47 protein-coding genes and 7 pseudogenes are annotated in these 56,348 nt (G+C 68.6%); 33 read left to right on the forward strand and 21 right to left on the reverse strand.

The window, feature by feature from the left end; all coding sequences use genetic code 11:
* Both ACFYP5_RS35845 and ACFYP5_RS35850 read left to right on the forward strand, forming a co-directional pair.
* Positions 1–291 (forward strand): annotated as a pseudogene (locus ACFYP5_RS35845) (ABC transporter); the annotation flags it as partial.
* Positions 288–1,079, forward strand: coding sequence for an ABC transporter permease (locus ACFYP5_RS35850; RefSeq protein ID WP_389043635.1), 792 nt, complete (start codon positions 288–290; stop codon positions 1,077–1,079). The pseudogene ACFYP5_RS35845 and the gene ACFYP5_RS35850, both read left to right, overlap by 4 nt.
* A 285-nt stretch (positions 1,080–1,364) precedes the next feature.
* Here ACFYP5_RS35850 and thpR read toward each other — a convergent pair whose 3' ends face one another.
* Entirely contained in the window at positions 1,365–1,940 is a 576-nt protein-coding gene (gene thpR / locus ACFYP5_RS35855; protein WP_389043638.1) for an RNA 2',3'-cyclic phosphodiesterase, read from the reverse strand.
* A gap of 374 nt (positions 1,941–2,314) precedes the next feature.
* On the opposite strand from thpR, the gene ACFYP5_RS35860 reads away from it, so the two are divergent.
* Entirely contained in the window at positions 2,315–3,547 is a 1,233-nt protein-coding gene (locus ACFYP5_RS35860) for an MFS transporter (protein WP_389043640.1), read from the forward strand.
* Positions 3,548–4,121: 574 nt separating this feature from the next.
* Here ACFYP5_RS35860 and ACFYP5_RS35865 read toward each other — a convergent pair.
* Positions 4,122–4,727 (reverse strand): CGNR zinc finger domain-containing protein, encoded by a 606-nt coding sequence (locus ACFYP5_RS35865; protein ID WP_389043642.1) that lies wholly within the window; start codon positions 4,725–4,727, stop codon positions 4,122–4,124.
* A gap of 1,072 nt (positions 4,728–5,799) precedes the next feature.
* On the opposite strand from ACFYP5_RS35865, the gene ACFYP5_RS35870 reads away from it, so the two are divergent.
* From ACFYP5_RS35870 to ACFYP5_RS35880, 3 genes are all read left to right on the forward strand, one after another.
* Positions 5,800–6,468, forward strand: coding sequence for an SDR family NAD(P)-dependent oxidoreductase (locus tag ACFYP5_RS35870; protein ID WP_389043645.1), 669 nt, complete (start codon positions 5,800–5,802; stop codon positions 6,466–6,468).
* Positions 6,469–7,028: 560 nt separating this feature from the next.
* Positions 7,029–7,508: a lamin tail domain-containing protein gene (locus ACFYP5_RS35875; RefSeq protein WP_389043647.1), complete on the forward strand. Its 480-nt coding sequence runs from the start codon at positions 7,029–7,031 to the stop codon at positions 7,506–7,508.
* A 99-nt stretch (positions 7,509–7,607) separates the two neighbouring features.
* A complete protein-coding gene (locus tag ACFYP5_RS35880) occupies positions 7,608–7,838 on the forward strand; it encodes a hypothetical protein (protein WP_389043648.1) in 231 nt (76 codons plus the stop codon).
* A gap of 129 nt (positions 7,839–7,967) precedes the next feature.
* Here ACFYP5_RS35880 and ACFYP5_RS35885 read toward each other — a convergent pair whose 3' ends face one another.
* Positions 7,968–8,165: a hypothetical protein gene (locus ACFYP5_RS35885; protein WP_389043816.1), complete on the reverse strand. Its 198-nt coding sequence runs from the start codon at positions 8,163–8,165 to the stop codon at positions 7,968–7,970.
* A gap of 621 nt (positions 8,166–8,786) precedes the next feature.
* Between ACFYP5_RS35885 and ACFYP5_RS35890 the strand changes: the two genes are divergently transcribed.
* The 3 genes and pseudogenes from ACFYP5_RS35890 to ACFYP5_RS35900 all read left to right on the forward strand — a co-directional run bounded on the left by ACFYP5_RS35890 (position 8,787) and on the right by ACFYP5_RS35900 (position 10,833).
* On the forward strand, positions 8,787–9,236 hold the full coding sequence (locus tag ACFYP5_RS35890) for a spore-associated protein (protein ID WP_389043651.1): 450 nt from the start codon (positions 8,787–8,789) through the stop codon (positions 9,234–9,236).
* 975 nt (positions 9,237–10,211) lie between these two features.
* Positions 10,212–10,415, forward strand: a pseudogene (locus ACFYP5_RS35895) (hypothetical protein); the annotation flags it as partial.
* A complete protein-coding gene (locus tag ACFYP5_RS35900; protein ID WP_389043818.1) occupies positions 10,390–10,833 on the forward strand; it encodes a PP2C family protein-serine/threonine phosphatase in 444 nt (147 codons plus the stop codon). The pseudogene ACFYP5_RS35895 and the gene ACFYP5_RS35900, both read left to right, overlap by 26 nt.
* A gap of 212 nt (positions 10,834–11,045) precedes the next feature.
* Here ACFYP5_RS35900 and ACFYP5_RS35905 read toward each other — a convergent pair.
* Positions 11,046–11,395 (reverse strand): annotated as a pseudogene (locus tag ACFYP5_RS35905) (VOC family protein); the annotation flags it as partial.
* A gap of 187 nt (positions 11,396–11,582) precedes the next feature.
* Positions 11,583–11,747, reverse strand: coding sequence for a hypothetical protein (locus tag ACFYP5_RS35910; RefSeq protein WP_389043654.1), 165 nt, complete (start codon positions 11,745–11,747; stop codon positions 11,583–11,585).
* A 54-nt stretch (positions 11,748–11,801) separates the two neighbouring features.
* Here ACFYP5_RS35910 and ACFYP5_RS35915 point away from each other — a divergent pair, with 54 nt between their 5' ends.
* The 6 genes from ACFYP5_RS35915 (at position 11,802) to ACFYP5_RS35940 (ending at position 16,871) form a co-directional block, all read left to right on the forward strand.
* Positions 11,802–12,476, forward strand: a complete 675-nt coding sequence (locus ACFYP5_RS35915; protein ID WP_389043656.1) for an ArsR/SmtB family transcription factor — start codon at positions 11,802–11,804, stop codon at positions 12,474–12,476.
* A complete protein-coding gene (locus ACFYP5_RS35920; RefSeq protein ID WP_389043658.1) occupies positions 12,473–13,210 on the forward strand; it encodes an SRPBCC domain-containing protein in 738 nt (245 codons plus the stop codon). The genes ACFYP5_RS35915 and ACFYP5_RS35920 overlap by 4 nt, the downstream gene beginning before the upstream one ends.
* A gap of 119 nt (positions 13,211–13,329) precedes the next feature.
* On the forward strand, positions 13,330–13,902 hold the full coding sequence (locus tag ACFYP5_RS35925; protein ID WP_389043660.1) for a dihydrofolate reductase family protein: 573 nt from the start codon (positions 13,330–13,332) through the stop codon (positions 13,900–13,902).
* A 193-nt stretch (positions 13,903–14,095) separates the two neighbouring features.
* Complete coding sequence (locus ACFYP5_RS35930; RefSeq protein WP_389043663.1) at positions 14,096–14,593, forward strand: hypothetical protein; 498 nt, start codon at positions 14,096–14,098, stop codon at positions 14,591–14,593.
* 479 nt (positions 14,594–15,072) lie between these two features.
* Positions 15,073–16,011: an Ig-like domain-containing protein gene (locus tag ACFYP5_RS35935; protein WP_389043821.1), complete on the forward strand. Its 939-nt coding sequence runs from the start codon at positions 15,073–15,075 to the stop codon at positions 16,009–16,011.
* A gap of 272 nt (positions 16,012–16,283) precedes the next feature.
* Positions 16,284–16,871 carry a hypothetical protein gene (locus ACFYP5_RS35940; RefSeq protein ID WP_389043665.1) on the forward strand — a complete coding sequence of 196 codons (588 nt, stop codon included), beginning with the start codon at positions 16,284–16,286 and terminating at the stop codon, positions 16,869–16,871.
* Positions 16,872–17,116: 245 nt separating this feature from the next.
* Here ACFYP5_RS35940 and ACFYP5_RS35945 read toward each other — a convergent pair whose 3' ends face one another.
* From ACFYP5_RS35945 to ACFYP5_RS35955, 3 genes are read right to left on the reverse strand one after another with little or no spacing between them, the layout of a single operon-like run.
* Positions 17,117–18,328, reverse strand: coding sequence for a cytochrome P450 (locus ACFYP5_RS35945; RefSeq protein ID WP_389043667.1), 1,212 nt, complete (start codon positions 18,326–18,328; stop codon positions 17,117–17,119).
* A gap of 39 nt (positions 18,329–18,367) precedes the next feature.
* The gene (locus tag ACFYP5_RS35950; RefSeq protein ID WP_389043669.1) at positions 18,368–19,762 is read right to left on the reverse strand and encodes an NAD(P)/FAD-dependent oxidoreductase; all 1,395 of its coding nucleotides are present in this window, start codon (positions 19,760–19,762) and stop codon (positions 18,368–18,370) included.
* On the reverse strand, positions 19,752–19,979 hold the full coding sequence (locus tag ACFYP5_RS35955; RefSeq protein ID WP_389043672.1) for a ferredoxin: 228 nt from the start codon (positions 19,977–19,979) through the stop codon (positions 19,752–19,754). The genes ACFYP5_RS35950 and ACFYP5_RS35955 overlap by 11 nt, the downstream gene beginning before the upstream one ends.
* A gap of 691 nt (positions 19,980–20,670) precedes the next feature.
* On the opposite strand from ACFYP5_RS35955, the gene ACFYP5_RS35960 reads away from it, so the two are divergent.
* Entirely contained in the window at positions 20,671–22,197 is a 1,527-nt protein-coding gene (locus ACFYP5_RS35960) for an MFS transporter (RefSeq protein ID WP_389043674.1), read from the forward strand.
* A 163-nt stretch (positions 22,198–22,360) separates the two neighbouring features.
* Here the strand turns inward: ACFYP5_RS35960 and ACFYP5_RS35965 are convergent, their stop codons facing one another.
* Positions 22,361–22,780 carry a CoA-binding protein gene (locus ACFYP5_RS35965; RefSeq protein WP_389043677.1) on the reverse strand — a complete coding sequence of 140 codons (420 nt, stop codon included), beginning with the start codon at positions 22,778–22,780 and terminating at the stop codon, positions 22,361–22,363.
* 638 nt (positions 22,781–23,418) lie between these two features.
* The gene (locus ACFYP5_RS35970) at positions 23,419–24,384 is read right to left on the reverse strand and encodes a hypothetical protein (protein WP_389043678.1); all 966 of its coding nucleotides are present in this window, start codon (positions 24,382–24,384) and stop codon (positions 23,419–23,421) included.
* A 143-nt stretch (positions 24,385–24,527) separates the two neighbouring features.
* Here ACFYP5_RS35970 and ACFYP5_RS35975 point away from each other — a divergent pair, with 143 nt between their 5' ends.
* The 3 genes from ACFYP5_RS35975 to ACFYP5_RS35985 all read left to right on the forward strand — a co-directional run bounded on the left by ACFYP5_RS35975 (position 24,528) and on the right by ACFYP5_RS35985 (position 27,003).
* Positions 24,528–25,583 (forward strand): ArsR/SmtB family transcription factor, encoded by a 1,056-nt coding sequence (locus ACFYP5_RS35975; protein WP_389043681.1) that lies wholly within the window; start codon positions 24,528–24,530, stop codon positions 25,581–25,583.
* 270 nt (positions 25,584–25,853) lie between these two features.
* A complete protein-coding gene (locus ACFYP5_RS35980; RefSeq protein ID WP_389043684.1) occupies positions 25,854–26,012 on the forward strand; it encodes a hypothetical protein in 159 nt (52 codons plus the stop codon).
* Between the two features lie 256 nt (positions 26,013–26,268).
* Entirely contained in the window at positions 26,269–27,003 is a 735-nt protein-coding gene (locus tag ACFYP5_RS35985; protein WP_389043686.1) for a PP2C family protein-serine/threonine phosphatase, read from the forward strand.
* A 235-nt stretch (positions 27,004–27,238) separates the two neighbouring features.
* Here the strand turns inward: ACFYP5_RS35985 and ACFYP5_RS35990 are convergent, their stop codons facing one another.
* From ACFYP5_RS35990 to ACFYP5_RS36000, 3 genes are all read right to left on the reverse strand, one after another.
* Positions 27,239–28,192: a 5'-nucleotidase gene (locus tag ACFYP5_RS35990; protein ID WP_389043689.1), complete on the reverse strand. Its 954-nt coding sequence runs from the start codon at positions 28,190–28,192 to the stop codon at positions 27,239–27,241.
* A gap of 557 nt (positions 28,193–28,749) precedes the next feature.
* The gene (locus tag ACFYP5_RS35995) at positions 28,750–30,066 is read right to left on the reverse strand and encodes a phosphatase PAP2 family protein (protein ID WP_389043691.1); all 1,317 of its coding nucleotides are present in this window, start codon (positions 30,064–30,066) and stop codon (positions 28,750–28,752) included.
* A 791-nt stretch (positions 30,067–30,857) separates the two neighbouring features.
* On the reverse strand, positions 30,858–31,778 hold the full coding sequence (locus ACFYP5_RS36000) for a helix-turn-helix domain-containing protein (RefSeq protein ID WP_389043694.1): 921 nt from the start codon (positions 31,776–31,778) through the stop codon (positions 30,858–30,860).
* Between the two features lie 171 nt (positions 31,779–31,949).
* On the opposite strand from ACFYP5_RS36000, the gene ACFYP5_RS36005 reads away from it, so the two are divergent.
* From ACFYP5_RS36005 to ACFYP5_RS36015, 3 genes and pseudogenes are all read left to right on the forward strand, one after another.
* On the forward strand, positions 31,950–32,987 hold the full coding sequence (locus ACFYP5_RS36005) for an NAD(P)-dependent alcohol dehydrogenase (protein WP_389043695.1): 1,038 nt from the start codon (positions 31,950–31,952) through the stop codon (positions 32,985–32,987).
* Positions 32,988–33,541: 554 nt separating this feature from the next.
* Positions 33,542–34,147 carry a hypothetical protein gene (locus ACFYP5_RS36010; RefSeq protein ID WP_389043698.1) on the forward strand — a complete coding sequence of 202 codons (606 nt, stop codon included), beginning with the start codon at positions 33,542–33,544 and terminating at the stop codon, positions 34,145–34,147.
* A 166-nt stretch (positions 34,148–34,313) separates the two neighbouring features.
* Positions 34,314–34,529, forward strand: a pseudogene (locus tag ACFYP5_RS36015) (IS256 family transposase); the annotation flags it as partial.
* Between the two features lie 94 nt (positions 34,530–34,623).
* Here ACFYP5_RS36015 and ACFYP5_RS36020 read toward each other — a convergent pair.
* Together ACFYP5_RS36020 and ACFYP5_RS36025 are read right to left on the reverse strand one after the other, a co-directional pair.
* Positions 34,624–36,180 (reverse strand): SpoIIE family protein phosphatase, encoded by a 1,557-nt coding sequence (locus tag ACFYP5_RS36020; RefSeq protein WP_389043701.1) that lies wholly within the window; start codon positions 36,178–36,180, stop codon positions 34,624–34,626.
* A gap of 105 nt (positions 36,181–36,285) precedes the next feature.
* Positions 36,286–37,536, reverse strand: coding sequence for a PP2C family protein-serine/threonine phosphatase (locus ACFYP5_RS36025; RefSeq protein WP_389043703.1), 1,251 nt, complete (start codon positions 37,534–37,536; stop codon positions 36,286–36,288).
* Between the two features lie 193 nt (positions 37,537–37,729).
* Between ACFYP5_RS36025 and ACFYP5_RS36030 the strand changes: the two genes are divergently transcribed.
* Positions 37,730–38,455, forward strand: a complete 726-nt coding sequence (locus tag ACFYP5_RS36030; protein WP_389043706.1) for a response regulator — start codon at positions 37,730–37,732, stop codon at positions 38,453–38,455.
* Positions 38,452–39,504 (forward strand): sensor histidine kinase, encoded by a 1,053-nt coding sequence (locus ACFYP5_RS36035; protein WP_389043709.1) that lies wholly within the window; start codon positions 38,452–38,454, stop codon positions 39,502–39,504. The genes ACFYP5_RS36030 and ACFYP5_RS36035 overlap by 4 nt, the downstream gene beginning before the upstream one ends.
* A gap of 186 nt (positions 39,505–39,690) precedes the next feature.
* On the opposite strand, the gene ACFYP5_RS36040 is transcribed toward ACFYP5_RS36035, so the two are convergent.
* On the reverse strand, positions 39,691–40,188 hold the full coding sequence (locus tag ACFYP5_RS36040) for a signal peptidase II (protein ID WP_389043824.1): 498 nt from the start codon (positions 40,186–40,188) through the stop codon (positions 39,691–39,693).
* Positions 40,189–40,293: 105 nt separating this feature from the next.
* Here ACFYP5_RS36040 and ACFYP5_RS36045 point away from each other — a divergent pair.
* Positions 40,294–40,846, forward strand: a pseudogene (locus ACFYP5_RS36045) (transposase); the annotation flags it as partial.
* 45 nt (positions 40,847–40,891) lie between these two features.
* Here ACFYP5_RS36045 and ACFYP5_RS36050 read toward each other — a convergent pair.
* The gene (locus tag ACFYP5_RS36050; protein WP_389043711.1) at positions 40,892–41,899 is read right to left on the reverse strand and encodes a WGR domain-containing protein; all 1,008 of its coding nucleotides are present in this window, start codon (positions 41,897–41,899) and stop codon (positions 40,892–40,894) included.
* Between the two features lie 562 nt (positions 41,900–42,461).
* On the opposite strand from ACFYP5_RS36050, the gene ACFYP5_RS36055 reads away from it, so the two are divergent.
* Complete coding sequence (locus ACFYP5_RS36055) at positions 42,462–42,929, forward strand: ubiquinol-cytochrome c reductase iron-sulfur subunit (protein WP_389043714.1); 468 nt, start codon at positions 42,462–42,464, stop codon at positions 42,927–42,929.
* A 250-nt stretch (positions 42,930–43,179) separates the two neighbouring features.
* On the opposite strand, the gene ACFYP5_RS36060 is transcribed toward ACFYP5_RS36055, so the two are convergent.
* Positions 43,180–43,557 carry a hypothetical protein gene (locus ACFYP5_RS36060; protein ID WP_389043716.1) on the reverse strand — a complete coding sequence of 126 codons (378 nt, stop codon included), beginning with the start codon at positions 43,555–43,557 and terminating at the stop codon, positions 43,180–43,182.
* Between the two features lie 143 nt (positions 43,558–43,700).
* On the opposite strand from ACFYP5_RS36060, the gene ACFYP5_RS36065 reads away from it, so the two are divergent.
* The 3 genes and pseudogenes from ACFYP5_RS36065 to ACFYP5_RS36075 form a co-directional block, all read left to right on the forward strand.
* Positions 43,701–45,140, forward strand: coding sequence for a cytochrome ubiquinol oxidase subunit I (locus tag ACFYP5_RS36065; RefSeq protein ID WP_389043718.1), 1,440 nt, complete (start codon positions 43,701–43,703; stop codon positions 45,138–45,140).
* Positions 45,137–46,138, forward strand: a complete 1,002-nt coding sequence (locus ACFYP5_RS36070) for a cytochrome d ubiquinol oxidase subunit II (protein ID WP_389043719.1) — start codon at positions 45,137–45,139, stop codon at positions 46,136–46,138. Before ACFYP5_RS36065 ends, ACFYP5_RS36070 begins: the two co-directional genes overlap by 4 nt.
* A pseudogene (locus ACFYP5_RS36075) lies at positions 46,126–46,429 on the forward strand (DNA helicase); the annotation flags it as partial. The gene ACFYP5_RS36070 and the pseudogene ACFYP5_RS36075, both read left to right, overlap by 13 nt.
* On the opposite strand, the gene ACFYP5_RS36080 reads toward ACFYP5_RS36075, so the two are convergent.
* Positions 46,421–47,188 (reverse strand): hypothetical protein, encoded by a 768-nt coding sequence (locus ACFYP5_RS36080; RefSeq protein ID WP_389043834.1) that lies wholly within the window; start codon positions 47,186–47,188, stop codon positions 46,421–46,423. The pseudogene ACFYP5_RS36075 and the gene ACFYP5_RS36080 sit on opposite strands and share 9 nt — an antisense overlap.
* Before the next feature lie 97 nt (positions 47,189–47,285).
* Here ACFYP5_RS36080 and ACFYP5_RS36085 point away from each other — a divergent pair, with 97 nt between their 5' ends.
* The gene (locus ACFYP5_RS36085; RefSeq protein ID WP_389043722.1) at positions 47,286–48,725 is read left to right on the forward strand and encodes a PLP-dependent aminotransferase family protein; all 1,440 of its coding nucleotides are present in this window, start codon (positions 47,286–47,288) and stop codon (positions 48,723–48,725) included.
* A 124-nt stretch (positions 48,726–48,849) separates the two neighbouring features.
* Here ACFYP5_RS36085 and ACFYP5_RS36090 read toward each other — a convergent pair.
* A pseudogene (locus ACFYP5_RS36090) lies at positions 48,850–49,377 on the reverse strand (TIGR00730 family Rossman fold protein).
* A 639-nt stretch (positions 49,378–50,016) separates the two neighbouring features.
* Between ACFYP5_RS36090 and ACFYP5_RS36095 the strand changes: the two are divergent.
* The 3 genes from ACFYP5_RS36095 (at position 50,017) to ACFYP5_RS36105 (ending at position 54,456) form a co-directional block, all read left to right on the forward strand.
* Complete coding sequence (locus tag ACFYP5_RS36095) at positions 50,017–52,605, forward strand: SpoIIE family protein phosphatase (RefSeq protein WP_389043723.1); 2,589 nt, start codon at positions 50,017–50,019, stop codon at positions 52,603–52,605.
* 495 nt (positions 52,606–53,100) lie between these two features.
* Positions 53,101–54,180, forward strand: a complete 1,080-nt coding sequence (locus tag ACFYP5_RS36100; RefSeq protein WP_389043724.1) for a PP2C family protein-serine/threonine phosphatase — start codon at positions 53,101–53,103, stop codon at positions 54,178–54,180.
* A gap of 114 nt (positions 54,181–54,294) precedes the next feature.
* Positions 54,295–54,456 carry a hypothetical protein gene (locus tag ACFYP5_RS36105; RefSeq protein ID WP_389043727.1) on the forward strand — a complete coding sequence of 54 codons (162 nt, stop codon included), beginning with the start codon at positions 54,295–54,297 and terminating at the stop codon, positions 54,454–54,456.
* A gap of 534 nt (positions 54,457–54,990) precedes the next feature.
* On the opposite strand, the gene ACFYP5_RS36110 is transcribed toward ACFYP5_RS36105, so the two are convergent.
* On the reverse strand, positions 54,991–56,334 hold the full coding sequence (locus ACFYP5_RS36110) for a PLP-dependent aminotransferase family protein (RefSeq protein WP_389043826.1): 1,344 nt from the start codon (positions 56,332–56,334) through the stop codon (positions 54,991–54,993).
* Positions 56,335–56,348: the final 14 nt, after the last annotated feature.

Raw genomic sequence — 56,348 nt, forward strand, 5'->3', positions numbered from 1 at the left:
GGCCACGTACGACTCCGCTTCACCGACCCGGCCGCCTACCGATCCGCCGCGGTCGCACTGCGCGAGGCCACCCGGGACGACGAGGCGCTGGCACTGCAGATCCCCAGCGGCGGCAGCCAGCGCGAACTGCGCTCCATCCTCGACTGGCTCGATTCGGCCGCCATCGAGGCCGACGAGCTGACCGTCCACACCCCCGACCTCGACGACGTGTTCTTCGCCCTGACCGGCGGCACCGGCCCGCAGCCCGGCCAGTCCAGCTTGCCCAGCCAGACCAAGGAGTCTGTCCGATGAGCTCCCTCTCCCTCGCCGTCCGCGACTCGTCCACGATGCTCCGGCGGAATCTGCTGCACGCGCGGCGCTATCCGTCGCTGACCCTGAACCTGCTGCTCACCCCGGTCATGCTGCTGCTGCTCTTCGTCTACATCTTCGGCGACGTGATGAGCGCCGGCATCGGGGACGGCGGGGCGGATCGGTCCGAGTACCTCGCCTACATCGTCCCGGGCATCCTGCTGCTGACCATCGGCGGCACCACGATCGGCAGCGCGGTGTCCGTCTCCAACGACATGACCGAGGGCATCATCGCCCGCTTCCGCATGTTGGCGATCCACCGGGGGGCGGTGCTGATCGGCCACGTCGTCGGCAGCGTGCTGCAGTGCATGATGAGCGTGGTCCTCGTCGGGGCCGTCGCGGTGGCCATCGGCTTCAGATCCACGGATGCCACCCCCCTGGAGTGGATCTTGGCGCTGGGGCTGTTGACGCTCGTCGCCCTGGCGCTCACCTGGATCGCGGTAGGGATGGGCCTGTCCAGCCCGAACGCCGAGGCCGCCAGCAACAACGCGTTGCCGCTGATGGTCCTGCCGCTCCTCTCCAGCGCCTTCGTCCCGGTCGACGCGATGCCCGGCTGGTTCCAGCCGATCGCCGAGTACCAGCCCTTCACCCCGGCCATCGAGACCCTGCGCGGCCTGCTGCTCGGCAGCGAGATCGGCCACAACGGGTGGCTGGCCGTCGTCTGGTGCCTGGGGCTGGCCGTGCTCGGCTACGTCTGGTCCAAGTCGCTGTACAACCGCGACCCGGAGTAGCGGGAAAAGGACCGGCCGGCAGTTTGCGGGCCCTGGCCCGCAGCCCGTCCCACTCCGAGGGCGACGTACTCCGACACCGCGTCGGCGTGCGCCGCCCCGTCCGCGTCATCGACCGCCTGCCGGCCCCGCGCCGCCACGGTGCTGTGAACGCCCAGCGTCTGGTGCGCGCGTCCCGATCGGAGCCCCGCGGTGATTCACGTTTCCCCAGGTCGCCGGCGGCTCGTTCAAGATCCGGTGGAGTTCTCGTTGCCCAACGAACCGTCGTTCGGACCCCAAGGTTAAAGATCAAGTTAGGGACCAAGCCTCGATGTCGCGGTAGTGGATCGGTCCGCGGCTCCGGCCGACGTTGCTGCCGACCAGGTGCAGACGTTCGGCGGGCCATCGGCGTCCGTTGAACCCGGCGAACCCTTCGGCGATTTCTCCTGCCGAGGACCGATCTCCCCGGCGGGCGCGGGCCAACGTCAGATGGGGGCGCAGGGGCCGATCCTCGAAGGAGACCCCGCAGTCCTTGACGGCGGTACGGACATCGGCGGCGAGCATGTGCAGCCCATCGAGGTCTCCGTCGATTCCGCTCCACAGCACCCGGTCGTCGAAGGTTCCACTGCCGCGTAGCGCCAGGCAAAGTGGTCCGCGGTCCGCTGCGAGGTCGGCGAGAGGCGGTCGCAGGAGCGGCACCGTCCCGGCCGGTAGCTCCCCGAGGAACGCCAGGGTGATGTGCCAGTCTTCAATACGGTTCCACCGCATGTGAGGGTGGGTGTCATAGGCGGGGCGCAGCTCCCGGGCTAGTTCTTCTTTCGCGTGGTCGGGCGGGGCGAGGGCGATGAACACGCGAACGGTCGCGGGCTGATTCTGATCGTTCACACCGGACTTAGTACCGCACCTGGGTAGTGGAATGCGACGTTGTCGAATCCGAGATGCCGATCGCCGTGCGGGTTGAACAGGCGGGTGGCGACGGGCAGATCGCTCGGGTCCGGCTGCCAAGGCTGTTCCGGCCGGACATACGCCGTCTCGTCTGGACGGGCCGGCTCGGGGCGCCTACAGTCACTCCATTCGATCGGCTGAGACCAGCCGAGACCATTGGTGAGACTTCTGCCCGGTGACGGAGTCGGCGTGGGGTGCGTGTCCCCGCTCCACGCCAGCACTGGACGGTTCCAGGCGACGACCACGGGTCGGTGAATTCCGGACACCGACGACCCCGTGTGGTCCGCCCCGCCGGGCAGCGAAAGGGACGCGCCGTGCCGTCGGCGACCTACCGCACCCTGCTGCGCACCCCCGGAGCCGCAGCCTTCTTTCTGACCGCCGCCGTCGGCCGCGTCGGCATCGCGATGACCAGCCTCGGCGTCGTCTGGCTGGTGCACGGACAGAACGATTCCTATGCCGACGCCGGCCTGGTGACCGGCGGCTTCGCCGTCGCCGAGGCCCTGGCGGGGCCGCAACTCGCCCGGCTGATCGATCGCTTCGGCCAGACCCGGGTGCTGCCACCCGCGTTGGTCGCCCACGCCGCGTCGGTAGCCACTCTGCTGACGCTGGTGGCCGGCGGCAGCCCGAGCTGGCTGATGACAGCAGGTGGGGTGCTGGTCGGCGCGACCATCCCACAGCTCGGTGCGCTGTCCGCGGCCCGCTGGTCGGCACTGCTGCGCGGCGACCGGACCGCGAGGCTTCCCACCGCGTTCGCGCTGGAGTCGCTCAGCAACGCGCTGGGTTACCTGGTCGGCCCAGCCCTGGTCAGCACTGTCGGAGCGGGCGGACATCCGGCACTGGGCACGATACTGGCCGCCGTGCTGGTAGTGGTCGGCGGACTGGCCTTTGCCGCGCAGCACCGCACCGCACCGCCGCCGGTGTCCTCCTTCGCCGAGCGCATTCGAGCGCGCGGCTCACTGCTGCGGCCCGGATTTGCGGCTTTGGTCGGCCATAACCTCGCTATCGGGGTGTATTTCGGCGCCATGCAGGTATCGGTGACAGCCTTCGCGGTGGAACACGGCACGCCCGACGCAGCCGCTCCGCTGTTCGCTGTGTCGAACTGCAGCGGCCTGCTGGCCGGCTGGCTGTACGGGCTGCGCCGGTGGCGCGCGGAGCCGCGAGTGCAACTGGCAGCGGCCGCGGCCGGGCTGGCTCTTGGCAGCCTGCTGCTGTTCGCGGCGGGCTCACCGCTCGGGCTCGGGTTCGTGATCGTGTTGACCGGGGCGGCAGTCCCGCCCATCTTGGTGCTCTTCTCGGTGCTGGCCGAATCTGCCGTCCACCGGGCCGTCCTGACCCAGGCGTTCACCTGGCTGAATTCCGCCAGTGCGGCGGGCGCGGCCGGTGCAGCGGCAATCTCCGGCTGGGCGGTTGACGCATCCGGTGCGCCCGGCGGCTTCGCTGCCGCCACAACGGCCACCGTCACGATGGCGGTACTTGCCGCGGCCGGCATCCGCGCTCGGCACAGGCCGAAGCAGCAACTCGCCCGCCAAGAGCCCACCAGACGGTAGGGGCGAGATGGTGTTGAGATCGCCACGTCCAGGACACGGCCGCCTACCTGACTGCCACGACGAAGAAGGCGACGGAGCGATGACCACCTGGGCCTCCGGCATCTCCTGGTCCGAGCGGTGGGTGGAAGACCATGCGGCACCCGCTCGGTGGGCCGGCGGTCATCTTGCGCGTGCGCGACAGATCATGCACGTTCGCGTCGGCCGGAAATCGATTGACCACCCTGCATGGTGTGCCTTTCCTACGGGAGACGCCCATTCCCGCATTGGAAGTGACCAGTCGACCGGACAGCCTGTCCACGCTTTGCATAACTTGCTTCACATGGAGCTGACGTGGCGAACTCCCACGGAACTGCGGGCCAAGTCCGGCTCCGCATCCGAGTCAACGGACAAGGAGCGTGCACCGGTCTCGCAACCGCATCGTTCGTCGCCTTCGCAGGCAACAACGCAACCCCGACCGTCACGTCCGACAGCCTGCTGAGCGTCACCGTTCCTGTCGCCACCAGCGGATCGGTCGGTGTCGCCTGCACGACGACGGCGTGCCACGCGCTCAGGGGCAGGAGGCGCACCCTACCCGTCAGGTCAGGTCCGCGTCGGCAGCCAGCTCCTTCTTCCGCTGCCGGTAGGCCCGCATGGACGCCTGGGAGCCGCACTTCGTGCCGCAGTAGGCGGCAGAGCTGTTCCGCGTCCGGTCGAAGAAGCAGAAGTGGCACGGCTGGTGGCGACATGCCCGCAGCCTGTTCCACACGCCCGCTTGAGCGAGCTCGGTGATGCCGGCCAGGACGGTGCCGAACAGCCCGGGAACGCCGGTCTGCGCGGTCGCCAAGGACGCCCCCGAGGCGGTGACGACCGTCACCAGCGGATACCGGGCGGCGATGCTGCGCAGGTACTCCTCGGTCTCGGCGAGGACCTCGGGCGTGATGTCCTTGTCGCCGGAATGAGCGAGCAGCACGGTGATCAAGGCGTCGCGCAACTCGCGTGCGCCGGCCGCGTCCGCCTCCGTGACGTGGGTGGCCGGCGTGCTCAGGCCGTTCTCCAGCAGCCATGCCTGCATGTTTTGGGCGTTGGAAAAGCGCTCCTGCAGCTGGCGGGGGCCCGAGGTGTGGGTGTTGACGAATTGCAGGATGACGTCCACCGCCGGCGGCTGGGCCAGCGGGCTGGCTTTGGTGGTGCGCGCGGGCATCGTGTAGGCCTCCTCCCTCGTAGGCAGGCTAAACCATTCATGGTTACCTTTGAAACCAATACGGTGGCAATTCTCTTCCCGTGAGGCGAGCCGTCCCTCCCCGGGTGCGGAGCGGAGCCCGCAGTGGCTGCGGCGAGGTCGGCGCCGCGGCGCTGCCGCTTGGGCGACGGTGGTGTTCCGCCCGGCCGGGGCACCGCTTCCACCGGTCGCCCCCGGCGTGCGCGGGGTCGAAGAAGTGGTGGAGACACCGGAGCTTCCCGCCCGTCGCGAGGATCGGACCGGCGCGACGTGCCCACATCGCCCGGTGGGGCGACAGTCTCGGTGCCGCCGTCCCGACATGTCGCGTCCCGTCACGTCCTGTCACGTCGCGTTCCGTCCCGTCGCCTCGCGGGCGGCGATGACCGGCGGCGGAGCGACGGGGGCGCCGAGCTGGCCGGCGGGGGTGAACACGGTGACCGCGGACTGGCAGGCAGTCCACTTGCCGAGTTGTGCTCGTCGCCGCGTGCGCGCGCTGCCGCCGTGGGCGCGGCGCCTCCGCTCGCCGGTGCGCTTCGGCCGGCCGTTCGCCCGGTGACCCGTGCCTCGATGCCGCGTCAGTGTCCGATGTTTCCCGGCGCGCGTGCGGCCGCGCCGGGGCGGTGTGCCGGCGCCGGGGCACGGGCGAGGAGCGGCGTCTCCCTTTGCCGTCCGGCCCGGTGACGATACCCGTTTCGGCGTCTTGGACAGGTTCGTCGTCGAACTGCTCGCTGCGACCCTCTTCGTAGAAGGTCGCTCGTTGTGAGCTAATGCCTTACGTCCCCAACTTCGACGATGGGCGAGTCGCTCGGGAAGCAACTGGGATTCGTCTGGATCTCGACAAGGCCGTCAGCGACGACTGGCGCGCGGTGCACTTCATGCCGCCCGGTCCCGAGAGCTCGATCATGGCCGGCCGGGGGCTGACCTCCGACGCGAAAGATCGCAAAGCCGTAGCTGTCGTCGCGCGGCCGCCTGGGACGCGGGACAGCTCTTGGGGTCCGGGGAGCCGTTGTCGTAGCGGGCGGTGGCGCGGGTCGCGACTCCGGGGATTCGGCTGGTGGGGGCGTCCGGCGCAAGTGCCCAAAGGGTCGCGGTCGGAGCTCGGCGGGCCGATCGGCTGAAGGCCGTCACGGAGGACGCCCCCGGCGAGATGCTCCTTCTCGAACTGGACGTCACCGACCGCCAGTCGGTGAATGACGCGGTCGAGGCAACCGTTGCGCACTTCGGAGCCCTCGACGTCCTCGTGAACAATGCGGGCGTCATGCTCAGCAGCCCGATCCTCGGCGCGGACACCACCGAGTGGACTCGTATGGTCGAGACCAACCTGCTCGGATCGATGTACATGGTCCACGCAGCTCTGCCCCACCTGCTTGAGAGCAAGGGCTCGGTGGTGCAGGTCTCCTCGACCTCGGGGCGGGCGGCATCGGCCACGAGCGGCGTGTACGCGGCCACGAAGTTCGGCATCAACGCCTTCTCCGAGGCGCTGCGGCAGGAGGTCACCGCTCAGGGTGTGCGCGTCGTCGTCATCGAGCCTGGATTCGTCGCGACCGAGCTCACCAGTCACATCACGGACCCGGCCATCCAGGCCGCGGCCAAGAGCATGGCCGAGTCGATGCGAACCCTCCAGCCGGAGGACATCGCTGCCGCAGTGGTCTATGCAGTCACCCAGCCCGAACGCGTCGCCGTCAACGAGATCCCGATCCGGCCGACTGACCAGACCCGATGAACCTGGGGCGATCCCGCAGCCGTACGGTGTCGCGGCAGGGCTGCGGGCCGCTTCGCCGCTGACCTCACATGCCCGCGTCTGCCTCGGAAGCCGCGCCGTTCCCGCTCGCGATTGCCGCACCCCCTGACCGCCCGTCGGCACGGCTGGTGGCGTGCCTGGCCGGGGCCTCTGCAACCCGGTCACGTCGATCGGGTGCTTGGGAATGAAATGTGTGTCTGAATCACGCAGGGTTGTGGCTGTTACCGAGAGGTGTGCTGCCGGATGGGTGGCTCATGGGGCGGTACGGCAAGGTGTGCGGGGGAGTTGGAAATGGCTTGCTCCCGGCTGCGGGGCGGTGCGTGCATCCGGCAGTCGGTGTCAGGAGCACGTCCGGGCGCGGTGTGTGATCCATGCATCCGCGCGTTACGGAAATGTCCGCATTAAGTAACACGAACCGGTGTCGCTCTCCACGGTGGGGGAGTTGCCGCAGGGTGTGGGTTCTCGGCCTGAGGGGCCGGGACCCGCACCGCGCAGCATGGCCCTTGACCGGGTCCTGGGCGCCTTCACTTGAGGGGACGTCAATGTCTGCTTTTCGTACCGTCCGCCGTATTGCCGCTACCGCTCTGGCTGCCGGTTCGGTCGTGGCCGTGGTGTCGGTGCCGGCTTCCGCCGACAGCCACCACGGCCGCGGGCACGGCCGCCACCAGTCGTACCCCGACGTTGTCCTCGGTGACATCCAGTACGACAGCCCCGGTCGCGACGACTGGTCGAACCGGTCCCTGAACAGGGAGTGGGTCGAGGTCACCAACACCGGCCGCCGCGCGGTCAACCTTCGCGGATGGACACTCTGGGACCGGGCGGGCAACCTGTACCGCTTCGACGACCTGCGCCTGGCGGGCCGTGCCACGGTCCGTGTCCACACCGGGCGCGGCAATGACACCCGCCGGGACGTCTACCAGGACAGCCGGGACTACATCTGGAGCAACTACGCCGACAGGGCCACCCTGCGCGACGACCACGGCCGCACCGTGGACACTCACTCCTGGGGCTACCGCCGCTGACCCGGCCCCGCCACTGATGCTTCTGATCCGGCGTGCCACCACTCACACAGGGCGGTGGCACGCTGTACGTCGGGGTGGCTTCGGCTGGGGTGGCATCGTGTGCCGACAAGGCATGTGCATGTGCTGCGGGTGCCGACACCTGCATCGGACACGGCTGCCCTCTTGTCCCCGGCGCTGTCGCCCTGGCCGGTGAACGAGGCTCCGCGCCGTCCGCGCGGGCTGCTGACCGACGGCCTGAACAACCCCCACCTCGACCTCTCCGACCGCGCCACCGCTCCGGCCCAGCACGGCGTCACCTCGACGAACATGCGCACGCGGCCATGCCGGTGAGGAACGCGATCGGCTCGCAGAGCGCGGCCGGGCTGCTGTTGAACCAACGGCCGCCCTGTGCGCCATCGCAGCCACCTGCGGCGGCAGGTGGTCGTCCAGGGCGCCGACGTCGCCGCTGCGCTCGGCCGGTCAGTCGGGCAGGGGTACACGGATGACTGGGTCGAAGGGGCGCTTGTTGAATCCGGAGCGCACATTCCGGCAGTTGGGCGCCTTGCACATGAAGAACCCTTCGACGTTCCTCCGGCTTGTGCGCTCCTTGAGCCAGGACTTCTCCAGGGCGGTGAGCAGGCGATGTGGTTCGTCGGAGTCGCAGGTGTAGCAAAACATCGTGCTGCGCGGCACGACACCTCCTAGGACGGACGAGCTGGCCAGTGAGGAGCATATGGAGACAAGTTGGTCGACGGACAGTGGGCGACCGGCCGACTCCGCCGAGCAGGGATCTGTTGGCCCGTCACACCGGAGTCGTTCCGCGCCGGTATGCGGGAGGGCGTGACCCGTTCGCCCCGGCTGCGACATGCACCTGCCCGGACTGCGACCGGCCGATCGCCCGATCATCATCGGCGCGTTGCCGGCCACCGCCGTGGCGGCTCGCCGCGTCACCCCAGTCCGCGTCCCGGATGTCATCCCAGAGGGCCCGCCGATCTGACGGGGCCTTGCTGATCACGCCCTCGCAGGAGAAACCGATCACCCCCAGTGTGAGTGACACCTTCCCCATGCCGTCTGTCAAGCCGCGAGAACGATGGGCGGCGGCGTGGGCTCGTAGCACCGTGCGCCGCGGAGGCGTCACTCGTCCGGATCGGATCGGTGCGTTTCTCGTCCACGCGTACCAAGGGCTGCGGGCCGCTGGGATCACCCGACATCTCTGTGGGCGACCGGCACAACCATCCTTGCCGCTCGGGAGTCACATCAAGTGGGAGTAAACCGCTCTCAGAGACACAAGGGGGAAATATGCGAAGCATGCGTAATGTCATGGCTGTCGGGGCGTTAACCACACTGGTGGTGGGTGCCACGGCCGTGGTCGGCACGACCGCCTCCGCCGCACCCAACGTCACACCGCAGGGCGTCTGCGGCGCTGCCTACAAGACCGTGAACTCGGTGCCGGTCGGCTCGCTGGGCACCGTCTATCTGACGTACAACTCCTCGAACGGCAAGAACTGCGTCGCGACCATCCGTGCCAACCCGGGCGCGGCCAAGGACATGTCCACGTACATCTACGTCCCCGACACCGACGCGTGGGCCGGGGACTCCGGGAAGTACACGTCGTACGCGGGGCCGGCCTACGTCTACGGCAAGGCCCACTGCGTGAGTTGGGGCGGCAACATCGCCAACGTGTACGTGTCGGTGGAAAACTCCAACTGTGCAGCGCTCAGGGAACAGCGGGTCACCGAAATCCGCTGATCCGGTTCCTCACCCGGCCGCAAGGTCCCGCGCCGCCGCTCCCCGGAACCCGACGGCCATGCCGCTGACGGTTGCCGGGAAGGTATCCATGAGCCGCAGGCGGGGCGGGATCTTGTAGTGGGCCGGCCTCGCCACGGCACAGGGGGCGATATCGGCCAGAGGAAGGGCCGCCGCACCCGGCCTTTGCCCGGCGCGGGCCGGAGTCGATGACCGAGCGGGACCGCTCAGGTCTGCCGGCCGCCGCAGAGGGGCCGCACACCTCGGCCCCTTCGACTTCACCCCGCACCACCTCCTGCTTTTCCTGCCATGCCCGCCGGCCCCGTCGACCATCACCGCCCGCGTGGAGGAGGCCGTCGGGCCGGGCGGGATGGAGCTGCTCCGGATGGTGATGCGTAAGGCGGCCCCACACCTCGGTCGGCAGGTCACCACGATCGGGATGGTCGGCACCCGGCACCGGACGATGGCAGTCGTCTCAGACACCAGCGAGGGCACAGTGCCGTCATCAACGACGCCATGAACGACCTGACGCGTGCCGTGCTGCACAGGAAGCTGTTTCCGAACCCGGAGCGTCGGGGGGCGGTGGCCGGCTCGGGGCGATAGACAGGAGGGATGACCGACAGTGAGCCGAATGTCGGCGGCCCGGGACGGCTCAGCCCGAGCGGTGTGACCTGTGTGGGGATCCCCATGCCGGTGGGTGAGCGCGAGTAGTGCACGCCCGCCAGGTAGGACGGCTTGTGCGGCGGCATCGGGAGAGCCCATGGAACGTGATCAACCGCAACCTTCGAACGTCGCTGACCTGCATGACTTCCTGGACCACCAACTCGACCAGATCTCAGCGCAGCTCCGGGGGCTGGCCCGGACCAAGGACCGGTTGCAGGCGCTGCTGGACGCGGTCATGGCAGTCAGTCGGGAGTTGGAGCTGCCAGTGGTGCTGGAGCGGATCGTCACGGCTGCCATGGACCTGGTCCAGGCCCGATACGGTGCGCTGGGTGTCCTCGACGAGCAGGGCACCGGCCTGGCGCACTTCATCCCCGTGGGGCTGAGCGAGCAGGAACTGGCGAACCTCGGCGGTGTCGAGCTTCCACGCGGTCGGGGTCTGCTCGGGACCCTGATCCGCCGTCCCGAACCGCTCCCAGCGCAGTCCTCACGCAGCTTGACCGCACTCTCCACGCCATCACCAACAACCCCTTCACCACCGCCTGCCTGGCCCGCATCGAACCCGAAGGCTCCGCCTGGACCCTGCGCTGGAGCACCGCAGGCCACAGGCCACCTCCCGCCCCTGCTCATCACCCCCGGTGGGCGGCCGAAGTACCTGTATGCCGATCCCGGGATCCCCCTCGGAGTGGACGCCGACCAACCCCGCGCTGACCACACCCACCCCCTCTCCGCCGGCTCCACCGTGGTCTTCTTCACCGACGGACTGATCGAGCACCCCCAGCACCCCATCGACACCAGCCTCGACGCCCTGGCCCGAACCGCGGCCACCCTTGGCGACCTGTCCCTGAACGAACTCTGCAAGGCCCTCGTCGACCACCACCCCAGCGACGGCCACGACGACATGGCCATCCTCGCCCTGCGCACACCCCTGGCGACGTAGCCCCTCCGGCGGATGCGATCGAACGCGACCTCACCGGCGACGACATCGATGCTCAGGAGTTCGTCGCCATCCTGAGAAGCTTGTGAACCTCGGGCCGGCCCGCCCCCGCCGTCCTCGGATCGTGGATGCTCCGACAGTTCTATCCCTCGACGGCGGCCCTGGGCCGAGGGCCTGTCGTCGGCATCGGTGCGGGCAGCCCCGTGGCGCCCGAACACCAGGCAGAATGGGTGACCCACCGGATCCGCGAAGACCCGGTAACGTCCTTCCCACTCGCCTGGGAGACGTCTGGCTCCGAGTGCCAGAACCGCGCGCTCCGCAGCGTCCGCATCGTCAACACGGATGTCCAGATGCATCTGTTGTGGGTGCTGCGGATCCGGCCAGGCCGGGGCGTCCAGTGTTCGCTGCGCTGGAACGCGAGTTGTCGCGAGCCGGGCGCGGCACCGATCACGACCCAGTTCTCCGAGTCCTCGTCGACCCGCATGCCCAGGAGGTCTGCGTAGAAGGCTGCGAGCGCACGCGGATCAGGGCAGTCGAGCACTGTCTTTTCCAGGCGGCCAATCATGCATCGACACTAGAGCTTGTGCCGTATCCGCGTGCGCGGGATCAGGCTTCGGTGCGGTTCAGTGAGACTGCGTACTCCAGCCACTTGGCCACCACGTCCTGGGACTCGTCCAAGGCCGGATCACGACTTCCACCAGGTACGTATGCCGGAGACCGGTCCGGGGTGGTCACAACGGCGAGGGGCCGGCTCAGCGCTGCACGACGGCCTGCGTGTCCTGGGCGAAGTGCATGACGATCGCCGTGTGGCCGGCGGCGACTTCGCCGATGAGGCCGGACGGGATCGGCCGGCTCGGCGATGCGATCCGGTCTCGGTAGGCAACGGGCGCCGGAAGGCCGTGCCCCTCCCACGACACACCGACAGCAAATTCTGTCTTGACAAAATTTTTTGTCGGTTGGATTCTGGAGTGGTGCTGGACGTCGCTGTGATCGAAGAACCTGCTGCGGCCGAGGCGTCCCTGGACCCGATACGGTCCCGGATCCTCGCCGCCCTGGCCGAGCCCGGCTCTGCCGCCATGCTGGCCGTCCGCCTGGGGCTGCCCCGGCAGAAGGTCAATTACCACCTGAAGGAGCTGGAGCGGCACGGGCTGGTCGAACTCGCCGAGGAACGCCGCAAGGGCAACGTCACCGAGCGGGTGTACCGCGCGACGGCCGCCTCCTACGTGATCTCACCCAGCGCTCTGGCCGCCGTCAGCCCGGACCCCTCACGATCTCCCGACCAGCTCTCCGCCCGCTGGCTGCTGGCGCTGGGGGCCCGGCTGGTGCAGGAGCTCGGGACGCTGCTGACCGGCGCCGCCCAGGCCAAGCGGAGGGTCGCGAGCTTCGGCATCGACGCCGAGGTGCGGTTCGCCTCCGCGGCCGACCGGATGGCCTTCGCCGACGAGTTGGCCCAGGTGGTGGGGGCCCTTGTCGGCCGCTACCACGACGAGTCCGCCCCGGGGGGCCGGACCCACCGCGTGATCGTCGCGCTCCACCAGACCCCCGCGCCGCAGCCCGGCGCGCCAGGGAGCACGGCCGGCCCGCGGCAGGAGGCCGGGGGAACGCACGAGACCGAATCCGAAGCAGGACAGGGAGACCGACGATGACGCACCCGTTCGAAATTGAGCTGGAGACCACCCTGCCGGCGAACCCGGAACAGGTCTGGGAGGCGATCGCCACCGGGCCGGGTATCGACTCCTGGTTCATGGGCCGCAACGAAGTGGAACCACGCGAGGGCGGCGTCGCCGCCATGGACACCGGGGGCCACCGGGAAGAGGCGCTGATCACCGCCTATGAGCCCGGCAAGCGTTTCGCGACCCGCACATCCACCGGCGAGGACGGCCGGTTCATGGCCTTCGAGTACCTGATCGAGGGACGGGACCGCGGCAGCACCGTGCTCCGCGTCGTCCACAGCGGCCTGCTCGGCGACGACTGGCAGGACGAGTACGACGCCCTCCGTCGCGGCTGGCCGTTCCACCTCCACACGCTCCGCGAGTACCTGGCGCACTTCCCGGGACGTGCCGGGGTCCCCGTCTTCGCCGTGGCACCCTCGGGCGGGAAGTCGACGCAGCAGGTTCAGGCGGCATTTGTCCGTGGGCTGTCACTGTCGGCCCCGGTCGCCGTGGGTGCGCGGGCGCACGCCGAGCCGGCCGGTCTGGCGCGGCTGGACGGCGAGGTGGTCTGGGCGGACGAGGAGCGCACCGAGGTCCGATCCGCCGACGGGATCTACACCTTCCACCATGGCTCCGGCGTGGCGCTGATGTTCCATCACCTGTTCGGAGCGGACACGGAGCGGGCCGAGGCCGCCTGGCAGCGGTGGCTGACCGGACTCCTCGCCTGACATCCGCACGCCCGGACCCGGCGACCGGGCTGCCTGTTCGGCGGGAGTGCAGGTCCCGACAGCGACGGAACAACCGCAAGCAATCGAAGATCGACAAAACGAGAAGGTAAGGAAGACTCATGCGTACCCTGATCAGCACCGCGTTCATCTCGCTCGACGGCGTCGTGGAGGCCCCGGGCGGTGAGCCCGGTTACCGCAACTCCGGATGGACCTTCAAGGACGTCGAGTTCGTCCCCGATGCATTCGAGATCAAGAGGCGGGAACAGAACGAGGCCACCGCGATCCTGATGGGCCGGATCAGCTATGAGGCGTTCAGCCCGGTGTGGCCGGAGATGGAGGAGTTCGCCGACTACAAGGCGATGCCGAAGTACGTCGTCTCCACCACCCTCACCGAAGACGACCTGGTCTCGAACTGGGGCGAGACCACGATCCTGCGCTCACTCGACGAGGTCGCCGCCCTGAAGGAGACCGAGGGCGGCCCGATCATCGTCCACGGCAGCGCCTCCCTGAACCACGGCCTCTCGGACGCAGGCCTGATCGACCGCTATCACCTGCTCGTCTATCCGCTGCTGCTCGGCGCGGGCAAGCGGTTGTTCAGCACCACGGACAAGGACACGCAGAAGTTGACGCTGGTCGAACACGAGGTCTACCCCAACGGCCTGCAGAAGAATGTTCTCGACGTCATCCGCTGACCAGACCCTGGCACCCCGGTCCCGCCACCTCCTCCTACTGGCCGCTCGGTCGCCCCGCCCCCAGGTAAGCACCGCCCAACGGCGCTCAGGCCGGGCCCGGTTGCCCTGGATGATCTATTCCAAGGGGTAGCGGCTCTGCGTGGACCGCTAGGATCCGGGCGTGGGGTACGGGGTCTGCGGGGGAGATCGGTCCATGGTCGGCTTGGCGGGTCCGGGACGTCGGGGCGCGCTCGCGCTGGGCTTGGCGACGGTACTCGTGGCGTGTACGTCGACTGCGAAAAGCGCAGACGGCAACGGAGTCCGTACGGACTCCGAACCGCTCGAACGTCGGTTCGTCGCGCTCGGCCCGCTCTCCGGCGCACATTGGCTTGGCGTCGTGCTGGGTACCCCCGATTCGAGGGTTCCCGGCCCCACTGATGTTCGTGTGGTGGGCTTCGCCCGGCTGCGAGCCGGTGCCGTCGCCTCCATCGTGGGGGCAACGCGGCGAGGCTTTCGGTCCGCGAAGCCTGACCAACTGCCGTCTACGCTCGTGCAGTTCATGCCCAAGAAGGCCAGGTGGGTCCGGAGCGAGTCGTTCGACCGTCAGGTGACGGGCGAGACGTATTCCGGGATGTTCTACTTCGACCCGGGCGCGGACTGGGTCTACTTCGACACGGTCAATCCGAGTGTCGCCTCCGGCGCCGGAACGTGATCGGGTTCCCCTGTTCGGCCACGCAGATGATACGAGGGCGTTCGAAGTGATCTCGTGATGAACGGCCTGGACACCCTCGCGACCGCTCTCCACGTGAAGACCGACGACGTGCTGAAGGACTCGCCGCAGTGCAGCCCGTGGTGGGCGAAAGTGGGCATATCGCCGCAGCTCGGCGATGCCGGACCGCCGGCCCTGGCGATGGTGCAGGCCATGCCGGGGTTCACCTCCGAAGCTCGGTGGCTGCGGCACGTCCGCTCCCGTCTGCGGCACCACAGCACGCCCGTTACCAAGACGGTGCCTCTCGTGGGGGCGGGGTGTGCAACGAGACTTGGGACAGGTTTTACGTCACGCACGCAACTGCGGCACACTCGTCGCTGTCTGACAGTGAGTCGGGCCCGTCAGGGCCGTGGAGCGAGAGAGCGGGGCAGGTCGTGGGACGGCGCAAGGGCGACATAGGGATCGCACTCGTCACGGGCGTGATGCTGGTGGGCGCGAGTGCCTGCGGCGGGGGCGGCAGTCACAAGGCGAGCAGGGACGACGCAAAGGCGTCGAGCAGGCCGAGCGCGAGTGTCTCGCCGTCACAGACGAAGCCCGCGGGTCCGCCGATGCTGCTGGAGACGATCACTCCACAGACGGGAACCACGGTCGGTGTGGTCATGCCGATCTCGGTGATCTTCACGAACCCGGTGGCGGCCAAGGCACGGGCCACGGTGGAGAAGCACATGAAGGTGAGCGCCTCGCAGCCGGTGTCCGGGGCCTGGCACTGGTTCGGCGACAGGCGCGCCGACTGGCGGCCGAAGACGTACTGGCCCTCCGGTACGACGGTGAAGATCGACGCCGACATGAAGGGCGTCAGCAACGGCAACGGACGCTACGGCGTGCACGGCTACACGCACACCTTCAAGATCGGTGACGACGTACGCGCGGATGTCTCGGTGACCGGCCACACCATGAAGGTGACGCGGAACGGCGAGGTCGTGCGCACCTTGTCGATCAATGCGGGCAGCGCCCAGTATCCGACGTGGAACGGCACGATGGCCGTCATCGACAAACAGGAGAAGGTCCACATGACCTCCTGCAGTGTCGGTATCAGCTGCGACAAGGGCAGCCCCAACTACTACGACCTGACGCTGCCCTGGGACGTCCACCTCACCCAGTCCGGCACATATGTGCACTACTCGACCGGCGACCCGAATCCGGGCAGCGGCAGTGCCCGCGGCTCGCACGGCTGCGTCCACCTGTCCCTCTCGGACGCCAAGTGGTTCTACGGCCAGGTGAAGCAGGGCGACCCCGTCACCATCACCGGTTCGCCGCGTGCCAAGGCGCCGGCCGACAACGGCTACGCCGCCTTCAACCTGGGATGGGACCAGTGGCTCGCGGGCAGCGCCTCGGGGGAGGAGACCACCGCGACGCTGTGACAGGCTGCGGTGGCGGCGCCGGTCCGCGGCGGGGCGGAGAGGTGCCCGGTGACTGGACGTTGTCGGACGCTCCGACAAGCAAGGCGCGGTGCCGGGCAGCGCGTGCCTGGCATGATCCGGAAGAGAAGGCCCCAGGCGCGCCCCTGGCCGGCGGTCGGCGCGGCCGACCAGGGGCGGGCCATCCGGGCGAGGCGCCGGGCCCGTACGGCATGGTGCCCAGGGCCGCGGCGCCTTGCGGCGGATGCTGATGCCTCCCCGTGCAGGAGAGGTCCGTGAGTGATCCCAGCCCCCGAGTGACCCCGAGGCGGGTATCGGTCGCAGCAGGCGATGACATTCCCGCTCCCGGGGTCGTCGGCATCGGACTTGCCGCGGTGCTGACGTTCGCGCTCGCCCAGGGCTCGTGGCAGTGGTTCGCCACGTTCATCGGGGTGACGCTCCTTGCCGTGATGCTCGCCTTCCAGCGACGGGCGGAGTGGACGCCGGACATCCGCTCGGCGTACATCCGCGGCCTGGTCGCGTATGCGTTGGTCGTCGGCTTGTGCGTGGCGATCGCACTCGCACCCCTGCTGCAGCGCCGGGCCTGGCTGTTCCCGATGCCGGGCACACGCAGCGAGTGCGGCCTGATGGGCAGGTACGAGGCCCTCCAGGTGAAGGCCGCTCTCGGGAACCTGGCCGGCAGTGACGGTGCCGCCCTGGCATTCGCGCAGGAGGCCCAGGCCCGCAATGCCGTTGCCGAGTGCCTGGCGGCCACGACGACTCTGTGGCTGCCCCTGTACGGGCTGGGGGCGGCGGTGCTGGTGGGGGCAGCTGCATGGTTCCGCGACCGGGCCCGGGCCCGGCGCGGTCCCGGCGGCTACTGAGGTCTGATACCCGGCTCGGTCTGGACGAGCACGGCGTGTGGTCGGGCACGGCGCAGGGTGTCCACGTCAGTGCGGATACGGGCGGCTGGACAAGCCGGTTCGCCTACCTGATTTCGATCCCGCGCGCGGCGAGTGATGCACGGCCACGTTCTGTGCCGACCTGGGCTTCCCGTGGCGTACCGCTACGCCGCCGGCGCGGTACGACTTCCCTGCCTGGTCAAGGCGGCTCGCGCCGCTCACCGCACTCAGGCTGTGAGGCCTTCGATCGCAACGGGAAGGTGGCGGGGGCCGCGCAGCACTGCGTTGGCACGGTACGGCGGCGGGTCCTCGATCAGCCGGGAGAACTTGACCCGGCGGAACAGTTCGGGCACAGCCACGTGTAGTTCTATGCGGGCGAGAGGGGCGCCGAAGCAGTAGTGGATGCCGGTGTAGAAACCCAGGTGCTCGTTGTCCTTGCGGTCGGGATCGAACCGGTCGGGGTCCTTGAAGCGTTTGGGGTCGCGGTTGGCCGCGGCCAGCATGAGCCAGACGGGCGAGCCCTTGGGGATCGTGGTGCCGGCGACGTCGATGTCGGCCAGGGCGGTGGTCCACGGGACGAACTGGACCGGTGGCTCGTACCGCAGCACTTCCTCGATGAGCGGGACGGCCAGGTCCGGATCCTTCTGGAACCGCTCAAGGATGTCGGGGTGGCGCAGCAGGGTGAGGGTCGTATTGGTGATCGCGTTGACGGTGGTCTCGTGACCGGCGACCAGGAGCAGTACCGCGGTGGCCTCCAGGTCTGCCGGTGTCATGTCGGGGGCGAGCGCGCTGAGCATCCCGGGTCCGGGGTGGCGGCGCTTGGTCTCGATCAGATCGGCCAGATAGGCGCCCATGTCCTGGCGCGCCTGCTGTGACTTCTGCTGGCCGTTGCCGTCGGCGGCGGCTTGGGGATCGAGTCCGGACGCCAGGGCGTCGGCCCAGCCGTGGAAGAGCGGTTCGTCCTCGCGCGGTACTCCCAGGACCTTGCAGATGGCGGTGACGGGAAGGGGGTAGGAGAAGTCCTCGACGATGTCGACCTGGTCCTTGCCTTCGAAGGCGTCGAGCAGCTCGCTGACGACCTGGGCCAGGTCTCCGCGCAGGCCGTCGAGGAATCTGGGGCTGTGCGGGGGACCGAACGGCCGGTTGATGGTGTCGCGCAGCCGGTCGTGCACGGGCGGGTCGGTGAATATGAAGCTGGGCGGCAGGCCGGTCTCCTCCGCCGGATGCCCGACGCGGGCGTAGCCGGGTGCACGGTTGCCCGTGTCGTTGCTCAGCCGGGGGTCGTTGGCCAGGCTCCGCACCTCGTAGTAGGTGCTGACCAGGTAGGTGCCGTCGTCCTCCCGCAGCACCGGTGTCTTGCGGAGCTCCGCGTAGAGCGGGTACGGATCGGCGCGATTGGCGTAGTCGGTGATCTGCGCGGAGATGGTGCCGGGCGTCATGGCGTCTCCTCGGGGCTGCGGGCGGCACAAGGCCGGTGATCAGGCATGCGACGGAACGAACTCGACTCGCCGCTCGCTCGGTGAGTGACCCGTCAGCGTGACGGTGGGCCCGTGGGTGGGCAGATGGGGGTCGGGGAAGCCCGGGTCGAGCGGCTGCAGCGTTTCGTTTCGGCGGTCGACCAGGCGGTACTCCGGCGGGAACGGCGCGCCGGCCGCGATCTGCTGCTCGTAGAACCCCAGCCACTTGGCTCCGTCGAAGGACACCGCGGCGATGACGCGGTCGTGGTACCCGTACACCGCGACGAACCGCTCCTCGGCGAGCGTCCCCTGGGCGACGACCAGCTGGTCGCCCAGCGAGGGAACACCCACCGACTTGATGTTGACACCGAACTGGGAGGACCAGAACATCGGCAACCACAGGTGAGGACGGCGCTCGGGACCTGCACAGACCATGTTGTGGGCGGCGATCTCGGCCTGTTCGACCGCGTTGCCCCAGTGCTCCAGCGCCAGGAACTGGTAATCGAACAGGGGGTGGGGGCTGCGTGCGACATCACCGGCGGCGTAGATGTCGTCGGTGACGATGCCGTTGACGTCGAACACCCGGCACCCGGCGTCGCACGCGATCCCGCGGGGGCCCGCGGCCACCCCCGATCCGACGAGCCATTCCGTGTTGCGGACGGCGCCGAGCGAGACCACCGCCACCTGCACGTCGATCGCTGAACCGTCGGACAGATGGGCGCGCCTGAGTCGCCCCACATCGTCGCCCTCGAGGGCGGTGACGCTGATCCCGCAGCGCAGGTCGACTCCGTGCTTGCGCTGCAGCCGGTCCGCGACCGCGCCGATCACCCCGCCGAGTGCGCCTACCAGCGGTGCCGGGCCGCGCTCGGCGACTGTGACCTCAAGGCCCAGCTCCCGGCAGGCCGACGCGACCTCGGAGCCCGTGAAACCGGCGCCGATCACCAGCACCCGGGACACGCCCCCGGCCAGCTTCCGCTGCAAGCGTGCGGAGTCGTCGCGGGTACGCAGCACGAAAACCCCGTCGAGCGCGGCCTCATCCGGATGGAACCAGGGCCGCGCTCTGGTGCCGGTGGTGATCAGCAGGCGGTCGTAGGGGACGGTGTCACCGTTCGCCAGGCGCACCAGCTTGGCGTCCCGGTCCAGGCCCTCGGCAGCGACGCCCAGCCGCCATTCGGCGTCGATGTCGCGCCGCCGCGGCAGCGCGGTGTCCTCGGGCCGCGCCCGCCCGAGCAGCGCCTGCTTGGACAGCGGTGGCCGGTCGTAGGGTTCGTACGGCTCTTCGCCGATCATGGTCAGCGATCCGGTGAACCCCTTGTCGCGCAAGGTCTCCGCGGCGCGCAGACCTGCCAGCGAGGCACCGACGACGACAATGCGGCCCTGGCGCCGCAAAACCTCGACGTCCGTGTCAGCCGACATGGGGACCCACCCGCTTCGTCGGCTCGTCGGAGTAGTCGACAAGGATGGCCTGGACCGGGCAGGCGGCAGCAGCCTTCTCCACCCGGTCACGTTGTGCCTCGTCGAAGCGAGGGGAGAACAGCAGCGCTTCGTCGCCGTGCAGAGCGAAGACGTCCGGGGCGAGGAAGACGCACTGCGCGAATCCTTGGCACCGGTTGAGATCGACGACAAGCCTCATTTGGAACACACCCGCTCCCTGCTCAGGCAGCCATCGCCGCAAGCTCTGCAGCCCTGCGCTCGGTCCACATGGTCGGCGGGCATGCCTCGCTTTCAGCATCGACCCGGTCGGAGCGGCTCGCAAACGCGGTGCGGGGCTTGGGAAACCGTCTCTCAATTGAATGGAAACGGTTGGTTTTTGCTGGTCAGGCATGGTTTCACTGAGGTGAGGGAGGGATGCGGCGACTTTGTGTCTGCTTCGGGGTCGAGGGGTGCGCGATGGCGTCGGTGCCGGGAACAGCGGAGGAGCTGGAGGCGGCTGACCGGATTCGTGTGGAGGGTCTGCGGGAAGAAGCCACGGAGTCGGCTGAGGTGCTGGAGGCAGCCGCGGAGATTGAGCTGGACCGACAGGTGATCGCGCGGGAGGAACTGGTCGAGGCCCTGGTGCGCAGGGAGGGCCACTCGGACCCGCTCGCCGCGCTCAGCACGCCGGCTGTCGTTCCTGTTCCTGAGCGCGGCTATGGCTGTGCGGCATGTGGCCTCCGGAGCCCTCTCCGGACAGGACCTGGCCGGGTGTACTCCTCTCCACGCTGACCGGCGCGCCTCCCCAGCAGGGCATCGCTTCATGGTGCTGTTTATCCGTTTGGACCCGGGGTACCCGGCCTCGGCGCCAAGGGCGGCGACGCAGGCCGCCCGACAGGAGGCAGAGTCCCATGAGCCGAGGCGGAGAAGCAGCCACCGGAACAGTCACGACAAAGGTCCCCGCGAGACTGGACCGCCTGCCGTGGTCGCGATGGCACTGGATGATCGTGATCGGCCTGGGAACTGTCTGGATCCTCGACGGCCTGGAAGTTACCGTCGTCGGGAACATCGCCGGCCGGCTCTCCGAAGCCGGCAGCGGCCTGCCGATCAGCAGCGCTCAGGTCACGGGCGTCGCGGCAGCGCTCTACGTGGCGGGCGCCTGCTCCGGCGCTCTCTTCTTCGGCTGGCTCACGGACCGTCACGGCCGTAAGAAGCTCTTCCTGATCACTCTCACCGTCTACCTCGCGGCGACCGCGCTCACCGCCATCTCCTTCTCTGTCTGGTGGTTCTTCCTCTTCCGGTTCCTGACCGGGTTCGGTATCGGCGGCGAGTACGCAGCCATCAACTCCGCTATCGACGAGCTGATCCCGAGCAGGTTCCGGGGCCGCGTCGACCTGATCATCAACGGCAGTTACTGGCTGGGTGCGATGGGTGGTGCTCTCCTGTCGGTCCTCGCACTCGATACCGACATCTTCCCCAAGGATGTCGGCTGGCGGCTGACGTTCGCCCTCGGCGTCGTTCTGGGACTGGTCATCCTTCTGGTACGCCGTCATGTGCCGGAAAGCCCGCGGTGGATGTTCATCCACGGTCAGTCCGAGGGTGCGGAGAAGCTCGTCGACGAGGTGGAAAGGGAGGTAGAGGAGGAGACCGGCCGCCCGCTCCCCGAGGCGGAGAGCGAGATCACTGTCGAACAGCGACGGAGCATCGGCTTCATCGAGATCGGGAAGACCGTCTTCCGCGACTATCCCAAGCGCGCGACGCTCGGCTTCGCGCTCTTCGTCGGACAGGCGTTCCTCTACAACGCGATCACCTTCGGCTTCGGCTCGATCCTGGTCACGTTCTTCGACGTCTCCACCGGAACGACCGGCTACTTCTTCGCCGCCATCGCGTTCTGCAACTTCCTGGGCCCCCTGTTCCTGGGCCATCTCTTCGACACCTGGGGCCGTCGGCCGATGATCGCGGGGACCTACATCCTCTCCGGAGTTCTGCTGTTCGTCACTGCCTGGCTGTTCGATGCCGGACGGCTCGACGCCGTCACGATGACGCTGTGCTGGTGCGTCGTCCTCTTCTTCGCGTCGGCGGGTGCGAGTTCGGCCTACCTCACGGTCAGTGAGATCTTCCCGATGGAGACACGAGCCATGGCGATCGCCTTCTTCTACGCGATCGGGACGGCGGCCGGCGGTATCTCCGGCCCCCTGCTCTTCGCGGGCCTGACGCAGAGCGGAGTAGTCAGGGACGCCGCTATCGCGTTCTGCGTGGGTGCGGCACTGATGGTGATCGCGGGCCTGGTGGCCGTCTTCTTCGCGGTGGCCGCAGAGCAGAAGTCGCTGGAACAGATCGCCGTGCCGCTTTCGGCGGTCACGTCACAGGACCGCGCGCTGCACCGCGGAGCCGATGAGAAGAAGCCGGGCTCCCCGCCGGGCGCACCGGCGAGGTGACGCCCTCTCACGCAGACGATCCAGTGACCCGCGCCCGCCCCTGGCTCCGTCCGCATAGCCCTGGGAACGGGCCGTCGCCGGATGTCGACGGCCAGGCAATTCCCCGGGTCCTGTTCGATGCCGGCCGCTGCGTGCAATGTGCGGACTCACACGATCGGGAGCGTCAGCCCAGCCCCAGTCGGGGTATCTCCCGACCGGGGGAGCGGTCCATCACCATCAGCAGGCCGGCCTCACGAGCCCTGTCGTAGGCGGTCTCGTCTATGACGCCCAGTTGGAACCAGATCGCCTTGGCGCCGATTGCCACTGCCTGGTCGGCGATGCCTCCGGCGAGGGCGGAGTTGACGAACACGTCCACCACATCCACCGGGAAAGGGATCTCCGCAAGGGAAGAGTAGCCCGGCTCACCGTGCACCGTCTCGGCCTTTGGGTGCACGGGCACCACCCTCTTGCCGATGCGCTGCAGCTTCTCGGCCACGCGGTAAGCGGCCCGTTCGGGGTTGTCGGACAGGCCCACCACGGCCCAGGTGTCTCCGGCAGCGGTGAGAATCTGCCTCATTGTCGCGTCATCGCCATAGAGCGTCATGCGCGGCACCGCCGTGCGGTGGTGAGTTCCGCACCAGTTGCCGCCAACCGCATGATCATCGGGAGGGCCAGGTCTGGGGACTTCGTCGGTCGCATGAGTAGACGTTAGCTAGTTTGAATACTGTATGCAATAGCATCTCGGGCATCCACCGTTCGACAGGAACAGCAGGGGAAGATCGTGATCCGCAGGAGCGTCGCGCGCACCAACTCAGGGTGCGCCGCTCCGCGGTACGGCCGGGCCGTGAGCAGCCGGGCAGCGGCTGAGCGCATCCTGCTCCACCTTGCCCGCCCCGACCGCGCTCCGCGCGGCTGGCAGCAACGGATGCGACGACGACGTCGACATCGCCCGAGCCAACGCCTCGCGCACGGCGTTCGCCGACGGCTCCGGCACCACTGCTGCGCCCGATTACGCGGACACGCCGGCGACCACTGACCCTCACCCCCGCCCAGCCTCCGGCGACGCGGCTACGTCGGGCGGACTCTCGGCTGACTTTCGGAAGTCGCGCATCCTCGGTCGTCGAGCGCGGCCGGCACCCGCCGACAAACGCTGCCGCCGGACGTGATCAAAGCCGGGCCGGTAATCCCCCCTGTAGGGCATCTCCTACGCGTAGTCCTCCTGCACTTCGCCATCCCCTGGTGTCAGCGGTTCTCGGAGCGTTCGCAGATCGGGTCGTGGATCGCGCTCACGGTGTACGGAGGCTTTCCCGGGGGCTCGTCGTTCTGGCTGTTGACCACGTACAGCCGGCAGCCGTGGCGGGCCAGTGTCGTGGGAAGGTCGAAGGGTTCGCCGGTGATCCTGTGGGTCACTGACCCGGCGCGCAGGCCCTTGTCCAGCTCGGCGATGTAGACGCCGCTCGGGGCGCCGTAGTTGAGTACGGCGTACAGCGTGCGGCCGCGCAGCAGCATGCCGTCCGCGCCGAAGGACTCCCCGCCGAGGTCCAGGAGCGCGGTCTCCCGCGTGGCGACGTCCACCCGCCACACGGCCTCGGTCCCGTTGGAGGCCACGAGCAGGGTCGTGCCCTCCTCGTCCGCCACGATGCCGTTGAGCAGCCAGTACTGTGCCGGGAACTGCGGGAAGGCGGAACGGATGTCGAGCCAGGGCAGGAGCGGCCCCAGGACCCCACCGTGGATCTCGGCGCGATGGACGACGGGGTTGGCCCAGTCCGTGACGTAGACGGCGTCCCTGGTGATCACCAGGTCGTTGAGATCGGACGCCCCGAGCGGACCGTCCTGTGCGCTGCGCGAGGCCAGCAGCCGCCCATGGCGGTCGTGAACGGTCAACTCGGCGCCGCCCACCGAGAAGACCCGCCCCGTGACGTCGGTGTGCACCCCCAGGGTGCTCGGCCGGTCCTCGATACCCGCGACGCGGAAGGGCCGCAGTCGGGGATCGCGGACGTTCCCGCGGTACAGCGTGCCGGTGCCGTCCGAGGACACGTACATCGTGCCGTCGCGGCTGATGGAGATGCCCTCGGGCAGGACGCCCGGCGACCGCGACACGACGTAGGTATCGGGCAGTTGGCGGGCGGCGGCCGGGGCGGGCACGGCGGCGAGGCCGACCAGCAGGGCCGAGGCGCCGAGGCGTACAAGACGGGCGGTTCCGGGCATCGTCGCGACCTCCGGGTACGTGAACGTGTACGTGGACGAGCCCCACGCCGCGGGGCCGCCTCGAGAGCCTGTCGGGCGCACTTCGCCGACGCATGGCCTTTCATGTCTGGGCGAAAGGCTCCACCGGACCGATAATCGTCGGCGTGATCCGTTTACACTTCGACGCCGCCGATCTGCGCCAGATCACCCTCGCCCCGGGGCCCAACGCCCTGTGGGAGACAGCTCTCAGCGTGCGCGGCGTGCGCACTGGGACTGCCTTCGGAGGCCGCGCCCGCCCCGCCGTCGACCGGTGGCAGCGCCGGATGAACGGAAGCCTGGCGGCGCGCGCCGGGGTTCTGCTCGACCTTGTGCCGCGCGACGGCTCCATGCCGGATTTTCTGCTGCAGCCGTCTGCCGCGGACTTCGGCGCCGCCCTCGATCTGGCCGGCCGCACCCCCGCCGACGTGCTGGCCACGGACCTGCGGATCGAGGACTCCTCCGGCTCGTCCGGCCGCTGGTCGCGCGAGTTCGCTGCCGGCGCGGCCGCGGCCCGCCGGACCTTCGCTCACGACCTGCGGCGCTATCACGCCTCGTCGATCGCTCCGCTGTGGCCGCGGGTCCGGACCGACGGCCTGGCCGATCGCGCCCTGCGTGCCGAGATGCTGTTGCGCGGGGGCGTCGACGCACTCCTGACCACGCTCAGCCCCTTGTGGCTCTGGGATCCGCCGACCCTGCACCTTCCATCACGGTCCACGCACGACATCCCGCTGTGCGGCCGCGGGCTGCTGCTCATACCGTCCTGGTTCGCGACGGGGCCGCTGGTGATGTGGCGCCCGCAACAGTCGACGGTGCTGATCCACCCAATGCACGTGTCGGACCGGCCGGGCGCCCCGCCCGGCGCTCTGGGGCCGCTGATCGGGCGGACTCGGGCGGCCGTGCTCGCCGGCCTGCGGGACCCGGCGACGACCACCGCGCTGGCCGAGCGGATCGGGGTCTCCCTGGCGGCGGCCAGCCAGCACGCCACCGTCCTGCGGAACGCGGGACTGGTGTGCACCACCCGGATCGGGGCGGCGGTGCTGCACAGCCTGACCCCGCTCGGGCAAGCCCTGCTGGAGGGCGAACCCCCACGGCCGGCGACGGCAGGCGAGCCAGCCCGTGGTGCGTTCGATGGTCCGGCGTCGCCGCCCGCGCCGCGTTCGCGGAGCCATCGGCACAGGTAGTTGGTGCATAGAGCTTGGCAGGCGTTCACCTGCGAGGGCTACGGTGGGAACGGACCGGCGGTATGGCACGGCCAGGCACTTCAGGGCCTCGCACCCGCTGATGCCCGTCTATAGCTCAAGGCTGTGAAGTTGCGGGGTGGAGTCCGGTGTCAAGGACGGTGTGATCAGCCGGTTCGCCGGACGTAGGAAGCGGAGCCCGGGTAGAACGACGTCTGCCAAGACAAGCCTTTCAAATGCGGGAGCTCCGCTGATCAGGTGTGCGTGGGGCGGATGACGGCCAAGAACCTCGATCAGCGCGCAGGTGCCGCCCCGCTCGCCATGGGCGTTGGCTGCCGCCGTCCACCAGGCGTCGTGAAGCGCTGGAGGGAAGAGGACAGTCACGAAGAACGCCATCAGAAGGCCGAACAGGATCAGTTCGTCCCGCAGTAGAGGCAGGAGGAAGAGGTAGAGGCTGTTTTCCGCAGAGTGACTGGGAGCCAGTGGGGCGGCGCTCGGCCCTCTCCTGGTCGCCGCGTCCACCGCTGTCGCCATCGCGCTGGAAGCCGTCCTGGCCAACGGCCATCGCCATCTGTTCGACGAGCACCACGTCGCCGCCTACATCGCCACCGCCCTGGCCGGTATTCTCGCCACCGCACTGGCCACCCATCGCCAGCGCCAAGAACACCAACTGATCCGCGCCAACTCGGTGGCCGAAGCCCTGATGCGCACCCTGCTGCGGCCCCTGCCGCACCAGGTCGGACATGTGCTGGTCGCCGGGCTCTACAGTCCTGGCGAAGTCGGCACCATGGTCGGCGGCGACCTCTACGACATCCGCGCCACCAAGGCGGGCGAACGCGCCATCATCGGCGACGTGCGCGGCAAAGGACTTGATGCCGTACGCACCGTCGCCGACATCCTGGGCGCCTTCCATGAGGCCGCCTACGACCTCGGCGACCTGGCGGCCGTCGCGGCCCGGATGGAACGCCGCCTGATCCACGAGGCCGAAGAGCTCTCCGACGACGAACTTTTCGTCACCGCCGCCCTGGTCGAATACGACGCCCTCGCCCACCAGATCACGATCATCAACCATGGGCACATCGATCCCATTCTGATCTCCCGAGGCGAGGTGACCACGCTGACCGGCCCGCCGGCCCTCCCGCTCGGCCTGAGCACTCTCGACGGCGAACACCCCACCGCCTGCACCCACCGCTTCACCCGCGGCGACGTGCTGTTGCTGGTCACCGACGGCATCGTCGAAGCCCGCAATACGGCCGGGGACTTCTACCCCCTCCTCAGCCGGCTCCGCGACAGGTTCGCCGGCCGACCCGCCCCGGGCCCCGCCGACGTCGTCGACTTCCTCAACACCGACCTGCCGCGCCACACCCGCCAGCTCCACGACGACGTCGCCATCCTCGCCATCGGCCCCCACGGACACCTCTAGTTCGCCGGGTTGATGGTCGTGGCGGCGGTGACGTCCGATGCGACCGCTGGAGGCACGGTGGCTGAGCCTGGCCGTGTGCGCAGACTGACCGACCAGGAGGGGCACCGCCTGCATCAGATCGTGCGTCGGGGGCAGCACGAGTTCGGTGCGCTACGGAGGCGCCTGGGCTCGGGCGCCCATTACCGGCCGTGCCGATGCGAAGCCCCCGCATCGGCAGACAGCGGAGCGGGGAAGGCTACTCGGCAGCAGTCTGAGGGGCTTCCTGGTTCACCACTCCGAACGGGATATGGACGCTCGGCGTCGTATGCGATGTGTCTTGGAGATGGCTTTCCTGGTCGTCGAAGAAGATGTGCGGTTTGAGCACTTCCATGATCGAGCTCTTGTCGATTCCGCCGAGGAAGAAGGCGTCGTTGACCGTGACACCCCATTGGTTCAGGCTCGTGATAGCGCGCTCGTGCGCGGGCGCATTGCGGGCCGTGACGATGGACACGTGGACGCGGATCGCGTAGTCCGGGTCTTCCTTGCGCTGTTCCTCCTCGCGGCGTTGCAGCGTGTTCACCTTCCGGAGGAACTCCCGGAGCGGACCCGCGTCGTGAGGCGTGGCAACGTTCAGGGTCTCGTGATTGCGGAAGCCTTCTATGCCGTCCTGCTGGAACACGCGCTCCGACTCGTCGCCGGCGAGAACCCCGTCGAAGTCGAAGGCGATCCGCAGATCCTTGTCATCAGGATCGTCGGCGACGGCAGAGCCAAGGACACGGCCTGCCGGCAGCCCGGCGCCCGTAGCTTCGCGGACGTCGCCGTCGTCGGCGGACAGAAACAGCGACATGTGCAGCGCGCGCATGAACTTGTACGGCGAGCGCCCCTGCATGAAAATGGCGCGAGATATGGGCAGACCATGTGACCTGATGGATCGCATGACCCGAAGCCCTGTGTCGGGGTCGTTGCGGGAGAGAATGATGACCTCGACCAGTGGGTCACCTGCAGGGTTCAGATCATTCAGCGACAGGAGCCTGCGGATGAAGGTGAAGGCGACTCCGGGCTGCAACGTCTCATCCAACTTGGCCCGCTGATAAAGGCGGTAGCTCTCCTCACCCTTCTTCCGGAAAACGGCATCGGATTCCTTCAGGTCGAAGAGGGCACTGGAGGCGATTCCGATGACCAGCCGGTTTTCGAGGCTGTAGGACGGCACAGTCTCTCCCTGTCGTGTCCCGGAGGGAGTACTTGGTCCCTCGGTCGTGGCGGCCACTTTATCTTCACCTGTCTTTCTGATCCCAGGCTGCGCGGATAAGAGCACAGGAACGTGTTTTGATGCGGTGAAGAGAAGGCGCTGGTGGTCCGTGATCAGCTCGTGGGTCATGTGGTGGGCGGCTGTTACCGCGACTTTTGTGCTCTTGGGTAAGGTTCTCGATCAGCCGGCGGGGCTTGTGGGGTGCGCGGCGAGTGCTGTGCTGCTGATTGTGATGGGTGACGTCGGTGATCGACTGCGGCGGCGCTACTTTCCTCGCCGGAACGTGGGCTGACAGCCTCTTCAACGCCGACCCTGCGACGAGTGCAGCACCCGGGACACGGGGGAGTGGCCGATCACGCGCTCGGCGGACGCGGCTCACGGTCGATTCTCTCGGCGCCGCCCAGCAGCGTCCGGTGCAAGCGGCGTCTGGCGCTGAACAGTTCGATCCACCTCCGCCACACCCCAGCATCCCGGCCTCGTTCGGGTGGCGCTCAGCCCACAAACTTGTGCAACTCGGTTCAAACTAGTCCAGGTTGCGGTTCCGGTTGCCGCGCTGGTGCGGTCCTCGGTTTCCACAGTGCGTCGGCCTTTACGTAGCCGTAGACCACTGAGGTCGTCGCCAACATGAGAAGTGGTCCCGACACCCACGGATGCTGCGCCATCTCCAACGGCAGATAGCGATAAGACACCAAGAGCGCAGCGAAGACGGTTGCGCCGCAAACCACCAACTGGATCCCTGATCGATCCCAGCCGCGGTCGAGCGAGCGCAGAGCTGCCTCGATCGTGAGCGTGAACACCACGCCCGCGATGAGATCGGCGCCGTAGTGGTAGCCAAATCCCAGCGTTGCGCAGAGCGTGGCTATCAGCCAGAACGTCCCTGCGAATCGCAGCAGCCGGGGGCCCGTCCGGGAATGAATGAAGATCGCGGTAGCCCACGCTGTGTGCAGGCTGGGCATGCAGTTCCGTGGAGTGATCCCGTCGAATGGCATGTGGTGCGGGGCAATGATCGGCGTCGGCGTTTCCGGCCACAGGTTGGCCACCGCCCATTGCCCGCTGGGCGGCGTTTGCGACCACAGGCTGACCGTTGCCCAGTGCTCGGCGCCGGTGCCGTAGGCGAAGAGCGGTCCGACCACGGGGAAGATCATGTAGATGGCGGGCCCGAGGAGGCCGATCACCAGAAAGGTGCGCACCAGATGATGGCCTGGGAAGCGGCGCTCGACCGCCACGCTACGCAGTTGATACAGCGCGACGATGACCGCGGCCACCGCGAGCTGACCGTAGACGATGTCGAGAAAGTTGAAGCCGATCGGGCCGGTGGCCGTGACGATCCGGCCCACCAGCCACGACGGGTTGCCCAGTGCATGATCGGCGGTTGCCACGTACTGGTCGAGCACCGTTGGGCGGGTCTTCGAGGTGATGAGGAGCCAGGTGTCGCCGGTTTTCCGGCCGGCCACCAGCAGCAGGCCCAGCCCGACGCCCTTCAGGAGCAGGACACGTTCCTGGCCGGTTCGGCGAGTGACAGCGATGACCGCATAGCCCAGAAGCACCCACAACGCACCGTTGCCGAAGGGGTGGCCGCCGGTCATCTTGGCGTCGACCGCCCACCGGACCACCAGGAAGGCGGCGTCGATACCGATCGCGGCAGCAACCGCGATGAACCGTTGGCGCCAGGTGAGCACCACCATCATCAACGCCATACCGGCGTACAACAGGAAGCCTGATTTGGGGGCGAATATCACCTCTCGCGCCTGGTTGGTGATCGGCCCCGGCAGGCCGTAGCGACGTGCGGCGATCTCCAGCGCGATGAGGAATCCGAGGGCCGCGACACCCGCCACGACCCAGAGTCTCACCCGTGGTTGACGCCACACGGAGAACGCGGTTCTGCTGCTTATTCGCCAGAATGACTGTGATGGTATATATCTCAATTTTTCAGCCGATTTCTATTTTGTTAGAAGTCAGGGTGGATACGCTCTCCACCTTCCGGTCGGGGCTGCCTTCTCCCTCGCCAGACGCAGTCCGCTCGACGGGGGAAGACGGAAAGATCACCCCCCGGGTTCCGCCTCGTTCGTGGTGCGGCACGGGAGGCGTCGCCCGATCGTTCGCTCCGACTCGGCAAGGGCAGCACGGATCCTGGGTTGTCGACGTCCTGCCGCCGCGTTTCACTGCAGCCTCAGCGAACTCGTCGACCTGGACGTCCCGACCGCCTGGACCTGGTTTTGCTGTCATACGCCGATTATCCGGATCGCCGTGCACCGTGGCGGCGGCGGGCCATTTCAAGTCAGTGGCGCCCAGAATCGTTCCGCCGGCCTCGTGGTGTCGCGAGGCGCCACGTCGTGCGCGATGCGCTCGCTGGTAAGGAACGTCATGGAGCCGAACCGCCGGCGGCGGCAGAGCCGCTCACGTCCGGCGAAGGCGAAGTCATCGCGGACCTGGACTTCGCGCAGATCGACCTGCGAGCGCCTGATGGATGCGCGTGACCACCGCAGCCGCCGGGAACTGCTCAGCCTGCAGCGACCGCACGTCGGCGCCCCACGTTCACGAGGGGCGGCGGCCACGGGCCGGCCCGGACCACGCATAAGGCGGAAGAGGCCCGCTCCTAGTCAACTCTCCGATGATCAGTGAGAGTTCAACGACTCCCACTTGCCGACGTGCCCGTTCCTGCCTGTGTCGCGTCCGTGCCCCAGCTGGCCAGCAGTCGCAGCGCCTCCGCAGACGGCGACCCCGGTTCGGCGTGGTATGTCACCAGCGACTGCTCGTGATCGTCGGCCAGGTGGAACGACTCGAGGCGGAGATCGAGTTCGCCGACGAGCGGGTGCCGCAGGTGCTTGATGCCGTGGCACTTCTCCTTGACGTCGTGGGTGGCCCACAGCCGCCTGAACTCCTCGCTTTTCACGGAGAGTTCGCCCACCAGCGTGGAAAGCCGCGGATCGTCCGGATAGCGGCCGGCGTCCATGCGTAGCTGGCAGACGATGTCGATCGCCTTCTGCTCCCAGTCCACGAACAGGTCGCGGTACTCGGGCCGCAGGAAGATCAGCCGCGCCCAGTTCCGCTCCTGCGCCGGCAGCTCCGCCCAGTCGCCGAAGATCGCCGCGGCCATCCGGTTCCAGGCGAGGATGTCCGAGCGCCGTCCCACGACGTACGCCGGGACACCGTCCATGGCGTCCAGCAGCGTTCGCAGGGTGCCCCGCACCTGCTGGCTGCGGCCGGCCGGCTTCTTCTTCTGCTTCGGCTTCGCAAGATGCGTGAGATGGGCATGCTCCGCGTCGGTCAGCTGGAGCGCGCGGGCGATGGAGTCGAGGACCTCCGCCGACACATTGCGCCCGTTGCCCTGCTCCAGGCGTGTGTAGTACGCGACGGACACCCCGGCGAGCTGGGCCAGCTCTTCGCGCCGCAGCCCCGGCACCCGGCGGTGCCGCCCGAAGTCCCGCAGTCCCACATCCTCGGGCTTCAGCCGGGCCCGCCGCGTGCGCAGGAACTCGCTGAGCTCGGCACGCGGGTCCAGGGCGCCGGCGGCGGGCTCGTGCACGGGTTCGGGGTATTCGTCCATGACTCAAGTATTCACGGTCCCACGCACACCATCCTGACCCCGCCAGTAGTAGGACCAGCGGACGTACGCAAAGCCGTGGCCTGGGTGAATGCCGGATCGTTCGACACGCTGGAGACCGTGCCCGGCCGGAAGGCAGCCGGGCGCGACACCACCGCTAGGAGAACCCTCGGCATGACCACTGTTGCTGCGTACGCCGCCCCCGCCGCCAAGGCTCCCTTGGAGCGCACCACCATCGAGCGCCGCGCGGTCCGCGAGTTCGATGTGCTGATCGACATCAAGTTCGCCGGTATCTGCCACTCGGACATCCACCAGGCCCGCGAGGGCTGGGGCGAGGCGATCTTCCCGATGGTCCCCGGCCACGAGATCGCGGGCGTCGTCTCCGAGGTCGGCCCCGGTGTGACGAAGTTCGCCGTCGGCGACCGCGTGGGCGTCGGCTGCATGGTCGACTCCTGCCGTGAGTGCGACAACTGCAAGGCCGGCCTCGAGCAGCACTGCACCGGCATGGTCGGTACGTACAACGCCATCGGCAAGGACGGCGAGCCCACCTACGGCGGCTACTCCACGCATGTCGTCGTCGACGAGAACTTCGTCGTCCGCATCCCCGACGGCCTGTCCCTGGACGTCGCCGCACCGCTGCTGTGCGCGGGCATCACCACGTACTCCCCGCTCAAGCAGTGGGGCGCCGGTCCCGGCAAGAAGGTCGCCGTGATCGGCCTGGGCGGCCTCGGCCATACGGCCGTCAAGATCGCGCACGCGCTCGGCGCCGAGGTCACCGTCCTGTCCCAGTCCCTGCGCAAGAAGGACGACGGCCTGAAGCTGGGCGCCGACCACTACTACGCGACCAGCGACCCGAAGACATTCGAGGGACTCGCCGGCTCCTTCGACCTCATCGTCTCCACGGTGTCGGCGCCGCTGGACTTCGGCGCCTACCTCGGTCTGCTCCGGACGGGCGGCGCCCTCGTGAACGTGGGCGCCCCGGAGGAGCCGGTCGCCCTCCAGCTGTTCTCCCTCATAGGTGGCAACAAGATCCTCGCCGGTTCGATGATCGGCGGCATCGCCGAGACGCAGGAGATGCTGGACTTCTGCGCCGGGCACGGGATCGGCGCGGAGATCGAGCGGATCGCCGCCTCCGAGATCAACGAGGCGTACGAGCGGGTGCTCGCCAGCGATGTGCGGTACCGGTTCGTGATCGACGCGGCAACCATCTGAGACCGGCCTGAGGGCCCCGGCGGACGACCCGCCGGGGCCCTCGGCGTGTCGCCTACGCCGCTCCAGGAGCCACATCAGGCACGGCCCCACGACCAGCGCAGTGACCGCCCCGACCGGAATCTCCAGCACGGGGTGCCCCTATCCCTTCGGGCCGAGGCGGTGGGTCAGGATGGCGACATGACCGCCTGGGTCCGTACCTCCTACGAAGACGAAGATCTGTGGCTGTTTTTCGAGGCCGCTGACGAAGGCTGGGCGGTGCGACAGGTTTAGGTCCGAAGCCAGGACCTGCGACCGGTGACGGCGGCCTCTCTGGAAGTGCTGCACCAGCCCATGTCCCTCGCGACCGTCGGCGGCAGAGCTGCGATCGAGGCCGGCTGGTCGACGACCATCAGGACGATTCCGTGCTCGGCCTGGAGTTTCGCGAACAACTCGCGGAGCTCGGGCTCAGTGTTGGGGAGGAGCTTGTCGAAGGCGGTGGGTACGGCGTCCCGCCCTCCCGATCGGGGTATTCGTGCGAGCGAGCGTCGATGCCCTACCGGAAAAGGAGCACGCCCATGCGCCTCTACGCCCAGACCCCGGCTCGTCGGAGCCGGCAGGTCCTCGCAGACCTGATCGCGGCGGCCCTGATCTACGCCGCGGTGAAGCTGGCCTTGGCCGTGAACGACGCGATCAGGCGACTGGCCGAGCCGGGCCGCAAGGCGGAAGACGCCGGCAACAGCCTCTCCGACGGACTCGTCGACGCGGGCGACGCCGCCTCGAAGGTGCCGTTCGTCGGAGGCCAGCTGAAGAAGCCGCTCAGGTCCGCCGCCGAGGCCGGCACCGGGCTGGCCGACGCAGGTCGTTCGCTCCAGGACACGGTGGGCCACGTGGCGACGCTGACCACGGTCGCCCTGATCGTCATCCCGGTGGTGTTCGTGCTGCTGTTGTGGGTTCCCCCGCGCCTGCGCTGGATCCGCCGCAGCGCCGTCACCCGGCGCCTCGCCGCCGGTCCGGGCGGCGCCGACATCCTCGCGCTGCGCGTCCTCACCGGCTCGCAGCGCGAACTCGCAGCGCTGCCCACGCCACCCGGCGGCCTCGCAGAGGCTTGGCGGCGCGGCGACGAAAAGGTCATCGCCGACCTGGCGGCGATCGGCCTGCGGCAAGCGGGTCTACGCGCCTGACGGGTGATGAGCGGGCGGGACCCGGGCCAAGCCGTCCCCCTCCGAGGACAGGCTCACCCATGGGCAACGGTGACGTTCCCTTTGCTGACGGATTGGGCCGACGACAACGGTGGAGCCCTCGTGGCCGACGACGCCGAGCGGCAGGGGAGCGTGCCGATCAGGTCCCGACGCGAACGAGTGCGTCAACGCAAGGATCCGGATGGGAGGTCGAGGCCCGGGCTCACTTCCCCGACGAGCGGACCGCGTTGAAGTGCGCTACGTGGCGATCATGTCCCTGGACTCCACCGGCAAGGGCCCGGCCCGCTGGACCATGCGCCGGAAGACCGCGCTGAGCGCCTTCGACATCATCTTCGACGGCCGGCACTCCGCAGCCCGTCAGTAACTCCGACGACCTGGTTGCACTGCTCATCTGACAGACTCCTCTGCTGCTGCAGGCGGTTCCTCGAACATGTGGGCCACGGTTCTGAACGACATGCTCAGGCCGTGGTGGTGGCTTGGTCGGGTTCGGGTGTCTGCTCGGTCCAGATGGTCTTGCCGTAGTGGTTGTGGCGGGTTCCCCAGTGTTCGGCGAGTTGAGCGATGATGAAGAGTCCGCGCCCGTTCTCGTCGAAGGTACGGGCCCGGCGCAGGTGCGGCGAGGTGCTGCTGCCGTCGGCGACCTCGCAGACCAGGCTGCCGGCGTGGTGGATCAGGCGCAGCTGGATGGGGGGTTGGGCGTGGCGGATGGCGTTGGTGACCAGCTCGCTGACGATGAGTTCGGTGGTGGGGGCGACGTCCGCCAGGCCCCAGGCGGCGAGTTTCTCCGCGACGTGGGTGCGGGCGTGGGAGACGGCGGCCGGGTCGTCCGGCAGGTCCCAGGTGGCGACGGTGCCGGTGTCCAGGGCGTGGGTGCGGACGGCGAGGACAGCGGCCTGGGTGTGGGGAGAGTGGGACAGGGCGTCGAGGGCGGATCGGCAGGTGGCGTCCAGGCTGGGATGAGGCCGGGCGACTGCGCTGAGCAGCTCCTGACTGACGGGTTCATGGGCGCTGGTGCCGGTGCGACGGGTTCGGGGCGCGGGGCTGCTGCCGGTGAACAGCAGGAGCAGGCTGCCTTCGGGGAGGTCCAGCTCGGTGGTCTCGAAGGGCAGGCCCGTCCGCCCCAGAAGTGGGCCTTCGGGCAGGTCGACGGTTGTGACCGTACCGTCGGGTGTGACGACGGCGGGTGAGGGGCCGCCGGCGCCGGCGAGCGTGCAGTGACAGGTGACCGGATCGTAGATCGCGTACAGGCATTGGGCGCTCACGGTGTCGGTGGTCCGGGTGTCGGGCCGGAGCCGTGCGAGGACATCGTCGAGATGGGTGAGCAGTTCCTCGGGCTGCAGGTCGATGTCGGCCAGGGTGCGTACCGCGGCGCGGAGTTCGGAGGCGGTGGCGTCGGCGCCCGGCCCGGCCACGGTGCCGGCGACGAGCCCGACCCGGGCGCCGGACAGCGGGATGGCGTCCAGCCAGTGGGCGTGCATGCCGCGGCGGTCGGATCCGGTCCGGTAGTTGCCGGCCAGCTCCACCACCGCGGGTTGCGGCAGCGTTGTGGGCAGGGTGCCGGGTGGTGAGGCCAGAACGGCACGCGGTGCGTCGGGGGCGCTGTCGACCGGGTGGGTCAGGTCGGACTGGTTCCGGGTGGGCGTGTGCGGCAGATGCTGCCGCGCCAGGCTGACGACGAGGCCGAGGGCGAAGGAAAGGGCGACTGAGGCGATGACGACCGTCCGGCCGCCGTCCGATACTCCGCGGATGCCGAAGCCGTAGGTGGCGATGCTGGCAGCCAGTGCAGAGATTCCGATGATCAGGGAGCGCCGTATGGGCAGGAGGGCTGCGGCGACGAGGGGGGCGAGCACCGAGAGTCCCGACCAGCGGACGAGGCCGCCTGCGGAGTCCTCGAGCTGCACGGCACACGACGCGCCGATGTAGACGATCAGCAGCGCACACAGCCGCCCGTTCAGTTGCGTGACGGTCATCGTCGTCATCCGCGCGTTCAGTGACATGGCGGTCATCGTCGTCATCGCCTTTCCGTAAGTGGTGCGTCGTGCCGGGCGCACTGTGGATGCCAGGTGCTCCTCCCGGCCCGGGATGGCGGCCTTGGCGGGTTGCGCGTCACGGGTGGGCCTTCATGGGGTGGGTGTCAGCTCGGAGGAGGGTGGAGCGTGGCCTGTTCCTGGCTCCGGGGTGCACTGGATGGCCACCAGAGCGAGGTCGTCCTCCAGACGTCCGCCGGTGTGGATGTCCACGTCGTGGTTGATGTGGTGCAGCAGGGTGCGCGGGCATTCCCAGGTCCAGGTGGAGGCCCGCTCGAGGATCGGGTAGAAGCCGCCGGTGGCGTTTCGGGCCTCGATGATGCCGTCGGTGTAGAGCAGCAGGGTGTCTGTGGGGCCGAACTCGAAGGTGTCGACGTGGTAGGCGTCGGGGGCGGTGCCGGCCAGTCCGAGAGGTGGTGCGGGATGAGGTATGGGCAGGGCGGTCACCTGGCCGCGTCGACCCCGCAGGGGTTGGGGGTGCCCGCAGCTGATGACCTGGGCGAGAGACGTCTCGTCGGGGACTTCCACCAGGAGTGCGGTGATGAAGCGCTCGCTGCTCTCGGGATCGCTGTCGGTGAGCTGCGCCAAGTGCCTGCGGACGCTGCGCTCCAGGGCGGCAGTCAGTTCCGGAAGCGTGGCGTGCTGGTAAGCGGCCTCGCGGAAGGCGCCGAGAAGGGCGGAGGCGTCCTCGACGGCGGGCAGGCCCTTGCCACGGACATCGCCGATGAGGAAGCGGGTCGCGCGGTCGGTCCGGGCGGCGGCGTACAGGTCGCCGCCCACCAGGGCGTGCGCCGCGGCCGCTCGGTACGTACAGGCGACGCGCAGCGGGCCCAGCTGTCGGGGCAGGGGGCGCAGCACGACTCGCTGGGCTGCCTCGGCCACTGCCCGCACCTGGGTCAGTTCCCTCAGGTCGCGGTCGTGCACGGCCCGGGCGGCGACGACGAAACCCGACACCACGAGCAGGGCGCCGATGTGGATCGGCAGCAGCGGCGAATGCAGCAGGCCGTCGTGGCGGTCGACGACGAACATCGCAGCGCTGGCGACCAGGGCGGTGCCTGCGGTGAAGCGGGAGCTGGCGAACGCTGCCGTGGAGGTGGGTGCAGCGACCAGGAGAGGGGAGAGGTGGATGGCCAGGGGAGCGAAGGTGGCGGCCAGAGTGATTGCCGTGATCAGCGCGACCGGGGCGGCCACCTGGGCGAGGGTGACGCCCGCCCGCGTACGGCCATGCGCGAAGGGGAGAGGCCACGGATGCCACGCACGGCCGCTGCCGGTACTCCCTTCGGCGGTCGCACGCTTCGGCCTGCCGACGCCGGTCCGGGAGAGCGGGAGAGTGGAGTGGATCATGACGGGCTACCTCAGGGGAGAGGGGGTGCGCGCTGCGGTCCTTTGAGCCTCCGCCCGCAGGACGGCGAGCACATCGGGGTAGACCCGCAGCGTGTGTCCGCTTCTGCGCCGTTCCCGCATACTTTCAGCGGGTTTCCCGTATGTGTGCCGACAGCGGCTGCTCGACTGCCACAGCGGATCTACCGTTGCAGCTATGGACGCCCCCAGCTCCACCCCGTCCCGGCAAGGGCCCCCGGAGGTGACCGTCGTACTGGCGGACGATCATCTGGTGGTCCGGGCCGGAATGCGGCTCCTGCTGGCCCAGGACCCCGCATTCCGGATTGTCGCCGAGAGCGACACGGTCCCCGACACCCTCGACGCCGTGCGCCGGCACCGTCCGCGGGTGCTGGTCCTGGACCTGACCATGGCCGGCCAGTCGAGCCTGCCCATGATTCCCGCGCTGCTCACCGCTTCACCCGGCACGCGGATCCTGGTCCTCACGATGCAGGAAGACCCGGCGTTCGCCCGGGAGGCGCTACGCAGCGGCGCGGCCGGTTACCTGCTCAAGGAGGCAGCCGCCGAGGAATTGCTGGCCGCCGCACACCAGGTCGCCGGCGGCGCGACATACGTCCAACCGGTGCTGGGAGCAAGGCTCGCCGTCGAGACGCCGGGACCTGCCGACCAGGAGCCGTTGTCCGTGCTGGGTGCCAGGTTTGCCGGCGAGACGCGGGGCTCTGCGGACCAGGAACCGCTCACCGTACGCGAGGCCGAGGTCCTGTCGCTGCTGGCACTGGGCCACACCAACCAGGAGATCGCGCAGCGTCTCCACGTCTCCGTCCGGACGGTGGAGACCCATCGCTCCCGGATCCGGGACAAGCTCGGCAAGGAAACCCGGGCGGAGCTCATCGCCGCCGCCCGCGAGCGCGGCCTGGTGGCATGAGAGGACCGCGCCAGCCCCGATGGGGCCTTGCCCTGCAGGCGGTGGGAACCTGTCTGCTCGCGGCTGCGGTGGCTCTGGAGATCACCGACCAGCCGTTGCCCTCCGAGCTGGCCCTCTCCCTCGCCGCTGCCACCCCCTATCTCGCGGCAGCGCCGCTGTACACCGCGGGACGCCGGAGCTGGATGGTGGTAGCCGGCGCCATCGCGCTCATGCTCGCCGTGGCCAGCCTGGTCCGCATCACCGAGCAACCGCTGGTGAACGCCCTGCACGTGCTCCCGCTGCTCCTGATCGCGTACACGGCCTCCACCATCCGCAGCGCGACCCACCGCGACCGGAACTTGCAACGCGAACGTGTCCGAGCCCGCCACGACGGCGCAGAGCGCGAACGCCGCCGCTGGGCCCGTGAACTGCACGACGACATCCTCCAGGAACTCGGCGCCGTGCAGGTGGTGCTCTCCTCCGCCGCCGCCGACGGCAGCCCCGAGGCCATGCACAGCGCCATCGAACAGGCACGCACCCTGGTGGGAAACCAGATCACCTCGCTGCGTCACCTGATCACGGATCTGCGTCCCTATGCGCTGGACCAACTGGGACTGCGCGCGGCCCTGGAAGCGCTGTGCCGGCGCACCTCGGAGACCTTCGGCATCCGCGTCGATCTCCGCATCGATCCGCAGGGCGCCGACATCAGCGACCGGCTGACCTCCGAAGCACAGGCCCACGTGTACCGCATCGTGCAGGAGGCACTGACCAACGCGGTGAAACACGCCCAGGCCACACAGATCACCGTCGATATGGAGGCCGACCACCATGGGGTGACGCTGACCGTTACCGACAACGGACACGGAATGCGCCGACCGCCGGACTCCAGGCGCTGGTCCGTCCTGCGCGCGGCCACACCCCCGGCCTCCACCGTGCGAGGAGTGGGACTCTCCGCCATGCACGAGCGCGCAGACCTCATCGACGCCCAGCTCACACTCCGCAGCGTTCCCGGAAAGGGCACCACCATCACACTGAGCGTGCCCCACGCCCCTGGCCATGAGCAGCCTTGAGGCGGCGCTCCCCGCATCGAACAGCCCCACCCCGGAGGCGTGTCCACCGGCGACAGGAGGATCGTTCGAGGTCAACCGCAGCGCGTGGACGTGGCGCCGCCTGACCAACGTGCAGCAGCGATCGCAGTCATGCAGGGACGGGATACGAGCTGTCATCCGACCGGGGCAGCGGTCTGCGCTGCGTTGTCACCGCTCCAGCGCACGATTCCCGAGGCCGCTCGTAACGACGGAGCGCATGGGAACACCTCGGAAGGTTTGGATGAGGACGACCGCGGCACCGGCGGTCACACACTGGTCGGCGAGGTTGAAGATCCCTGACCCGCCGAACTGGATGAAGTCCAGCACAGCGCCACGACCGAATCCGGGGGTGCGGAATATGCGGTCGGCGAGGTTGCCGCCGGCGCCCGCGAAGATCAGTCCGAGACCGACCGCCCAGCCGGTGGACCGGATGGAGGGGGCGACCCGGGCGATGAGGATGAGCACGACGATCGCCAGGAGTGTGAAGACAAGGGTTGCGCGGGGCGCGAATGAGCCGGCCGCTCCGGAGTTGCGGAAGGCGGTGAAGGTCACCGCACCGCCCAGGAGGTGCCTGGCTTCATGGCCCTCGACGACAACCGCGGCGATCGCCTTCGTGATCTGGTCCACGGCGAATCCTGCCGCCGCAATCTTCCACAGCAGATACATCCGCTGCACCGCCCACCTCCTGATCGCTGGCCGTCCTCCACCGAGCGTACGGGTAGCTCTCGACGACGAAGGAGGCGCAGGTGATCGACACCGCCACCTGCACCCGTGACCGAACCGCTCTGGGAACAATTCGCGTTCCTGCTGCCCGAGCGGCCTGAGTTCCATCCGGACCATCCACTCGGCTGCCACCGCCGACGCATCAGCGACCGGATCGTCTTCGACAAGCTGCTGCAACTGCTGCGCTTCCGCTGCTCCTACGAGGCGATCGCCGACACGACCTGCTCGGCCACCACGATCCGCAGCCGCCGTGACGAGTGGATATGACTCGGCGTGTTCGCCCAGCTCAAGCAGACCGCGCTGTACTCCTACGACCGGATCGTCGGCCTCGTCCTCGATCAGATCGCCGTGGACGGCTCCATCGCCAAGGCGCCCGGAGACGGCGAGGTGGCCGGTCACTCACCGGTCGACCGCGGCAAACAGGGCCTCAAACGGGCATGACGGATGGGTACGGCATTCCCCTGGGCCGTGTCCTGGCCGGCGCCAACCGCCACGACTCACCGCTGCTCGCCCCGACCCGGACCGCCTGGACGACCTCGGGCCGTTACCCGACGACATCACCGTGCACCTGGACGCGGGATACGACTCGGACAAGACCCGCCGAGCCTTCGACGGATCCCGTATATGTCCCAGGCCGACACCCTTGTCACGCGTGGGCGGAGTCGCCCAGCAGGAACCGGTCGATCTCGGCGGGGGTCTCTTGTGTGAGGTCCGCCGACGTGAGCGCCAGGACATCACGTCGGTAGTTACGGATCTCCAGCCAACTGCCGGGTAGGGCGTCCGTCAGCAGCCGGATCCCCCGTTCCAGCATCGATCGCGGGTAGACCTTGAACGTCTTCTCCCGCACTGGCTTCTCGCTTCGCAGGTCGAATTTCAGATCGATCACGGGAAAGGGCTCACGGTCCCAGGTGGTCGAGGGCATCGAGTCGCGCCCTTGGAGCCGAGCCTCGACGAGTGTCTCGCCGTCCTCGTCGCCGATCTCGCGGTCGAGGATCGGGATGGCCTGACCAAGTCGGCCGCCGTACCGGTTATGACACAGCGAGGGGGCACAGAACAGCACATGATCGAACTGGCCGATGAGGGAAGGCAGGGGCACCTTGCGGTGGGAGTGGCCGCTGAACGCCAGCTCGAGCCGGGGGCGGATGAAGTCGAGGAAGGCCGCTACGTTGTTGGGATCGTGGCCGGGCTCCTTCACTCCGAAGTGCAGGCCCCGGCGCTCGTCCTTGCTCAGGACGAGGTAGTCGTAGAAGGGGCCGGGCCCGGCCTTGAAATCGTGGAACTTCGCGAACACCCCTTCGTTGCCCGCGATCGGCTCGTAGCCCGCCCAGTAGAAGTCCCAGGCGCCCTCATACCTCTTCTCCTCCTGCGCCCGCATCACGTCGAGCAGTTTGGCGTCTGCCATGACATCGGCGGCGGCCGTGGCCGCCTCAATGGCGGCGCCCGATGCGACCTCGACGTACCCCTGACGTCTCTTCTCGCTGACCTTCCTGGTGAAGTGATGCTTGGCGTGCGCCTCGTCATCGAGCGTTGTGCTCGACCTCTGCGTCTGGCCGCCCACCTGCCCCCAGGCTATGTGACAGCGGATGCCGTCGAGGCTGATCTTCCAGTGCCGCATGACACCACCGCTGCTCTTCTCGAAATACTGCGCCTCCACGCTGCCCCTATCACCTTCCGCAACTGATATCCGGATGATGTCACGGCGACAGATCTGACCCGGACTCGGTCAGCCAGGACGGCAAGACAGGCACAAACACGCGTCAGTAATCACGGAACGACACCGCTCAAGGCTGCAACTCACCTGCCTGCCCGTTATCCCCGATGTTCCTATCCGCGCGGGGTCTTATCGAAGTACTCCGTGGCCGCGCGTCCAGACCGGAGCGTGAACTGGCCGGTCAGATGAGAGGCGGCATGGATACGGAGAGCAACATCGGAATGCGTCACGGACAACCATTCTCCCCGGCAACGCCGCCGAGTCAGGACACCTTCTCCCCGCGCGGGGACATTACAAGATCGCCCGGACAGGTTCTCGAAATATCAACATCGGTGAGCCTGACCTCGTCGCTCATGGCGATACCGAGCAGCGGGCAGTACGGGGCTTGTGGCACTTGGGCGAGCCTGCCGCCAGGTTGCTAGGACCTCGGGGTTCGCGGGGTGACGATGCCTGTGCCGGGAGCGGAGGGTTCACGGTGTTGTGGCCACCACGCAGGGAGCAAGTCATGCATGCACGGCGAAGGACGGTCCTCACGGCAGGCGCGGCGGGGGCCGCGGGGCTGGTGACCGCTTGTGGCTCGTCCGGGGACGGGGACAGGAGTACGGCCTCGGCACCGGAGACCTCCCGGGCCGCGAAGCCGAGCGCCAGGGCAGGTGCAGCGAGCGCCGATGGTTCTGTTCCGGGAGGCGAGGTTCTCGGCAAGGCTTCGGATATTCCGGTCGGAGGGGGCAAGATCTTCGAGGAGCAGGAAGTTGTGGTGACCCAGCCCAAGGAGGGCGAGTTCAAGGGTTTCTCCGCCGTCTGCACCCATAAGGGGTGCATCGTCGTCTCGGTCAGCGATGGCACCATCAATTGCCCCTGCCACGGCAGTCGGTACAGCATCACGGATGCGGCGGTCGTAGCCGGTCCTGCGCCGGAGCCGCTGGCTGTCGAACGGATCACCGTCACCGGTGGCACCATCCGGCTCGGATGACGGGTCTTGGGACTTCGTGAGCTCGTATGTCTCCGTATCGCGCACTGCCTTGGTGATGCTGCCCGGTATCACCATGAGCGACGCTCGCAGAGGTCTGTCTGAGTAGAGCCATCGGTCGAGAAGCTCCGGCCAGGTGAATCCCGCGTATCCGTCGAAGACTGCTGGATCGGTCTTCCTCAGCTCCGGCGAGCAGGGAAAGCTCAGCGAGAGCTCTCTTCGTCCTCTTCGGCTGCGCTTCACCCCGACCGGCTCATCGTGGATCAACCAGGTCGAGCGGTGGTTCGGCTAATTGGCCCACCAGATGATCCGTCGTGGCGCACACAAGAACATCCAGGCTCTGGAAGCCGATGTCCGGGCACGGGTCGAGGACTGGAACGAATACCCCAAGCCGTTCATCTGGACCAAGACCGCCGAGGAGATCCTCGACTCCCTCGCCCGCTTCTGCCGACGGATCTCTGGCGCAGGACACTGGGTCGCCGTGGAGCGGCTGTCGGAGACCCTGCACGTTCCGATCCCGGGCGACGGGAACGCATGGCCGACACACGACATGCGCAGCTTCGATCCGGCCCAGTTCCACCAGGCCCGGGCCGGCCTTGAGGTGTACGGCATGCAGCTGCGGGTGCTTCACCGAGTCTCCTCAGAGCATCGCCGGTTCCAGAACCGCGCCAGCCCCAGGGGGCCGGGGGTATGGGGTGATCCGCTCGGGTTAACGAGCTCGGCGGGGCCGTGTCGGCACGCGCCTCGATCACAGCGAGCGCGAGGATACGGGGCATGCCGTCAGCCTCATGCGCCACCACCGTAGTGCTGCAGGCGCTGGCGTCCGCAGGTGAGCCGTCGCAGTTGCTGCCCGCTCGTGAACAGATGGCCTTCACTCTCGGCTTCCACATCATCATCGTGCCGTTCGGTGTGGCCTTCACCTTCCTGATGCTCCTCGCCAACCATCGAGGACTACGCCGCGGGGACGAGCAGGCCATGCTCCTGGCACGCCGCTGGTCGAAGGTTGCCGCAGTGCTGTTCGCGGTGGGAGCCGTGTCCGGCACCGTGCTCACCTTCGAACTGGGCATCCTGTGGCCCGGACTGATGGGGCGGTACGGCGCCGCCTTCGGGTTCCCGTTCGCTATCGAGGGAATCTTCTTCTTCCTTGAAGCGATCTTCATGTCGTTCTACATCTACGGATGGGACCGGCTGTCGCCCTGGGCCCACTTCTGGAGCGGTGTCCCGGTGGTGATCTCCAGCCTCGGTGGTGCCGCCGCCGTGGTGGCTGCCAACGCCTGGATGAACCAGCCCGGCGGTATCACCATGCACGCGGGCCGTATCGTCGACGTCAGTCCGGCCAAGGTGTTCTTCAACGGCGCGTTCTGGTTCGAGACGATCCACATGCTGCTGGCGGCGTACATCGTCGCAGGCTTCGTCGTAGCCGGGGTGTACGCGGCGGGGATGCTCAAAGGAAGACAGGACGCCTACCACCGCACCGGCTTCCTCATCGGCTTCGTCGTGGCCGCCGTCACCGTGCCCGTGCAGATCTTCGTCGGGGACCTGGTCGCCCGTCAGGTGTTCGACTCCGAACGGGCGAAGTTCGCCGCCATCGAACTGCTTCCCGACTCCGGTGACCACGTGCCCGAGACACTCGGCGGTGTCCTGATCGACGGGAAGGTCCGTTACGGGCTGCCGATCCCGGATATGGCATCGCTTCTGGCCGGGTTCCGCCCCAGCACTCATATCGACGGGCTGGACGCAATCCCCGCACCGGTGCGCCCAAGCGACGCGGGTGTGAGCATTGTGCACTTGGCGTTCGACGTCATGGTGGGCGCCTCCATGGCTCTGCTGGCCCTGTCCGTGTGGTTCGCCTGGCTGTGGTGGCGCCATCGCCGCGTCCCGACCAACGTCTGGTTCCTGCGGTGCGCCGCGCTGTCGGGCGTGGTGGCCTTGGTCTCCCTGGAAAGTGGCTGGGTGGTCACCGAAGTCGGAAGGCAGCCGTGGACCGTGGTCGGACTGCTGCTGACACGGGACGCCGTCACCACTCACGGCAACCTGTGGCCCTTCTTCGGCGCGACCGCGATCATCTACGTCAGCGTCGGCACCGGTGCCCTGCTGGTTCTGCGCGCCCTGCGCCGGCGATGGGCGGCACGGGGCGACGAAGACGTCCAGGTCCCCTACGGCCCCGAAGCCCCTGCTGTCTCCGCCGCGAGCCCAGAAAGCCGAACGCCATGACCGATGCGATCGGCGTCATCCTGTTCACCGGCGTCATCGCCTACGCCGTCTTCGGTGGTGCCGACTTCGGCGCCGGGTTCTGGGATCTGACCGCGGGCGGAGCCGTACGGGGCAGCGCCCCCCGCTCGCTCATTGACCGGTCCATCGGCCCGGTCTGGGAAGCGAACCACACCTGGCTCATCTACTGCCTGGTGGTGCTGTGGACGGGTTTTCCGCCCGCCTTCGCCGCAATTACCACGACGTTGTACATCCCGCTCGGCCTCGCGGCATTCGGCATCGTCCTGCGCGGGTCCGGCTTCGCCTTCCGCAAGGTGACACTGCGCACCGCGCAGCAACGTCTCACTGGGGTCCTCTTCGCGGTCTCCTCGGTGCTGACCCCGTTCTGCTTCGGCGGCATCGCAGGGGCCGTCGCCTCAGGCCGCGTCCCCAGCGCCGGCGGCGGCGCCCCGCTGTCCAGCTGGCTCAATCCCACGGGTGTGCTGGGAGGTGTCCTGGCGGTCGTCGTATGCGCCTACCTTGCTGCCGTCTTCCTCTCCTCGGCTGCCACGCACCCGTATCCGGACGAGGCTCTGCACCGATACTTCCGGCGGAGGGCACTGGCAGCAGGCATCGCGGCAGGCATCGTCTGCCTGGTCGGCGTCTTCGTTCTGCATGCGGACGCACCGCGCCTGTTCCACCAACTCAGTACCCGCGGACTTGCTCTACTGATCGTGTCCGCCGCGGCCGGACTCGCAGCCCTGGCAACACTCAGAGCCCGTCGGCCGCGCCTGCCCCGGTCGATTGCGTCGCTGGCAGTGGCCACGGTGATCGCCGGATGGGGCGTCGCCCAGTATCCGTACCTCCTGGGCACGCACCTGTCCTTGACCGAGGCCGCGGCTCCCGAGCCGACCTTGTGGGTGCTGGTCGCTGTGGCCTGCACCGCGGCCGTGCTGATCGCTCCCTCCCTGGCCGCCCTGTACGTGCTGCACGAACGGGACCGGCTGACTCCCTCCGCCTGACCTTCCGCTTCGGCCCCCGCCTCGCCCGCGAAGCCAACCGCCGGCTGCACATCAGGCGCACCCATCCGCCTCACCGGCACACCGGCCGTGCCCACCGAACTCGGCCCCGTGGCCTGCCCCGACGCGGTCCTGTGCCGCACCAACCTAGGAGCCATGGCCCAAGTCATGGCCATGATGGCCAGCGGACAACGGGTCGCCCTGGCCGGGGGAGGAGACGGACTGCGTGCTCTTGCGCTGGCCGCCCGCGACCTGAAGGAAGGCCGCCGCACCACCCACCCCGAACTACTCCTCGTCGCTTGCGTGCGCGGCAATGGCATAGAAGCGCATGGCGATGCGAGGCAGGCTGCGGTCTCGTGCTGCCCGGGCGGGGGTTCGGCAATCACGGGAGGCGTGGTGCTCGATGACGGCTTCCCACAAGACAGCCGGGACGAGGCTGGTGTCTCTGTCAGTGCGACCGTGTTGTTCGAGGTAGTGGGCGAGGCGGTACTGGGGGGTGGGCAGGTGCAGACGGGCCACGACGGGGTCGGATCCGGGTGAGCGGGCACCGTGTAGCGGGGCCGCGGTGTAGGCGAGGGCCTGTTCTAACCAGTCGTCCTTCAGCAGGTCCCACTGGGAGTCGGCGAGATAGCCTTCCGCGGCGGCTTCCAACAGAGGCAGCGGCAGGCCGGGAGGGTGGCCCAGCCGATGCGCATCCATGGCCGCTTCGATGAGGGCTCGCGCGGGGGCTGGCACATTTTGATAACGCTCTATCAAAGCAGGGGCACCCGCCAGATACTGGCTGATCTGCCCGTGTTCCGCTCGCCCAGCGACGTACGCCGGTCGCGGATCGTGCTGCGCCATCAATGCCACGGCTTGGAGGTCGGCGTCGATGAAGGCCACTGGCACGGGCAGGGCGTGACCGTTCAGCAGGCGGCGCGCTCGTGCGTGGGGGTCTTCAGCAGCGGGTTTGGGCGGGGTAGTGAGTGTGGCCCACTGCTCGGGCCAAGTGCTGCCAATGACAAGAAGCGGGACCAGTCGGCGCTTGCGGCGAACACGCTCGCGGAACGACACGGCGCGCGGTCGTCACCGCGACGAGGCTGCGGTGGCGTGCAGCGCGGCCCAATGGGACGACTGACCAGTCGATGGTATCGGAGTATGGTGCATTTACATGACGGATTCCCGGGCCAATTCCGCGGCCGGTCCGCCCCCCGCGTTCGGTGCCGACCTGCATCTGGAGCTGCGCGGACCCGGGCTGCGTGCAGGGCTCACGGACGCCTTGAGGGAGGTCGTGCGGACGGGGCGTCTGGCGCCCGGCAGTCGGCTGCCGGCCTCCCGCTCACTCGCCGCGGATCTCGGCGTCTCGCGTAACACCGTGGTCGAGGCCTACGCCGAGCTGGTCGCTGAGGGCTGGCTCACCGCCCAGCAGGGCTCCGGGACCCGGGTGGCCACCCGGGTCGAGCCGCACCGGGCCGCGCCCGCCGCTCCTCGCGCGAGGCCGGACGAGCCCCGTCTCCGGTATGGCCTGTGGACCGGTGCACCGGACCTCGCGACCTTTCCGCGCTCGCAGTGGCTCACCATGGCCCGCCGGGCTCTGACCGTCGCGCCACTCGATGCCTTCGGCTACGGCGACGCCCGCGGCCGGATGGAGCTGCGAACCGCACTCGCGGACTATCTGGCGCGGGCCCGCGGGGTGTACGCCGAGCCGGATCGGATCGTCATCTGTTCCGGTTTCCACCACGGTCTGGCGCTGATGGCGCAGGCGCTCAGGGTACGGCGGGTGCGAGGGGTGGCAGTCGAGGCATACGGACTCGACCTGTTTCGCGACCTGCTGGTGAACGCGGGTCTGCACGCCCCGCCCCTCTACGTCGACGACCATGGCGCACGCATCGACGACCTCGCGCGACTGCGCGAAGTGGGGGCGGTGTTGATGACCCCGGCGCACCAGTACCCGACGGGGGTCGCGCTCCGCCCGGACCGGCGCACGGCTGCCGTCGAGTGGGCACGTGCGACGGGTGGCCTGATCCTGGAGGACGACTATGACGGGGAGTTCCGGTACGACCGTCAGCCGGTGGGGGCCCTGCAAGGCCTGGATCCGGAGCGGGTGGTGTACTTCGGTTCCGTGAGCAAGTCCCTGGCGCCGGGGGTACGGCTCGGATGGATGGTGCTGCCGGAGGAACTCATCCCGGAGATCGTGGCGGCCAAAGGGAACGGCGACTACATGACGAGCGCCCTGGAGCAGCTGACACTGGCGGAATTCATCGCCTCGGGTGCGTACGACCGTCATGTGCGCTCGATGCGGCTGCGCTACCGGCGTCGCCGCGATCAGCTGGTCGAGGTCCTGCGCCAGAGGGCTCCCGGCATTCGTGTGACCGGGATGGCTGCAGGACTGCAAACGGTCCTCGAACTCCCGCGTGGAACCGAAAGCTCGGTGGTCCAGGCCGCGGCCCGGCAAGGTCTGGCGATCAGGGGGTTGACGCAATTCCGCTACGAAGTGGCTGACTGCGGATGGCAGTTGCCCGAACGGGACGCCCTGGTGGTCAACTACGCGGCGCCCTCGGACAGCGCGTGGGCAGGCGCACTGGACGCACTGTGCAGGGTGCTGCCCTAGAAGGGGTTCCGAGGGCGGAGCGGACGCGCCTCTGTCCGGTTCGGGAGCGTCCCTGCCGAGATTCGAGGTGCTCGGGCTGTCGGCCTCATGCCAGGCCGCCCCGTGCCGGAGTCGGCGCGATCTCTCAGGCGGAAAGCCGTGCTGTCACGATCTCGCCATCCGTTCCAACGGACTTCTCCAGGTAGGCGAGTGCGCCCGCGGCCGTGTCGGCGACGAAGACCAGCTCTCCAAGGGGCAATGGCAGGAACCCCTGCTCGTCCATTCGCCGGAGCTGGAGTATCAGCCCGTCGTGGGAGCCCGCCGTGTTCAGCAGCACCACGGGCTCGTCGTGCAGGCCGTGCTTCCTGAGCTCCAGGACCTTGGTCCCTTCGTCCAACGTGCCCACGCCGCCGGGCATCACCACACTGCGTCGGACATGGCGAGCAACCGTGCCTTCCGTTCAGCGAGATCCCTGGAGAACGTCACTTCGTCGGCGTCCTTCTTGACCCACTTCCGGAGAAAATCGACCGAGATCCCCATGAGCCGCCCTCCCGACGCCTGTACTCCGTCGGTGACGACCTTCATCAGCCCGGTATCGGATCCGCCCCACACCAGGGTGTGGCCGGCCCTGCCGATGAGCTCCCCCGAACTCGCGGGTCGCCTGGGTGTACAGGGAAGGCGCCGATGTTCATCGCCGTGGGCGCTGTTGCAGTGACCGGACCGTGTGCGCGCGTCCGCCTATGCGTGTGGATCATTTTCTGAGCAAAAGCCCCGGGCCACTTCGCGTCGAACGGCCAGGCAGGCCCCCTGGGCGCCGTCTGTCAGACCGATGGCCCCGCGAAGCCGGAGCGCCACTTCGCATGCTCGGGGCGCGACGTTCGGGAGGGGGCGAAGGGCTGTCCCGTAATCCCCGGCGGGCGCACGACGACAGCTACGGCACCTCGCCGCGTTGTCGGAACGCCCGAATACAACCGGTATGAGGACGCCCCTCCGCCTTGCGATGCACCGCATCTGACGCCGCGCGCTGAGCCACCAGGGATTACGGGACAGCCCTTAGTGTTCCAGCTCCATAGATCGTGATCTTGCTTTGTCCGCAGAATTGGACTGGGAATTTGTCATAGAAATGGACCGTACTCCGGTGCCGTCGGGTGCGTAGCGTTGCACGCATGAGCACGGACGAAAGCACACGGAAGCCGCAGCGGCTCACCGAGCACACGCGCTGGTTGGCTGCGCCCAGGCCTCGACAGGGGTCCCGCCGGAGCACGTCTGACAGGCCGAGACCACCGCCGCAGCCACTGTCGGGGCAGTGTGAATGGGCTGTGGGCTGCCCTGCCTGGTAGCTCGATCACTGCCCTGGATCTATCCATCCACTAGACAGCCGAGCAGCTGGGGGACACAGAAGGGAAGAGCAATGGGCAGTTCCGCAGAGACAGCAGTCTCCGAGGCTCAGACGGCCGTCGAGACAGTTTGCCCAGCGATAGCTCTCCTCGACGCGCAGGGGGCGGTGGTCGGATGGTCGCAGGCCGCTCAGCGGCTCGTGGGCTACTCGGCCGCGGAGGTGATGGGGCGGTCCGCCGGTGTCCTGTTGGTGGCCGCTGACGACCGAGCAAAGGTTTCACAAGCCGCACAAGAGAGCACCCGCCGTGGCCGCTGGTCCGAGCTCGCGCAGGTGCGCCACCGCGACGGCCGCAGCATCGACGTGCGCCTGTGCGTGTCATCTCTGTCCGGGCAGGACGGCCTGGAGTGGTGGGTGGTCTGTGCGACCGACAAGGCCTTGCTTCCCGCGTGGCCGGCCGAGGCCACAGTGGCGGAGCCGCTCCTCGATACGCTGCCGCTGCCAAGCCGCCTGCCGATCGGTGTCGTCATACGGGACACGCACCTGCGCTGCGTCCGGGTGAACGACACCCAGGGCTCCAAGGACGGCATCCCTCTCCCCAAGCGGCTGGGCCGCAGGCTGACGGAGGCGGCGCCCGGGAAGGAGGCCGAAACGCTGGAGGCAGTGATGCGCCAGGTGCTGGAGAGCGGCGACCCGGCGATCAACGTGGACTACCAGGCCTTCCTGCCGACGCATGTGCGAAGCAACCGCATATTGACGGCGTCCTACTTCCGCCTCGATGACGCGCAGGGTCGCGCGCTGGGCGTGTGCGTCGTGAGCGTGGACGTCACCGACAGCCGACGGGCGCGAGAGCGTCTGGCAATCCTCCGTGAGGCCAGCAGGCGCGTCGGCACCACTGTGGACGTCATGCAGACCGGGCAGGAACTGGCCGACCTCGCCGTGCCGTTCCTCGCGGACTACGCCACCGTCGACCTGACGGAGTCCGTCCCGCTCGGCGAGGAGCCCTTGGCCCATTTCGGCCCGCAGGGCGGATACATCCCCGTCTTCCGCCGCGCGGGCCTGGCGTCGATTCACCCGGGAACGCCGGAGTCCCTGTTCGTTCGCGGAGAGCCGGTCTTCGTCCCGCCCATTTCGCCCGTCACGGGTGTTCTGCGCTCCGGGAAATCCCACTTCGAGCCCATACTGGACGCATCCCCGGGCACCTGGCTGGACCACCACGACGCGGCGCGGGCGGAGGAGCTCCGCGAGCACGCCATGCACTCGTTGATGGTCGTCCCGATCCACGCCCGGGGCGCGGTGCTGGGCGTGGCGGTCTTCGTGCGGACGAAGGACCCCAGGCCGTTCGAGGAGGACGACCTGTTCTTGGCCGAGGAACTCGTCAGCTGGGCAGCGCTGGCCCTGGACAACGCCCGCCAATACGTGCGCGAACGTTCCGCGGCTCTCGCCCTGCAGCGGCTGCTGCTCCCTCACTGCGCTACAGGCGGCTTCGCCGCTGATGTGGCGTGGCGCTACCTGCCAGCTGACAGCCACCACGGCATCGGGGGCGACTGGTTCGACGTGATCCCCCTCTCCGGCGCCCGCGTCGCCCTGGTCGTCGGCGACGTGGTCGGACACGGCATCAACGCGGCAGCGGAGATGGGTCAACTCCGCACCGCCATGCGCACCCTCGCCGGCATGGACATGCGTCCCGACGAAGTACTGTCCCGCCTCGACGAGCAGGTCATCCGCCTCACCGAGCTAGAAGCCGACCCCCGGCACCCGGCCACCACCACGATGGCTGCCACGTGCCTGTACGCGGTCTACGACCCGGTCACCCGCACTTGCACCATGGCGCGGGCCGGCCATCCCCCGCCCGCGATCATCGACCCGTACGGCCACGTCACCTTCCCCGACCTGCCCACCGGAGCACCGCTCGGCCTCGGACTGGTCCCCTTCGAGTCCGTAACTTTGGAACTTGCCGAAGGAAGCGTGCTCGCCCTCTACACCGACGGTCTGATCGAGGCCCGCGGCCAGGACATCAGCGCCGGCATGAACCGTTTGCGCGCGGCCCTCGCACGGCCCGGCCTCAAACTGGATGATCTGTGCTCTTCCGCGGTGGACGCATTGCGAGCCAAGCCGCAGAGCGACGATTTCACCCTGCTTCTCGCACGGACCCGCTCGCTGAGCGCAGACCAGGTTGCCTATTGGCAGTTCCCCAGCGACCTCGCCGTCGTCAGCCGTGCCCGAACTCTCGCTGCCCGGCAGCTGACCCAGTGGGGACTGGAACACCTAGCCGAGTCCACCGGGCTGATCGTAAGCGAGCTGTTCACCAACGCCATCATCCACGGCAAGGACGACTGCAACAGCGACCGCACGATCGGCCTACGCCTCATCCGGCACGAGATGCTGACCTGCGAAGTCTCCGACGCTCACCACTGCCGCCCGTTTGTGCGACACGCTCGCACCACCGACGAACACGGCCGCGGCCTCTTCCTCGTCACTCAACTGTCCCGCCGATGGGGAACCCGCCAGATCCCGGACGGCAAAATCATCTGGGCTGATCAGCAACTGCCAGCCAGTGCGTGAACCACTTACCCGTCCGACTCAAGCGCTTGGAGGCCAGTGCCTGTGCCCCGAGAAGACCGACAACTCGTACGCACCATTTATGTGGCTGGAGAGCGGACGTACGCTCCCACGCCACGCCACGCCACGCCAGCGGCAGCCCGGTGGCGGGGTGGCAAGTCCCATCGGGCCCTCCCGCCTGGTCGCGAAACTCCAACGACCACATCGGAGGTTTCGTGAAACTCGGACCTCGTCCGCCCCAGAGATTGGGAGTGGATCTGCAACGTGGTCGAAGCAGCCAGAACGGCCGAAGCGGCCGGATACGGCAGTTTGTGGACGTACGAACGGCTGCTCTTCCCGGTGCCCTGTGCCCTGTTGCAGCTCGGTGTGCGTACCGAGCGGCGCGCTTCATTTGCCGTGCGCTCCGAACCTGGGAGAACAATGCAGATCAGACCGCTTTTGCAGGCGACTAGCGCACTGAGCGGATGGCGCGGTTACCGATGGGGGACCCTGTGGTCCGTGCCGATCGTGGCGGTTCCGGTGGCCGACCGGTTCCTGCCGTCGGACATCCACCTCGCCCATCTGCTGGTCATCCCGCTCGCGCTCGCCGCCGCCTTCGCCGACACCCGCCGTACTGCCGTCACCGCTCTGCTCGCCCTGGCGGCGCTGGCCGTCGCGGGAGCCGAGCGACGCACGCTGACCACCGAGAACGTACTCGTGCAGATGCTGTCCCTGGTGGTGTTCTCGGCGCTGCTCCTGATCGCCACCCGTCTGCGCGAGCAGCACCAGCGCCAGGCGGCCATCGTGCGCCAGGTCTCGGAAGCCGTGCAGTCCGTGTTGCTGAGGCCACTGCCGCGACGCGCGGGAGCGGTGTCCCTGGCGTCGACGTACGTGGCCGCCCAGACCGAAGCCCGTGTCGGTGGAGACCTGTACGCACTGCTGCGCGCGCCTGGCGCCACCCGGCTGATCATCGGGGATGCGCGCGGCAAGGGGCTCGAGGCCATCGGGGACATCGAGACCGTCCTCGGTGCCTTCCGCTTCAACGCGCACCGGCACTCCACGCTGTCCGAGCTCGCGTCCGGTCTGGAGTCCGATGTGCGCTGGGACCTGGGCCAGGCGCACCGCGGGGATCCTGACGAATGGCCCGGTGAACGCTTCGTCACGGCGGCCGTGCTGGAGATCCCGGACGACCAGCCCTGTGCCCGTCTGATCAGTTTCGGCCATCTGCCGCCGCTCCTGCTGCACGGGGGGCACGTCACGCCCCTGGAAGTCAGCGTCCCCGCTCCGCCGCTGGGTCTTGGCGCACTGACGGAGACCGAGTACGCCCCTTTGACCTTCCGTTTCGCCCAGGGCGACCGGCTGGTGCTGTACACGGACGGAGTCACCGAGGCCCGGGACTGCATGGGCAGCTTCTACCCCCTCGTGGAGCGGGTGACGGCTTGGGCCGATCAGCGTCCGGATGCGCTCGTGCGCCGGATCGGCGCCGACCTGCGGGCGCACACGGGCGGGCCGCTCGCCGACGACATGGCCCTGATCGTGCTGCAGCACGAGGGGGCGCGCGTCCGGGCCCGGATCTCGGAGAACCGGTGGGACTCGTGACGAAGGCGCGGCCCGCTTGAGGAAAAGTCGCGACGGCGCCGGGCGCGGCGAAGCGCGCGGATACGGGGCGCGCGGCTCAGTCGCGTTCGCGTCGGTCGACGTGTCGAAGTGACGATGAGCTCAGGCTCGACGGCAACGTGCAGGCGGCTCCGGGACGGGCGGCTCGATGTGCGGGTCGGCGCGGTGCACCCGCTGACCGAGGCAGCCGCCGCCTTCGCCCCGGAGCGACGCGTCACCGGCAGGACGATCATCCGGGTCACCGAGGAACCGCAGTGATCACAGAGCGTCGCAACTCCATGATCAGGAGGTGTTCAGCAGTTCCGACGGCAACCCGGCGCCCTCTTTGTTCGACAAAGAGGGCCAGGTCCGAGCTCCGACTCCAGGCCGCCAAGCGGTGACGGCCTGGTCCACCGAGTCAGGAAGCCCGGCAGGTCCCGTTGCCGAACGAGGTACGGGCGAACACGTCCCCGCCTCGTCAGCGGACAGGACTCGGGTCAACTCGGCCGTACCCAGGAACAGCGGGAAGAACCTGTCGGCGTTCCAACTGAGTTGATACATCGGCTTGTCCAGCACGAGCAGGCGGCATCCCTCCACCACGGGGATGTCGCCGGGCAGCCCCTCGTTCGTGGCGTATCGCCTCCTCCGCCAGCTCCTCGAACGGGGAAGGGGGGCTGCAGGCCCGAGACCAGCGCCCGGCGACCAGCCAGCTGGGCTTCGCCCCGACCCCGAACTCGGCACCCGGCGCCTCCACCCGGTCAGGCCCCGCAGGACGCCGTCTGCGAACACCCTGTCCAGGGCGTCGGCGGTGCGTCAGGAAAGGATCCGCATGAGTGCGGAGAGCGCCTGAGGCCACGCTGCGTCGGAGGGCACCCCGTATCCAACGACGAGGGCATCGGTCATGGCGTTCAGTGACCCTTCACGGCGGTATCGAGACAGGCCAGCCACTTTGATGCCCTGCCGGGTTGCCGACTGAAGGACCCGCTGCTCGGTCCCGGGCGGCAAAGCGAGCACGGTGTGCAGGCCGGCCGGTGTCCCGATGACGCGCACCTTTGGGGCGTGCTGGGCCAGGGCTGTGACGAGAGCGTCTCGTCGATCGCGGTAGCGCCGACGGGCAGCACGTACGTGACGGTCGTAGGCGCCGGAGGTGATGAATTCCGCCATCGTCAGCTGGCTGAGTACCTCGCACGAGTCGATCTGCCCCTTGGCCGCCACGGCTTCCTCAGCGAGTGCGGGAGGCAGCGCCATCCAGGCCAGCCGCAGGCCAGGAGCAAGGGTCTTACTGGCGCTACCCAGGTAGACCACGCAGTCGGGGTCGAGGCCTTGGAGCGCCCCGACAGACTGGCGGCCGAACCGGAACTCACCGTCGTAGTCATCCTCCAGGACCAAGCCGCCGGTCCGTCTGGCCCAGTCCACGACGGCCGTCCGGCGATCGCGCTGCAGCGCCGTGCCCACAGGGAACTGGTGAGCCGGTGTGAGTAGGACCGCATCGGTGCCGACCGGCGGCACCGGGTCGGTCCCGTGGGTATCGAAGGGAAGCAAGGGGGTCTTCAGCCCAGCAGCCGCCAGCAGCCCGCAGTACCTGTCCAGGCCGTAGGACTCGACGGCGACGTTCCTCGCCCCGCGCCCGGCCAGGACTCCGCTCAGGATTTGCAGGCCGTGGGAGACGCCGGCACAGATCAGTATGTGCTCCGGACTCACGTACACGCTCCGGGCTCGAGCGAGATGGTCTGCGAGTGCGGCCCGTAGTTCCGGCCGACCGCGGGGGTCGCCGTAGCCGAGCGCGTCGTCAGGGGCGGCCGCCAGGGCGCGGCGTGTGGCCTTCAGCCAGGCTGCACGAGGAAAAGCGGTGAGGTCGGGGTTACCTGGGATCAGGTCGTGGGAAAGGCCGCCGGACGGCTCGGCGGCCGAGCGCGCCAAGATCGGGCGAGTGGTCATCCTGTCTGCCACGAGCGTGCCCGAGCCCGCGCGCGCGGTAAGCCATCCTTCGGCGACGAGGTCGGTATAGGCGTCAGCCACGGTGTTGCGTGCAAGACCGAGATCGGCGGCGAGCCGGCGGGAGGAGGGCAGCCGTGTCCCCGGGGCCAGGTGGCCGGTGCGGACCGCTTCGCGCACGGCTTCGGCCAGCGCACGGCGCACGCCTCGTCCAGCTCGCATCAAATCATTGTCAA

The organism is Streptomyces sp. NPDC005262 (assembly GCF_042872425.1).
Lineage (GTDB): Bacteria > Actinomycetota > Actinomycetes > Streptomycetales > Streptomycetaceae > Streptomyces.

Excerpts from the sequence above, each read along its gene's own strand:
- ACFYP5_RS36105 (WP_389043727.1), top strand. The coding sequence starts at position 54,295 with ATGAGCTCAGGCTCGACGGCAACGTGCAGGCGGCTCCGGGACGGGCGG.
- ACFYP5_RS35865 (WP_389043642.1), bottom strand. The coding sequence starts at position 4,727 with ATGCCCGCGCGCACCACCAAAGCCAGCCCGCTGGCCCAGCCGCCGGCG.
- ACFYP5_RS35970 (WP_389043678.1), bottom strand. The coding sequence starts at position 24,384 with ATGCCCGGAACCGCCCGTCTTGTACGCCTCGGCGCCTCGGCCCTGCTG.
- ACFYP5_RS36070 (WP_389043719.1), top strand. The coding sequence starts at position 45,137 with ATGACCGATGCGATCGGCGTCATCCTGTTCACCGGCGTCATCGCCTAC.
- ACFYP5_RS36010 (WP_389043698.1), top strand. The coding sequence starts at position 33,542 with ATGCGCCTCTACGCCCAGACCCCGGCTCGTCGGAGCCGGCAGGTCCTC.
- ACFYP5_RS36095 (WP_389043723.1), top strand. The coding sequence starts at position 50,017 with ATGGGCTGTGGGCTGCCCTGCCTGGTAGCTCGATCACTGCCCTGGATC.
- ACFYP5_RS35850 (WP_389043635.1), top strand. The coding sequence starts at position 288 with ATGAGCTCCCTCTCCCTCGCCGTCCGCGACTCGTCCACGATGCTCCGG.
- ACFYP5_RS35960 (WP_389043674.1), top strand. The coding sequence starts at position 20,671 with ATGAGCCGAGGCGGAGAAGCAGCCACCGGAACAGTCACGACAAAGGTC.
- ACFYP5_RS35955 (WP_389043672.1), bottom strand. The coding sequence starts at position 19,979 with ATGAGGCTTGTCGTCGATCTCAACCGGTGCCAAGGATTCGCGCAGTGC.
- ACFYP5_RS35965 (WP_389043677.1), bottom strand. The coding sequence starts at position 22,780 with ATGACGCTCTATGGCGATGACGCGACAATGAGGCAGATTCTCACCGCT.
- ACFYP5_RS36035 (WP_389043709.1), top strand. The coding sequence starts at position 38,452 with ATGAGAGGACCGCGCCAGCCCCGATGGGGCCTTGCCCTGCAGGCGGTG.
- ACFYP5_RS36000 (WP_389043694.1), bottom strand. The coding sequence starts at position 31,778 with ATGGACGAATACCCCGAACCCGTGCACGAGCCCGCCGCCGGCGCCCTG.
- ACFYP5_RS35935 (WP_389043821.1), top strand. The coding sequence starts at position 15,073 with ATGCTGGTGGGCGCGAGTGCCTGCGGCGGGGGCGGCAGTCACAAGGCG.
- ACFYP5_RS36055 (WP_389043714.1), top strand. The coding sequence starts at position 42,462 with ATGCATGCACGGCGAAGGACGGTCCTCACGGCAGGCGCGGCGGGGGCC.
- ACFYP5_RS35890 (WP_389043651.1), top strand. The coding sequence starts at position 8,787 with ATGCGAAGCATGCGTAATGTCATGGCTGTCGGGGCGTTAACCACACTG.
- ACFYP5_RS36110 (WP_389043826.1), bottom strand. The coding sequence starts at position 56,334 with ATGCGAGCTGGACGAGGCGTGCGCCGTGCGCTGGCCGAAGCCGTGCGC.
- ACFYP5_RS36025 (WP_389043703.1), bottom strand. The coding sequence starts at position 37,536 with ATGATCCACTCCACTCTCCCGCTCTCCCGGACCGGCGTCGGCAGGCCG.
- ACFYP5_RS35950 (WP_389043669.1), bottom strand. The coding sequence starts at position 19,762 with ATGTCGGCTGACACGGACGTCGAGGTTTTGCGGCGCCAGGGCCGCATT.
- ACFYP5_RS35925 (WP_389043660.1), top strand. The coding sequence starts at position 13,330 with ATGCGTACCCTGATCAGCACCGCGTTCATCTCGCTCGACGGCGTCGTG.
- ACFYP5_RS36030 (WP_389043706.1), top strand. The coding sequence starts at position 37,730 with ATGGACGCCCCCAGCTCCACCCCGTCCCGGCAAGGGCCCCCGGAGGTG.
- ACFYP5_RS36065 (WP_389043718.1), top strand. The coding sequence starts at position 43,701 with ATGCCGTCAGCCTCATGCGCCACCACCGTAGTGCTGCAGGCGCTGGCG.
- ACFYP5_RS35885 (WP_389043816.1), bottom strand. The coding sequence starts at position 8,165 with ATGTTTTGCTACACCTGCGACTCCGACGAACCACATCGCCTGCTCACC.
- ACFYP5_RS36005 (WP_389043695.1), top strand. The coding sequence starts at position 31,950 with ATGACCACTGTTGCTGCGTACGCCGCCCCCGCCGCCAAGGCTCCCTTG.
- ACFYP5_RS35875 (WP_389043647.1), top strand. The coding sequence starts at position 7,029 with ATGTCTGCTTTTCGTACCGTCCGCCGTATTGCCGCTACCGCTCTGGCT.
- ACFYP5_RS36020 (WP_389043701.1), bottom strand. The coding sequence starts at position 36,180 with ATGACGACGATGACCGCCATGTCACTGAACGCGCGGATGACGACGATG.
- ACFYP5_RS35930 (WP_389043663.1), top strand. The coding sequence starts at position 14,096 with ATGGTCGGCTTGGCGGGTCCGGGACGTCGGGGCGCGCTCGCGCTGGGC.
- ACFYP5_RS35945 (WP_389043667.1), bottom strand. The coding sequence starts at position 18,328 with ATGACGCCCGGCACCATCTCCGCGCAGATCACCGACTACGCCAATCGC.
- ACFYP5_RS35920 (WP_389043658.1), top strand. The coding sequence starts at position 12,473 with ATGACGCACCCGTTCGAAATTGAGCTGGAGACCACCCTGCCGGCGAAC.
- ACFYP5_RS36040 (WP_389043824.1), bottom strand. The coding sequence starts at position 40,188 with ATGTATCTGCTGTGGAAGATTGCGGCGGCAGGATTCGCCGTGGACCAG.
- ACFYP5_RS36085 (WP_389043722.1), top strand. The coding sequence starts at position 47,286 with ATGACGGATTCCCGGGCCAATTCCGCGGCCGGTCCGCCCCCCGCGTTC.
- ACFYP5_RS35980 (WP_389043684.1), top strand. The coding sequence starts at position 25,854 with ATGACGGCCAAGAACCTCGATCAGCGCGCAGGTGCCGCCCCGCTCGCC.